General features: G+C 63.5%; 55 protein-coding genes, 5 tRNA genes, 1 pseudogene and 1 riboswitch (1 of these 62 only partly in view). Of the genes and pseudogenes, 31 read left to right on the forward strand and 30 right to left on the reverse strand.

Features of this window, described 5'->3' with window-relative positions; genetic code table 11:
* Nucleotides 1–264: 264 nt before the first annotated feature.
* Nucleotides 265–340 (reverse strand) — tRNA-Thr (locus AC2CGW_RS22970).
* 52 nt (nucleotides 341–392) lie between these two features.
* Nucleotides 393–833, reverse strand: a complete 441-nt coding sequence (locus AC2CGW_RS22975) for a pilin (RefSeq protein ID WP_484574662.1) — start codon at nucleotides 831–833, stop codon at nucleotides 393–395.
* Between the two features lie 214 nt (nucleotides 834–1047).
* Between AC2CGW_RS22975 and AC2CGW_RS22980 the strand changes: the two genes are divergently transcribed.
* Genes AC2CGW_RS22980 through yacG form a run of 4 tightly spaced genes read left to right on the forward strand, consistent with a single transcriptional unit; the run spans nucleotide 1048 to nucleotide 3944 of the window.
* Nucleotides 1048–2256: a type II secretion system F family protein gene (locus AC2CGW_RS22980; protein WP_484574663.1), complete on the forward strand. Its 1209-nt coding sequence runs from the start codon at nucleotides 1048–1050 to the stop codon at nucleotides 2254–2256.
* Between the two features lies 1 nt (nucleotide 2257).
* The gene (locus tag AC2CGW_RS22985; RefSeq protein ID WP_288374240.1) at nucleotides 2258–3124 is read left to right on the forward strand and encodes a prepilin peptidase; all 867 of its coding nucleotides are present in this window, start codon (nucleotides 2258–2260) and stop codon (nucleotides 3122–3124) included.
* A complete protein-coding gene (gene coaE / locus AC2CGW_RS22990; RefSeq protein ID WP_186710058.1) occupies nucleotides 3124–3747 on the forward strand; it encodes a dephospho-CoA kinase in 624 nt (207 codons plus the stop codon). Before AC2CGW_RS22985 ends, coaE begins: the two co-directional genes overlap by 1 nt.
* Nucleotides 3744–3944 (forward strand): DNA gyrase inhibitor YacG, encoded by a 201-nt coding sequence (gene yacG / locus AC2CGW_RS22995; RefSeq protein WP_054895240.1) that lies wholly within the window; start codon nucleotides 3744–3746, stop codon nucleotides 3942–3944. Before coaE ends, yacG begins: the two co-directional genes overlap by 4 nt.
* 176 nt (nucleotides 3945–4120) lie before the next feature.
* Here the strand turns inward: yacG and AC2CGW_RS23000 are convergent, their stop codons facing one another.
* Entirely contained in the window at nucleotides 4121–4816 is a 696-nt protein-coding gene (locus AC2CGW_RS23000; RefSeq protein ID WP_484574664.1) for an energy-coupling factor ABC transporter permease, read from the reverse strand.
* A gap of 112 nt (nucleotides 4817–4928) precedes the next feature.
* On the opposite strand from AC2CGW_RS23000, the gene AC2CGW_RS23005 reads away from it, so the two are divergent.
* From AC2CGW_RS23005 to AC2CGW_RS23015, 3 genes are all read left to right on the forward strand, one after another.
* Nucleotides 4929–5558: a DUF1780 domain-containing protein gene (locus AC2CGW_RS23005; RefSeq protein ID WP_065863331.1), complete on the forward strand. Its 630-nt coding sequence runs from the start codon at nucleotides 4929–4931 to the stop codon at nucleotides 5556–5558.
* A gap of 143 nt (nucleotides 5559–5701) precedes the next feature.
* Nucleotides 5702–5875 (forward strand): DUF3094 family protein, encoded by a 174-nt coding sequence (locus AC2CGW_RS23010; protein ID WP_054895237.1) that lies wholly within the window; start codon nucleotides 5702–5704, stop codon nucleotides 5873–5875.
* An 84-nt stretch (nucleotides 5876–5959) separates the two neighbouring features.
* Nucleotides 5960–7255: an NAD(P)/FAD-dependent oxidoreductase gene (locus tag AC2CGW_RS23015; protein ID WP_186667680.1), complete on the forward strand. Its 1296-nt coding sequence runs from the start codon at nucleotides 5960–5962 to the stop codon at nucleotides 7253–7255.
* A gap of 104 nt (nucleotides 7256–7359) precedes the next feature.
* Here AC2CGW_RS23015 and phnN read toward each other — a convergent pair whose 3' ends face one another.
* The 8 genes from phnN to AC2CGW_RS23055 all read right to left on the reverse strand — a co-directional run bounded on the left by phnN (nucleotide 7360) and on the right by AC2CGW_RS23055 (nucleotide 16897).
* Nucleotides 7360–7920 carry a phosphonate metabolism protein/1,5-bisphosphokinase (PRPP-forming) PhnN gene (gene phnN, locus AC2CGW_RS23020; RefSeq protein WP_484574665.1) on the reverse strand — a complete coding sequence of 187 codons (561 nt, stop codon included), beginning with the start codon at nucleotides 7918–7920 and terminating at the stop codon, nucleotides 7360–7362.
* A 346-nt stretch (nucleotides 7921–8266) separates the two neighbouring features.
* A tRNA-Lys gene (locus AC2CGW_RS23025) sits at nucleotides 8267–8342 on the reverse strand.
* A 6-nt stretch (nucleotides 8343–8348) separates the two neighbouring features.
* Nucleotides 8349–8425, reverse strand: a tRNA-Pro gene (locus AC2CGW_RS23030).
* 4 nt (nucleotides 8426–8429) lie between these two features.
* Nucleotides 8430–8505 (reverse strand) — tRNA-Asn (locus AC2CGW_RS23035).
* Nucleotides 8506–8841: 336 nt separating this feature from the next.
* Nucleotides 8842–11406, reverse strand: coding sequence for an ATP-dependent chaperone ClpB (gene clpB, locus AC2CGW_RS23040; protein WP_186667678.1), 2565 nt, complete (start codon nucleotides 11404–11406; stop codon nucleotides 8842–8844).
* A 208-nt stretch (nucleotides 11407–11614) separates the two neighbouring features.
* Nucleotides 11615–12979, reverse strand: a complete 1365-nt coding sequence (locus tag AC2CGW_RS23045; protein WP_484574666.1) for a DUF1329 domain-containing protein — start codon at nucleotides 12977–12979, stop codon at nucleotides 11615–11617.
* Nucleotides 12980–13003: 24 nt separating this feature from the next.
* Entirely contained in the window at nucleotides 13004–14890 is a 1887-nt protein-coding gene (locus tag AC2CGW_RS23050; protein WP_186667676.1) for a DUF1302 domain-containing protein, read from the reverse strand.
* A gap of 324 nt (nucleotides 14891–15214) precedes the next feature.
* Nucleotides 15215–16897 (reverse strand): fatty acid--CoA ligase, encoded by a 1683-nt coding sequence (locus AC2CGW_RS23055; RefSeq protein ID WP_186667675.1) that lies wholly within the window; start codon nucleotides 16895–16897, stop codon nucleotides 15215–15217.
* Nucleotides 16898–17092: 195 nt separating this feature from the next.
* Between AC2CGW_RS23055 and AC2CGW_RS23060 the strand changes: the two genes are divergently transcribed.
* From AC2CGW_RS23060 to AC2CGW_RS23070, 3 genes are all read left to right on the forward strand, one after another.
* The gene (locus tag AC2CGW_RS23060; RefSeq protein ID WP_186711665.1) at nucleotides 17093–18052 is read left to right on the forward strand and encodes a 2-hydroxyacid dehydrogenase; all 960 of its coding nucleotides are present in this window, start codon (nucleotides 17093–17095) and stop codon (nucleotides 18050–18052) included.
* A gap of 276 nt (nucleotides 18053–18328) precedes the next feature.
* Nucleotides 18329–19327 carry a methyltransferase gene (locus AC2CGW_RS23065; RefSeq protein WP_484574667.1) on the forward strand — a complete coding sequence of 333 codons (999 nt, stop codon included), beginning with the start codon at nucleotides 18329–18331 and terminating at the stop codon, nucleotides 19325–19327.
* 40 nt (nucleotides 19328–19367) lie between these two features.
* Nucleotides 19368–19492, forward strand: a riboswitch (yybP-ykoY riboswitch).
* Between the two features lie 87 nt (nucleotides 19493–19579).
* The gene (locus AC2CGW_RS23070) at nucleotides 19580–20167 is read left to right on the forward strand and encodes a TMEM165/GDT1 family protein (protein WP_054895644.1); all 588 of its coding nucleotides are present in this window, start codon (nucleotides 19580–19582) and stop codon (nucleotides 20165–20167) included.
* A 99-nt stretch (nucleotides 20168–20266) separates the two neighbouring features.
* On the opposite strand, the gene AC2CGW_RS23075 is transcribed toward AC2CGW_RS23070, so the two are convergent.
* Entirely contained in the window at nucleotides 20267–21082 is an 816-nt protein-coding gene (locus AC2CGW_RS23075) for a M48 family metallopeptidase (protein ID WP_186711794.1), read from the reverse strand.
* A 1202-nt stretch (nucleotides 21083–22284) separates the two neighbouring features.
* Here AC2CGW_RS23075 and AC2CGW_RS23080 point away from each other — a divergent pair.
* Together AC2CGW_RS23080 and AC2CGW_RS23085 are read left to right on the forward strand one after the other, a co-directional pair.
* Nucleotides 22285–22488, forward strand: a pseudogene (locus AC2CGW_RS23080) (HAMP domain-containing protein); the annotation flags it as partial.
* A 111-nt stretch (nucleotides 22489–22599) separates the two neighbouring features.
* Nucleotides 22600–23343, forward strand: coding sequence for a methyl-accepting chemotaxis protein (locus AC2CGW_RS23085; RefSeq protein WP_484574695.1), 744 nt, complete (start codon nucleotides 22600–22602; stop codon nucleotides 23341–23343).
* Between the two features lie 58 nt (nucleotides 23344–23401).
* Here AC2CGW_RS23085 and AC2CGW_RS23090 read toward each other — a convergent pair whose 3' ends face one another.
* Genes AC2CGW_RS23090 through AC2CGW_RS23100 form a run of 3 tightly spaced genes read right to left on the reverse strand, consistent with a single transcriptional unit; the run spans nucleotide 23402 to nucleotide 24480 of the window.
* On the reverse strand, nucleotides 23402–24022 hold the full coding sequence (locus tag AC2CGW_RS23090) for an SOS response-associated peptidase (RefSeq protein WP_186667670.1): 621 nt from the start codon (nucleotides 24020–24022) through the stop codon (nucleotides 23402–23404).
* 12 nt (nucleotides 24023–24034) lie between these two features.
* Entirely contained in the window at nucleotides 24035–24295 is a 261-nt protein-coding gene (locus AC2CGW_RS23095; RefSeq protein WP_186667669.1) for a putative signal transducing protein, read from the reverse strand.
* Nucleotides 24295–24480: a CPXCG motif-containing cysteine-rich protein gene (locus AC2CGW_RS23100; protein ID WP_186667668.1), complete on the reverse strand. Its 186-nt coding sequence runs from the start codon at nucleotides 24478–24480 to the stop codon at nucleotides 24295–24297. The genes AC2CGW_RS23095 and AC2CGW_RS23100 overlap by 1 nt, the downstream gene beginning before the upstream one ends.
* A gap of 127 nt (nucleotides 24481–24607) precedes the next feature.
* On the opposite strand from AC2CGW_RS23100, the gene AC2CGW_RS23105 reads away from it, so the two are divergent.
* A complete protein-coding gene (locus AC2CGW_RS23105) occupies nucleotides 24608–25774 on the forward strand; it encodes a 1-acyl-sn-glycerol-3-phosphate acyltransferase (protein WP_186667985.1) in 1167 nt (388 codons plus the stop codon).
* Nucleotides 25775–25829: 55 nt separating this feature from the next.
* Here the strand turns inward: AC2CGW_RS23105 and AC2CGW_RS23110 are convergent, their stop codons facing one another.
* Nucleotides 25830–26240, reverse strand: coding sequence for a hypothetical protein (locus AC2CGW_RS23110; protein WP_186667667.1), 411 nt, complete (start codon nucleotides 26238–26240; stop codon nucleotides 25830–25832).
* 87 nt (nucleotides 26241–26327) lie between these two features.
* Nucleotides 26328–26588 carry a hypothetical protein gene (locus AC2CGW_RS23115; RefSeq protein WP_186667666.1) on the reverse strand — a complete coding sequence of 87 codons (261 nt, stop codon included), beginning with the start codon at nucleotides 26586–26588 and terminating at the stop codon, nucleotides 26328–26330.
* 157 nt (nucleotides 26589–26745) lie between these two features.
* Between AC2CGW_RS23115 and AC2CGW_RS23120 the strand changes: the two genes are divergently transcribed.
* A complete protein-coding gene (locus AC2CGW_RS23120; RefSeq protein ID WP_054894589.1) occupies nucleotides 26746–26952 on the forward strand; it encodes a hypothetical protein in 207 nt (68 codons plus the stop codon).
* Between the two features lie 224 nt (nucleotides 26953–27176).
* On the opposite strand, the gene AC2CGW_RS23125 is transcribed toward AC2CGW_RS23120, so the two are convergent.
* Nucleotides 27177–27761: a YajG family lipoprotein gene (locus AC2CGW_RS23125; RefSeq protein ID WP_484574668.1), complete on the reverse strand. Its 585-nt coding sequence runs from the start codon at nucleotides 27759–27761 to the stop codon at nucleotides 27177–27179.
* 144 nt (nucleotides 27762–27905) lie between these two features.
* On the opposite strand from AC2CGW_RS23125, the gene AC2CGW_RS23130 reads away from it, so the two are divergent.
* Both AC2CGW_RS23130 and mqo read left to right on the forward strand, forming a co-directional pair.
* Nucleotides 27906–28139, forward strand: a complete 234-nt coding sequence (locus tag AC2CGW_RS23130; RefSeq protein ID WP_186722008.1) for a hypothetical protein — start codon at nucleotides 27906–27908, stop codon at nucleotides 28137–28139.
* Between the two features lie 605 nt (nucleotides 28140–28744).
* On the forward strand, nucleotides 28745–30250 hold the full coding sequence (mqo, locus tag AC2CGW_RS23135; protein WP_186667663.1) for a malate dehydrogenase (quinone): 1506 nt from the start codon (nucleotides 28745–28747) through the stop codon (nucleotides 30248–30250).
* A gap of 81 nt (nucleotides 30251–30331) precedes the next feature.
* Here the strand turns inward: mqo and AC2CGW_RS23140 are convergent, their stop codons facing one another.
* The 4 genes from AC2CGW_RS23140 to AC2CGW_RS23155 form a co-directional block, all read right to left on the reverse strand.
* Nucleotides 30332–30622 carry a PA4642 family protein gene (locus AC2CGW_RS23140; RefSeq protein ID WP_186667662.1) on the reverse strand — a complete coding sequence of 97 codons (291 nt, stop codon included), beginning with the start codon at nucleotides 30620–30622 and terminating at the stop codon, nucleotides 30332–30334.
* Nucleotides 30623–30691: 69 nt separating this feature from the next.
* Nucleotides 30692–31162 (reverse strand): hypothetical protein, encoded by a 471-nt coding sequence (locus AC2CGW_RS23145; RefSeq protein ID WP_484574669.1) that lies wholly within the window; start codon nucleotides 31160–31162, stop codon nucleotides 30692–30694.
* A 65-nt stretch (nucleotides 31163–31227) separates the two neighbouring features.
* Nucleotides 31228–31701, reverse strand: a complete 474-nt coding sequence (locus tag AC2CGW_RS23150) for a WbuC family cupin fold metalloprotein (RefSeq protein WP_186667660.1) — start codon at nucleotides 31699–31701, stop codon at nucleotides 31228–31230.
* 3 nt (nucleotides 31702–31704) lie between these two features.
* On the reverse strand, nucleotides 31705–32262 hold the full coding sequence (locus tag AC2CGW_RS23155; RefSeq protein ID WP_186667659.1) for a hypoxanthine-guanine phosphoribosyltransferase: 558 nt from the start codon (nucleotides 32260–32262) through the stop codon (nucleotides 31705–31707).
* A gap of 164 nt (nucleotides 32263–32426) precedes the next feature.
* Here AC2CGW_RS23155 and upp point away from each other — a divergent pair, with 164 nt between their 5' ends.
* The gene (upp, locus tag AC2CGW_RS23160) at nucleotides 32427–33065 is read left to right on the forward strand and encodes a uracil phosphoribosyltransferase (RefSeq protein WP_186667658.1); all 639 of its coding nucleotides are present in this window, start codon (nucleotides 32427–32429) and stop codon (nucleotides 33063–33065) included.
* A gap of 2 nt (nucleotides 33066–33067) precedes the next feature.
* On the forward strand, nucleotides 33068–34342 hold the full coding sequence (locus tag AC2CGW_RS23165; protein ID WP_186711208.1) for a uracil-xanthine permease family protein: 1275 nt from the start codon (nucleotides 33068–33070) through the stop codon (nucleotides 34340–34342).
* A 60-nt stretch (nucleotides 34343–34402) separates the two neighbouring features.
* Here AC2CGW_RS23165 and hemH read toward each other — a convergent pair whose 3' ends face one another.
* Both hemH and AC2CGW_RS23175 read right to left on the reverse strand, forming a co-directional pair.
* Nucleotides 34403–35416: a ferrochelatase gene (hemH, locus tag AC2CGW_RS23170; RefSeq protein WP_484574670.1), complete on the reverse strand. Its 1014-nt coding sequence runs from the start codon at nucleotides 35414–35416 to the stop codon at nucleotides 34403–34405.
* A gap of 13 nt (nucleotides 35417–35429) precedes the next feature.
* Nucleotides 35430–36335 (reverse strand): TIGR01777 family oxidoreductase, encoded by a 906-nt coding sequence (locus AC2CGW_RS23175; protein WP_186667655.1) that lies wholly within the window; start codon nucleotides 36333–36335, stop codon nucleotides 35430–35432.
* 187 nt (nucleotides 36336–36522) lie between these two features.
* On the opposite strand from AC2CGW_RS23175, the gene AC2CGW_RS23180 reads away from it, so the two are divergent.
* From AC2CGW_RS23180 to AC2CGW_RS23200, 5 genes are all read left to right on the forward strand, one after another.
* On the forward strand, nucleotides 36523–37509 hold the full coding sequence (locus AC2CGW_RS23180; RefSeq protein WP_186667654.1) for an NAD(P)/FAD-dependent oxidoreductase: 987 nt from the start codon (nucleotides 36523–36525) through the stop codon (nucleotides 37507–37509).
* A gap of 94 nt (nucleotides 37510–37603) precedes the next feature.
* Nucleotides 37604–38569, forward strand: coding sequence for a YbgA family protein (locus tag AC2CGW_RS23185; RefSeq protein WP_484574671.1), 966 nt, complete (start codon nucleotides 37604–37606; stop codon nucleotides 38567–38569).
* Nucleotides 38559–39428 carry a MerR family transcriptional regulator gene (locus AC2CGW_RS23190; RefSeq protein WP_186722002.1) on the forward strand — a complete coding sequence of 290 codons (870 nt, stop codon included), beginning with the start codon at nucleotides 38559–38561 and terminating at the stop codon, nucleotides 39426–39428. The genes AC2CGW_RS23185 and AC2CGW_RS23190 overlap by 11 nt, the downstream gene beginning before the upstream one ends.
* 23 nt (nucleotides 39429–39451) lie before the next feature.
* The gene (gene phrB / locus AC2CGW_RS23195) at nucleotides 39452–40879 is read left to right on the forward strand and encodes a deoxyribodipyrimidine photo-lyase (RefSeq protein WP_288374219.1); all 1428 of its coding nucleotides are present in this window, start codon (nucleotides 39452–39454) and stop codon (nucleotides 40877–40879) included.
* 11 nt (nucleotides 40880–40890) lie between these two features.
* Nucleotides 40891–41595: an SDR family NAD(P)-dependent oxidoreductase gene (locus tag AC2CGW_RS23200; RefSeq protein WP_186722000.1), complete on the forward strand. Its 705-nt coding sequence runs from the start codon at nucleotides 40891–40893 to the stop codon at nucleotides 41593–41595.
* A gap of 37 nt (nucleotides 41596–41632) precedes the next feature.
* Here AC2CGW_RS23200 and AC2CGW_RS23205 read toward each other — a convergent pair whose 3' ends face one another.
* The 6 genes from AC2CGW_RS23205 to hemA form a co-directional block, all read right to left on the reverse strand.
* Nucleotides 41633–42151 (reverse strand): acyloxyacyl hydrolase, encoded by a 519-nt coding sequence (locus AC2CGW_RS23205; protein ID WP_186667649.1) that lies wholly within the window; start codon nucleotides 42149–42151, stop codon nucleotides 41633–41635.
* 117 nt (nucleotides 42152–42268) lie between these two features.
* Complete coding sequence (gene murI, locus AC2CGW_RS23210) at nucleotides 42269–43069, reverse strand: glutamate racemase (RefSeq protein WP_186667648.1); 801 nt, start codon at nucleotides 43067–43069, stop codon at nucleotides 42269–42271.
* Entirely contained in the window at nucleotides 43062–43817 is a 756-nt protein-coding gene (locus tag AC2CGW_RS23215) for a molybdopterin-synthase adenylyltransferase MoeB (RefSeq protein ID WP_402760867.1), read from the reverse strand. The genes murI and AC2CGW_RS23215 overlap by 8 nt, the downstream gene beginning before the upstream one ends.
* Nucleotides 43811–44641, reverse strand: coding sequence for a peptide chain release factor N(5)-glutamine methyltransferase (gene prmC, locus AC2CGW_RS23220; RefSeq protein ID WP_186667646.1), 831 nt, complete (start codon nucleotides 44639–44641; stop codon nucleotides 43811–43813). Before prmC ends, AC2CGW_RS23215 begins: the two co-directional genes overlap by 7 nt.
* Nucleotides 44641–45723 carry a peptide chain release factor 1 gene (gene prfA, locus AC2CGW_RS23225; RefSeq protein WP_186667645.1) on the reverse strand — a complete coding sequence of 361 codons (1083 nt, stop codon included), beginning with the start codon at nucleotides 45721–45723 and terminating at the stop codon, nucleotides 44641–44643. The genes prmC and prfA overlap by 1 nt, the downstream gene beginning before the upstream one ends.
* Nucleotides 45720–46997: a glutamyl-tRNA reductase gene (hemA, locus tag AC2CGW_RS23230; RefSeq protein ID WP_186711212.1), complete on the reverse strand. Its 1278-nt coding sequence runs from the start codon at nucleotides 46995–46997 to the stop codon at nucleotides 45720–45722. Before hemA ends, prfA begins: the two co-directional genes overlap by 4 nt.
* 273 nt (nucleotides 46998–47270) lie before the next feature.
* Between hemA and AC2CGW_RS23235 the strand changes: the two genes are divergently transcribed.
* From AC2CGW_RS23235 to ychF, 8 genes are all read left to right on the forward strand, one after another.
* Complete coding sequence (locus AC2CGW_RS23235; RefSeq protein WP_484574672.1) at nucleotides 47271–48998, forward strand: tetratricopeptide repeat protein; 1728 nt, start codon at nucleotides 47271–47273, stop codon at nucleotides 48996–48998.
* Between the two features lie 3 nt (nucleotides 48999–49001).
* Entirely contained in the window at nucleotides 49002–49619 is a 618-nt protein-coding gene (lolB, locus tag AC2CGW_RS23240; protein WP_484574673.1) for a lipoprotein insertase outer membrane protein LolB, read from the forward strand.
* Between the two features lie 4 nt (nucleotides 49620–49623).
* Nucleotides 49624–50484: a 4-(cytidine 5'-diphospho)-2-C-methyl-D-erythritol kinase gene (ispE, locus tag AC2CGW_RS23245; RefSeq protein WP_186711213.1), complete on the forward strand. Its 861-nt coding sequence runs from the start codon at nucleotides 49624–49626 to the stop codon at nucleotides 50482–50484.
* Nucleotides 50485–50504: 20 nt separating this feature from the next.
* Nucleotides 50505–50579 (forward strand) — tRNA-Gln (locus AC2CGW_RS23250).
* 47 nt (nucleotides 50580–50626) lie between these two features.
* Nucleotides 50627–51568: a ribose-phosphate pyrophosphokinase gene (locus AC2CGW_RS23255; RefSeq protein ID WP_029614333.1), complete on the forward strand. Its 942-nt coding sequence runs from the start codon at nucleotides 50627–50629 to the stop codon at nucleotides 51566–51568.
* A gap of 121 nt (nucleotides 51569–51689) precedes the next feature.
* Nucleotides 51690–52289 (forward strand): 50S ribosomal protein L25/general stress protein Ctc, encoded by a 600-nt coding sequence (locus AC2CGW_RS23260; protein ID WP_484574674.1) that lies wholly within the window; start codon nucleotides 51690–51692, stop codon nucleotides 52287–52289.
* Nucleotides 52290–52369: 80 nt separating this feature from the next.
* Nucleotides 52370–52954: an aminoacyl-tRNA hydrolase gene (gene pth / locus AC2CGW_RS23265; RefSeq protein WP_054894616.1), complete on the forward strand. Its 585-nt coding sequence runs from the start codon at nucleotides 52370–52372 to the stop codon at nucleotides 52952–52954.
* A gap of 22 nt (nucleotides 52955–52976) precedes the next feature.
* Nucleotides 52977–53763 carry the 5' portion of a redox-regulated ATPase YchF gene (ychF, locus tag AC2CGW_RS23270; protein ID WP_186667640.1) on the forward strand. The gene runs 314 nt beyond the window's last position, so the window shows 787 of its 1101 coding nt (coding positions 1–787); its start codon is at nucleotides 52977–52979; its stop codon lies off the right edge, out of view.

Here is a 53763-nt window from a genome sequence, read left to right on the forward strand (position 1 = left end):
CAGTTCAACGATGGACTGGCTCCGGCGAAAGCTGAAGAAAAACTCAAAACCGTGTCCGGGATGAGTTGACCACTACAGTGAGAGGCACCACTGTGCGCGCCATAGGGATACGTTTCCTTGTCGAACCGAGATATTCCTAACCATATCCCTAAATCGCGTAGATGCCCAGAGACAGAGCAAGACGGGCAGAAACAACAAAGCCCGCGCTAGGCGGGCTTTGCGGGGTGTTTCGTAGACAGTCATAGACTTCTGGAAACTGGTCTCTGGTGCCGGAGACAGGAATCGAACCTGCGACCTTCGCGTTACGAGTGCGCTGCTCTACCGACTGAGCTACACCGGCGTGTCCGCAAAGCTACCACCGCCGCCATCCATACGCAAACCCCTGTTTCCCTTCACTTATTACCCTGCGCCCCACCCTGCCCCGCCGAACCTGCACAGCCGCTGGGCGCGAGATCCTCTTCGATGTCGGTGCTGCACACCCACCCGGTCGCCGCGCGGGTCAGTGTCAGGCGCTTGCCCACCACGTTCGCAGGCGCATCCGCGAGGGTGCAGACGATGCTGCCGGTGCCTGCAGCGGCATTGCCGCTGGCGACGATGGCGCAGTGGTTGGTCGTGGGTTGCCCGCCCAGCGCGGTAACGTCGGCGACGTCCTTGCCTTCGTTCAGGCGCAGGTCCATCGGGGTCTTGAGCGCGGAGATTTCCAGGAGGCCGGCCGCTGCTTTGGTGCGGGCCTGGTGGTTGGTGTACATGGGGATCGCGATGGTCGCGAGGATGCCGATGATCGCGACGACGATCATCAGTTCGATGAGGGTGATACCGCGTTGGCCTTTCATAACAGGTTCCTTGTCGATTCGGTCAGGCCGCGAGCCGCTGGGCGGGGCGGGGCCGGCTGGGGCGCAGTAGAGCCCAACGGACACCTTTTGTCACCCCTGCGTGGCTGGACGTCATGTCCGCTCGACTACTCTAGTGGGCGTCTGGAGTTTCTGCCCTGGGTGGGGCGCGGCAAGCTGTTACGGAGCTTGTCGGGGTGTAGCAAGGAGCTGGTGAATGAAGGGTTCGACTCGGTTGTATGCGTGGCAGGGCGTGGATGCGCAGGGGGCGCGGGTCAGTGGGCAGATGCTGGGACGTAGCCCGGCATTCGTGCAGGCGGGGTTGTTACGCCAGGGCATCGAGGGCGCGCGGGTGTGGCCTGCGGGTGGGCGGGGCTGGAAACTGCCGGTGCGACGGGAGAGGGTGGATGCGCCGGGGTTTTCGCGTCAGTTGGCGACGCTGCTGAAGGCGGGAGTGCCGCTGCTGCAGGCGTTCGAGGTGATGGGGCGCAGTGGTGCTGACGCTGGGATGGTGGGGTTGCTGGGGCGCTTGCAGCAGGATGTTTCTGCGGGGCTGGGGTTGGCGGATGCGTTGCAGCGGCACCCGCGTTGGTTCGATGCGTTGTACTGCAACCTGGTACGGGTCGGAGAGCAGTCGGGGACGCTGGATCGGCAGCTGGAACAATTGGCAGACCTGCTGGAGCGGCGTCAGGCGCTGCGGCGCCGGGTGCGCAAGGCGATGCTGTATCCGCTGATTCTGCTGCTGACGGGGCTTGGGGTGTCGGCGTTGCTGTTGCTGGAGGTGGTGCCACGCTTCGAGGGGGTGTTTGCGGGGGTGGGTAAGGAGCTACCTGCATTTACCCGGTGGGTTATCGAATTGTCTGACGCGCTGGGGCGCCATCTGCTCGGTGTGCTGGGGGTATTCGGTGTGGCGGGGCTGGCGTTGCGCAAGCTGTACCGGGAGCATCTGCCGGGGCGGTTGTGGATGATTCGCCAAGCGCTGCGAGTGCCGGTGTTCGGGCGGTTGTTGAGCCATGCGGCGTTGGCGCGTTTCGCACGCAGCCTGGGGACGGCCTATGGTTCGGGGGTGGTGCTGCTCGATGCGCTGGAGACCGTTGCGGCGGCGAGTGGCGATGCCTTGCACGAGCGGGCGATTCGCCAGTTGCGCCAAGGCATGGCCAATGGCTTGGGGCTGCATCAGGCGATGGCGCTGGAGCCGTTGTTCGCGCCACTGCTGGTGCAGTTGACGGCGATCGGTGAGTCCAGCGGCACGCTGGAGGCGATGCTGAACAAGGCGGCCTGTCATTACGAGGAGCAGGTCGGGCAGGCGCTGGAGCAGTTGACCAGTCTGCTGGAGCCAGCCATCGTGCTGATCCTCGGTGTTCTGGTAGGTGGCCTGGTAGTGGCCATGTACTTGCCGATCTTCCAGTTGGGTAGCCTGATCTGACATGAATCTGTGGACTTTTCTTGCCGACCAGCCAGGGTTCTTCCTGGCGAGTGCAGCCGTGCTCGGGCTGCTGGTGGGCAGTTTTCTGAATGTGCTGGTGCATCGCTTGCCGGTGATGCTCGAACGCCAGTGGCAGAACGAGGCGCGGGAGGTGCTGGGGATGCCGGTGCAGGCGCATGAGCGTTTCGACCTGTGCCTGCCGGCCTCGCACTGCCCCAGTTGCGGGCATCGGATTCGGGCGTGGGAAAACATCCCGGTGGTGAGTTACCTTGCCCTGCGCGGGCGCTGCTCGGCGTGCAAGGGGCGGATCAGCCCGCGTTATCCGCTGGTGGAGCTGGCCTGCGCGGGGCTGTCGCTGGTGGTGGCGTGGCATTTCGGGGTGAGCGTGCAGGCGCTGTTGGCGCTGGTGCTGACGTGGTGCCTGCTGGCCCTGAGCCTGATCGATGCGGAGCATCAATTGCTGCCGGATGTGCTGGTGCTGCCGACGCTGTGGCTGGGGCTGGTGGTCAATGCCTTCGGGCTGTTCGTGCCGCTGGCCGATGCGCTGTGGGGGGCGGTGGTCGGTTACCTGAGCCTGTGGTCGGTGTATTGGCTGTTTCGGCTGGTCACCGGCAAGGAGGGCTTGGGCTATGGCGACTTCAAGCTGCTGGCGCTGCTGGGCGCCTGGGGCGGCTGGCAGGTGCTGCCGCTGACACTGTTGCTGTCGTCGGTGGTGGGGGCGGTGATCGGGCTGTGTCTGCTGCGCCTGCGCAAGGCTTCGCTGGGGACGACGATGCCTTTTGGGCCCTATCTGGCAATTGCGGGCTGGATCGCATGGCTCTGGGGTGATGAAATATACGCTTCCTACATGCAACTGCTCGGATACTGATGACCACTGCTGCATTTACCCCCTGGATTCTCGGACTGACCGGCGGCATCGGCAGCGGCAAGAGCGCCGCCGCGGAGCGTTTCGTCGAACTTGGCGTGCACCTGGTGGATGCCGACCAGGCGGCGCGCTGGGTGGTCGAGCCGGGCCGGCCGGCGCTGGCGAGCATCGTCGAGCGCTTTGGTGCGGGCGTGCTGCTGGATGACGGCACCCTCGACCGCTCGGCCCTGCGCCAGCAGATCTTTGCCGACCCGGCGCAGCGGCGCTGGCTCGAGCAACTGCTGCACCCGCTGATCGGGCAGGAGATCTTCAGCTACCTGGCCAAGGCCGAGTCGCCCTACGCGGTGTATGTATCGCCGCTGCTGATCGAGTCGGGGCAGTACCAGAAGACCCAGCGCATCCTGGTGATCGATGTGCCGCAAGAGGTGCAGATCGCGCGCACGCTGCAGCGTGACAACATCAGCGAGGAGCAGGTGCAGGCGATTCTCAAGGCGCAGTTGGCGCGGGAAGAGCGCCTGCGCCATGCCGACGATGTGGTGGTCAATGACCGCGACCTGCCGTGGCTGCATCAGCAGATCGACCAGTTGCATGCCTTTTACCTGACTTTGCGAGGAGGCCAGCCTTGAGCCAGCCAATGACCGTCGATTGCCCGACCTGTGGCGCACCTGTGGAGTGGAGCGAGAAGAGCCCTAACCGGCCGTTCTGCTCGGATCGCTGCAAGCTGATCGACCTGGGGGCCTGGGCGGCCGAGGAACACAAGATTCCAGCGGCGCCGGAGTCGGAGGATGAGCTGTATTCGGGGGATCTTGAGCCTCGGCATTGATTTGCTGAGGGGGTGGGGATGGGTTTAACCGGGAAAGAACACAGTGGTGGATGGCACCGGCTTTGCCGGTGATCGCGGGACAAGTCGCAGCGGCGAACCGCCGCTCCCACAGGGATTGGGCTGGCCTTTAGATTTTGAACAAGACAGTTGCCCCCACAGGGATTTTCAGCGGTGGCTCAGTCCTTTCCCTGACCCTCTTCATCCTTCCATGGGGCCTGCAGGTAGCGGGTGCGGTTGAAGGTTTCCAGCCACTCGGGGTAGAACACCACCAAGGCGCTGATCACGGTGCCGTTGATGAAGGCCTCGGGGAATATCATCAGCCACAGGTAGCCAACGAAATCGCTGAGCCACTCGGGCATGGCGAACAGACCGTCCAGCCATAGCACGCCCAGCGCGGCCATCAGACACAGCAAGGTCGCCAGGGCGGCGGCGAAGAATCCTGAACAGAAGATATAGACGAACAGGTTGCGCGGCTGGGCGCGTTCGACCAGGATCGCGCACACCTCGGTGACCAGCACCGGCAAGCCGATGATCAACAGGCCGTTGACGCCCAGCGCGGCCAGGTCCTGACGGCCGAGGGCGAGCAGGCCGAGCTGGGCAAGAAAACCGCCGAGTATGGCCAGCGGCCAGTCCAGCAGGAGGGTCACGGCAGTCATGCCAATGAAGTGGTAGGACACGCCGGTGTCGAAATCGCGGCGCACCAGCCACAGCGCGAACAGGCCGAACACGGTGCCGAACAGCAGGTGCTGGCGGCGGGGGTCGCTGAACAGCTCGACCCAGCGAGTGCGGCTGGCCGCCCAGATCAACAGGGGCACGTAGGCCAGCCAGCCAAGCGTGAGGCTGGTGGAGGACAGGACCTGTGCGCTGATCATCGCGACCTCGCGTGCATGTCGGATGCTTTCGAGTCTACACCCATTCCCTGATGACGATTCCCACGAACAAACAAGCCCTTATCCTTCACAATTGCAGGCTAAGCTTGTTCCCATGGATGACTCAGACTACCTGCGCCTGCTTACCATCCAGGCCGAACAAGCCAACGCGTTCCTGTCCAATGCCCGCAAATGGGAGCGTGAGCGTTGGGTCTGCCAACGCCTGCTGCAAGGGTTGAACATTCCCTACCGCAGCGAAGACTTCACCCCGGCCGGGCAAGAGCCGCCAGACGTGCTGTTTCGCGATGCGGCGTTCGAGGTGTTCTTCGTCCTCGACGAGGGGCGTCGGCTCAACGACGAATGGCGCGAGGAACTGCAGCGCCGGCGCAGTGCCTTCTCCCTGGCCCAACTGGTGCGCCGCGAGGCGCGCCCCCGGCGCATCAGCGCGCAGGAGCTGCTCGCGCGCCTGGCCCCGACCCTGCGCAAGAAGGCGCACAACTACCGCGAGCGCGGGCTGGACTTGAGCGAGCTGGATATCATCGCCTTCGCCAGCCTCAAGCGCGAAGTGCTCGACCTGAACAGCCATTTCCCGCCACCCACCGAATACCTGCGCCAGGGCTGGCGCTCGCTGTCACTGGTGGGGCCGACCTTCGCCCGGGTCTTGTTCGCCCACCCGGACGCGCCGGATTTCCTGCGCGGCAACCTGGGGCGCAGCATTCTGTTCGATGTCGGTATCAGTCTTTGATCGCGTGCCGGGTGTCTTTGCGATGGCGTACACTCGGCGGCGGAGATGAAAGGTATTATCATTTGTTTCACGTGCTTGCGATAACGCTGCAGGAAAGGTTGTAGCGTTCTCGTCATCCCAAGCGTCTACCCACGAGGCCCACCATGACCAGCCGCCTGAATCCGGAAGATCAGCGTCGTGTCGATGAGTATCTGCGAGCCCCCCAGCATCAAGTCGAGCGCAAGCCTTTCAGGCCCTGGCTGCTCCTTGCCCTGGTGGTGATCGTGACCATTGGTCTGGGCCTGTTGAGCCGCTTGCTGAGTGGACTGGTGCTATGAGCTGCCTTGCGCTCGCCCTCCTCTCTCGCACGCAGCGGCCGGACCTTGTGTCCAAGAATTCCGTAAAACTTGTGAGATATCCCCATGACTCATCGCATCGTGATTGTCGGCGGCGGCGCCGGCGGCGTGGAACTGGCGACCCGCCTGGGTAAGAGCCTCGGCAAGCGCAAACGCGCCGAGATCACTCTGGTCGACGCCAACCTGACGCACATCTGGAAACCGCTGCTGCACGAAGTGGCTGCCGGCTCGCTGAACTCCTCGGAAGACGAGCTGAACTATGTGGCCCAGGCCAAGTGGAACCACTTCAACTTCCAGTTGGGGCGCATGAGCGGCCTGGACCGTGAAGGCAAGCAGATCCAGCTGGCTGCGACCCTCGACGAACAAGGCCGCGAGCTGCTGCCCGCGCGCACTCTGGGCTACGACACCCTGGTGATCGCCGTGGGCAGCAACACCAACGACTTCGGCACCCTGGGCGCGGCGCAGCACTGCCTGTTCCTGGACAGCCGCAAGCAGGCCGAGCGCTTCCACCAGCAACTGCTCAACCACTACCTGCGCGCCCACGCCGGCGATCAGGCCAGCGAGCAGATCAGCGTGGCCATCGTCGGCGCCGGTGCTACCGGCGTGGAACTGGCGGCGGAGCTGCACAACGCTGCGCACGAGCTGGCCGCCTACGGCCTGGACCGCATCCAGCCCAAGGACATGCACATCACCCTGATCGAGGCCGGCCCGCGCGTGCTGCCAGCCTTGCCGGAGCGCATCAGCGTGCCGGTGCACAAGACCCTGGAGAAACTCGGGGTGACGGTGATGACCAACGCCGCGGTCAGCGAAGTGACCGAGGAAGGCCTGAAGACCGCGACCGGCGAAGTGATCCAGGCGAGCCTGAAAGTGTGGGCGGCGGGTATTCGTGCGCCGGGCTTCCTCAAGGATATCGACGGCCTGGAGACCAACCGGATCAACCAGCTGGTGGTGCGTCCTACGCTGCAGACCACACGCGATGACGACATTTTCGCCTTTGGCGACTGCGCTGCCTGCCCACAGCCGGGCAGCGACCGCAATGTGCCACCACGGGCGCAGGCAGCGCACCAACAGGCTTCGATGCTGGCCAAGAGCCTGAAGGCGCGCCTGGAGAACAAGCCGCTGCCAACCTACGCGTACAAGGACTACGGCTCGCTGGTTTCGCTGTCGCGGTTCTCGGCGGTGGGCAACCTGATGGGCAACCTGACCGGCAGCGTGATGCTGGAGGGTTGGCTGGCACGGATGTTCTACGTATCACTGTACCGCATGCACCAGATGGCACTGTATGGGGTGTTCCGCACGGCGATGCTGATGATCGGCAGCAAGATCGGCCGCGGCACCGAGCCGCGCCTGAAGTTGCACTGATCAGCTGAGATCACGAGGGCCGCTTTGCGGCCCTTTTTGCAAGCACGTCGCCGCGCAGGAGCCGCAAGCTCTGGCGTGATCGGCAGGGCGGAGGCCAGGCAGGATCAGTTGCATGGCCGCTCCAGGTGCGCGAGCAGACGCGAGACGGTGTCGGCCAGTGGCCCGGAGTTGTCGAGCACCAGCAAGCCGGGGTCGGCCTCGCGCGCTTCGCTGGCAAAGCGGGCATTACGCGCCAAGCGCGCCTGCACTTCCTCCTGCGACTCACGCCCCCGCGCCAGCAGGCGCTGGCGCAGGATGTCCTGTTCGACACTGAGCAGTACCACCTGCAAATTCGGATAACGCTGCCGCGCCGTGTTCAGGTAGCCACGCGAGCCGTTCACCAGCACGTCGTGCCCTTCTTCCAGCCACTGGTCGATGACCCGTGGAATGCCGTAGTGCAGGCCGTTGGCCTGCCAGTGCAGGGCAAATGCACCGTCCTCGCGCATCTGCTCGAACTGTGCGGCGCTCACCGCCAGGGCGGCTTCGCCCATCGCTTCGGCAGACCGGGTGATGACCCGCCGGGCAATGCGACAGCCACGCGCTGTCAGTTGTTCGCGGGCGGCGTCCAGCAGGCTGTCCTTGCCGGATCCGGACGGCCCGATCAGGTAAATCAACCTGCCTGCCATCAGTACACCCTCTTCGCTTCTCGCCATACCTGCCGCACCGACGCGGATATCGCCACGGTCATGCAACCCTCGCAGCACTGATCCTTTGCACGGCCCGGGGCAAACCGATGCCGCTGTGCCCGGCGGTGCCGAGAATGAACGCGGCAGCAGGCTGGTCGAATGATAATCGCTGGGAGGATATCCAGCAGCCCCTCGCGCGCCAAGTCGGCCGCTGCCACAGAGATTGTGGCTGGCGTTCAGATTTTGAACAGAACAGTTGCAACCCCAGTAAAACAGCCGCGAGTTACGAAATGATTTTCTCGAGACAAAAGAAAAAGGGCATCTCATTCGAGATGCCCTTTTTACATGGTGGGTCGTGTAGGATTCGAACCTACGACCAATTGGTTAAAAGCCAACTGCTCTACCAACTGAGCTAACGACCCGGAAAATGGTCGGGGTGAGGGGATTCGAACTCCTGACATCCTGCTCCCAAAGCAGGCGCGCTACCGGACTGCGCTACACCCCGAAATTGGCTCCGCGACCTGGACTCGAACCAGGGACCCAATGATTAACAGTCATTTGCTCTACCGACTGAGCTATCGCGGAACTGAACTTCGTACAACTCTTACAGCTTCGAAGTTTGTGTTAGCTTCGATCTCTTCAGCGTTGTCGCTGCTGAGGCCGGCTATTCTACATTCTTCGTTTTGCTTGTCAACCACTTTTTTTTACCCAACTTACTGATTTGTAAGTTGTTTTCAGATCATCTTTACCGCCGGTGATCTGCGTAGTGCCTGACAGCGGTGCGAATATTAGGGGCACTCGTTTTTTTGTGCAAGCATTTTTTTCAAAATTTTCAGCGAGTTAGATCCCGCGCCGAAAAATCAGGGGTTTGCGGGGTTTGCGCAGGTGCCATCGCGGGGCAAGCCCGCGATGGCAACACCGTCAGGCAAAGACGATCTCGTCGCCCTCCACCTTCGCCGTGATCGCCGCACCTGGCACGAACTGGCCACCGAGGATCAGTTGCGCCAGCGGGTTCTCGATCCAGCGCTGGATCGCACGCTTGAGCGGCCGTGCGCCATACACCGGGTCGTAGCCAACGGCAATCAGCTTGTCGAGGGCTTCCGGGCTCAGGCTCAGCGACAGCTCGCGCTCAGCCAGACGACCGCGCAGCCGGCCCAGTTGGATCTCGGTGATACCGGCAATCTGCTCGCGGCCCAGCGGCTCGAACACCACCACTTCGTCGATCCGGTTGATGAACTCCGGACGGAAGTGCGCACCCACCGCATCCATCACCGCCGCACGTTGCGCCTCACGGTCGCCGACCAGTTCCTGAATCTGCGCCGAGCCCAGGTTGGAGGTCATGACGATGACCGTGTTGCGGAAATCAACGGTACGCCCGTGGCTGTCGGTCAAGCGGCCGTCCTCCAGCACCTGCAGGAGCACGTTGAACACATCCGGGTGCGCCTTCTCCACCTCGTCGAGCAATACCACCGAGTAGGGCTTGCGACGCACCGCCTCGGTCAGGTAGCCGCCCTCTTCATAACCCACATAGCCTGGTGGTGCACCGATCAGGCGAGCGACAGAGTGCTTCTCCATGAACTCGGACATGTCGATGCGCACCATGGCCTCCTCGGTGTCGAAGAGGAACTCGGCGAGCGCCTTGCACAGCTCGGTCTTGCCCACGCCGGTTGGGCCGAGGAACAGGAACGAGCCGCTCGGGCGGTTCGGGTCGGACAGTCCGGCACGCGACCGGCGCACAGCGTTGGCCACGGCAGTGACCGCCTCGTCCTGGCCAATCACCCGCTCGTGCAGCAGGCCTTCCATCTTCAGCAGCTTCTCGCGCTCGCCTTCGAGCATCTTCGACACCGGGATGCCGGTCCACTTGGACACAACCTCGGCGATCTCTTCCTCGGTGACTTTGTTGCGCAGCAACTGGTTCTCGGTCTTGCCGTGCTGATCGACCATCTGCAGGCTGCGCTCCAGGTCGGGGATCACCCCGTACTGCAACTCGGCCATGCGGCTCAGGTCACCCTTGCGGCGGGCGGCTTCCAGCTCCTGGCGGGCTTGCTCGATCTTTTGCTGGATCTGCGCCGAGCCCTGTACCTCGGCCTTTTCCGACGCCCAGATTTCTTCAAGGTCGGAATATTCGCGCTCAAGGCGCTCGATTTCCTCGGTGAGTTTTTCCAGGCGCTTCTTGGCCGCTTCGTCCTCTTCCTTCTTCAGGGCCTGGGACTCCACTTTCAACTGGATCAGACGACGATCAAGACGGTCGAGCACCTCTGGCTTGGAGTCGATCTCCATGCGGATGCGGCTGGCGGCCTCGTCGATCAGGTCGATGGCCTTGTCCGGCAGTTGGCGGTCGGTGATGTAGCGGTGGCTGAGCTTGGCCGCAGCGATGATCGCACCGTCGGTGATGGCCACCTTGTGGTGCACTTCATAGCGCTCCTTAAGGCCACGCAGGATGGCAATGGTGTCTTCCTCGCTCGGCTCCTCGACCAGCACTTTCTGGAAGCGTCGCTCCAGCGCTGCGTCCTTCTCGATGAACTGGCGGTACTCGTTGAGCGTGGTGGCGCCAACGCAATGCAACTCACCGCGGGCCAGGGCCGGCTTGAGCATGTTGCCGGCGTCCATCGCGCCCTCGCCCTTGCCGGCGCCGACCATGGTGTGCAGTTCGTCGATGAACAGGATGATCTGGCCTTCTTGCTTGGACAGCTCGTTGAGCAAACCTTTGAGGCGCTCTTCGAACTCACCGCGATACTTGGCGCCAGCAATCAGCGCGCCCATGTCCAGGGCGAGCAGGCGCTTGCCCTTGAGACCATCGGGCACTTCGCCATTGATGATGCGCTGGGCCAGGCCTTCGGCGATGGCGGTCTTGCCGACGCCGGGCTCGCCAATCAGCACGGGGTTGTTCTTGGTGCGGCGCTGCAGCACCTGCACGGTACGGCGAATTTCGTCGTCACGGCCGATCACCGGGTCGAGCTTGCCTTCTTCGGCACGCTTGGTCAGGTCGACGGTGTACTTGTCCAGCGCCTGGCGCGACTCCTCGGCGTTGGCATCATTGACCGCCTCGCCACCGCGCAGGTTGTTGATGGCGTTTTCCAGGGCCTTCTTGCTCACGCCCTGGCCGAGCAGCAGCTTGCCGACCTTGCTGTTCTCGTCCATGGCGGCGAGCAGCACCAGTTCGCTGGAAATGAACTGGTCGCCCTTCTGCTGGGCCAGGCGGTCAGCCTGGTTGAGCAGGCGCGCCAAGTCCTGGGACATGTTCACATCGCCCGTGGGGTTCTGGATTTTCGGCAGCTGGTCGAGCTCTTTGGTCAGCGCCTTGCGCAGGCTGGTGATGTCGAAGCCTACCTGCATCAGCAGCGGCTTGATCGAGCCACCCTGCTGCTCGATCAGGGCCTGCAGCAGATGCACAGGTTCAATGGCCGGATGGTCCATGCCAACGGCCAGGGATTGGGAATCGGATAATGCCAGTTGCAGCTTGCTTGTCAGTCGGTCTATTCGCATGGGGATACCTTCCTTTAAAGGGCAGGCGGAGCGATGGACAGCACCTGTAATGAAGAACCTGCCTGAGATGACCAATAGATAAGGCTGATTCTGGAAGATTCAAGCTTAGCGGGGTTGACCGGGGTCAGCCTGGTGAACCGACAGAAACAGAAACGCCCCGGCAAGCCGGGGCGTTCTGGGAGATTACACGGAGTTGGTTTTTGAACGCTTAACGCACGCCACTCTGACGCAGGGCCGCAGGCTGGAAGTCAGCCTTGTTGGCGCTGAAGTTGAAGTCGTAGGATTTTTTCTCCTCGTTCTTCATGCCCAGTGCCAGGTAACGGCCCGACTGCAGGTCATAGATCGCTTCGAGCGTGTACCAAGGCACCTGGTTGTTGTAGTACGGCTGGGCATGCGCCTCGGACACGCGCCACAGCTGGTTGCGCCCGTCGTACTGGTCGATCACCGCGGCCTGCCAGGTATCTTCGTCGATGTAGAAGTCACGCTTGGCATAGATATGGCGCTGGCCTGGCTTCAGGGTTGCGACCACATGCCACACACGGCGCAGCTCGTAGCGGGCGAGGTCCTGGTTGATGTGGCCGGCCTTGATGATGTCGGCGTACTTGAGCTTCGGATCGTCGAGCTTGTAGGCGTTGGAGGCGATGTACATCTCCTTCTTGCCTTCGAGCTTCCAGTCGTAGCGGTCGGGTGCGCCGTTGTACATGTCCAGGTTGTCGGAGGTACGCAGGCCGTCGGCGGCGGTACCCGGGCCGTCGTAGGAGACCTGCGGCGCCTGGCGCACACGACGCTGGCCGGCATTGTAGATCCACGCCTTGCGCGGTTCCTTGACCTGGTCGAGGGTCTCGTGCACCAGCAGCACGGTACCAGCCAGGCGCGCTGGCGCAGTCACTTCCTGCTTGAAGTAGAACAGCACGTTGCCCGGGTTGTTCGGGTCGTAGTCCTTCATCTTGTCGCGGAACACGAACTGGTCGCTGAAGTACACCAGGCTGTAGGAGCCGTTCTGCTGCGGCGTAGCCTGGGTCACCAGGCGCGACACGCTACCGCCGCGATAACGGGTGATGTGGTTCCAGATCACCTCGACCCCGCTCTTGGGAATCGGGAACGGGATCGCGCCGCGGAAGTTGTTCAGGCCGTTGCCGCCTTCGACCAGGGTGGTCTGGGTGGCGTTGGCCTTGATGTCGGCGTACACGGCATCCGGCACTGTGGCGCCGCGGTGGGTCTTGTACACCGGCAGCTTGTAGGTGTCCGGATAGCGCTTGAGCATCGCCAGTTGGCCGGGAGCCAGTTTGTCCTTGTACTGGTCGGCGTTCGCGGCGGTGATGGTGAACAGTGGCTTTTCGCTGCCGTACGGGTCGGACAGGAAGCCCCTGGCATCGACACTGCCGGCAGTCTTGGACAGCGGCTCCCACGGGCCGATCGAGCCATCGGCGTTGCCGGCCTTCTCTGCGCCCATCGGCGTGAGCGTGGTACCGAGCTTGGCCGCCTCATCGGCGGAAACCGCAGCCATGACGCTGGTCGCCAGCAGGGACATGCCCAGCACACCGGCTTTCAGCAGACTTGTGGTCATCTTCATCGTTGTCGTCCTGGATCAGAGTTCTTAGAAGTTCACGCCGAAGCTGAGGGCGACGAAGTCGCGGTCATCCACGGTGCTGTACTTGCCATCGAAGAAGTTGGTGTACGACAGGCTCGCCGTGTAGGTGTTCTGGTACTCGGCGTCCAGGCCCAGGCTGATCGCCTTGCGGCCTTCCTCGAAGTTGCCGCCAGGGCCCGGCGAGTAGCCGGACACGTCGTGGGACCAGGCCACGTTGGGCTTGAGGTTGACCCCGGCGAAGACGTCGTTGTAGTCCCAGATCACCCGGGCGCGGTAGCCCCAGGAAGTGCTGGTGGTGTAGCCGTCGTTCTCGCACTTGCGGTTGAGGTTGGTGGTCGACGCCCCAGCCCCGGCACCGGCGATGGTGCTGGCGTTGAGTGCCTGGCAGGTGTTGGCGCCGCCGGTGGCCGGCAGCGGGCCTGGGCCGAACACCGGGTCGCGGCCATAACGGGTGTCGTGCGCGCTCTCCAGGCCGCCCACGTGGGTGACGCCCAGCTCGCCCACCACGGTCATGCGGCTGGCGCCCATCACCTGGTCGAAGAAGTGCGTCAGGGTGGTCTGGAACTGGGTGATTTCCTTGCGGCGATAGCCGTGCAGGTCCTGGCCCGGAGTACCACTGAGCAGCGAGGCGTTGGCCAGGGCGCCGCCCAGCGGACGGACACCGGCGAACAGGATGTCGGTGGTGTTCAGCTGCACAGGCGCGTTGGGACGGTAACTGATTTCACCGCTCCACGCCGTGCCGGTGGGCAGGGTGGTGGAGAAGCTCAGGCCGTAGAGGCGGATGTCTTCAGGGTACTCGACGAAGTACTGCGAGTTGCCCGCGACGATCAGCGGCGCCAGCGGACGCAGGTTGGCCGGCAGCGACGGAATGCCGGCGAAGACCGCAGGCGAGGCGCCGGTGGCGCTGAAGATCGGCGCACGGCTGTGGTAGTTCATGAAGTAGGCACCGAACTCGGTGTCCAGCGGCTCGAACATGTAGCGCAGGGCTACGCCGAACTGGCCGCTGTCACGCGCGTCGCGGTCCGGGCCACGGCGCACCATCACGCCTTCTTCGTTGATGTTCACGCCGCGGGTGGCGAGGAACTGCCGCGCTGCGCCCGGCACCGCGCGGCTGCTGTTGAGCACGCGCAGGTTGTCGGTGCAACCGTCGGAGATGATGTCCGGCTGGGAGAAGAAGGTCCCGCAGTTGTCGGTGACGGTCTGGTCCCATTCGAGCTGGTAGAAGGCTTCGGCCGACAGGTTGTCGGTCAGGCTCTGGGAGATGTAGAACATGTTGACCGGGATCAGGCCTTCCTTGATCTCGGCGCCAGGACGGCGGAAGGCTGCGACGTCGATCGGGTTGATCGAGTTGATACCGCCACCGATGAAGGTACTTTCACCCCAGCTCACCACCTGCTTGCCGAAGCGCACCGAGCCGGGCATGTCGGCGATGGCGTAGTTGTGGTAGATGAACGCGTCGAGCAGTTGTGCACCCGAGGACTTGGCCCCCGACTTGCGCCCGGAGTCGCTGATATCCTTGAACTCGCGGCCCTCGTCCTTGAGCTCGAAGTCGTACCAGTACTTGCCACGGACGAAGACGCCGGTGTCGCCGTACTTGAGCTCGAGATCGTGGATGCCCTTGAAGATCTTGGAGAAGGTCTCGCCTTTCTTGAAGTTGAGGTGGCCATCGTCGGAGGTCTGGGACAGGCCCTTGCCGCCGTTGTTGACGCCGATCAGGTTCTTGTTTGGATTGGCAGTCGACCAGCTGGCCCCGATGGAGAGCGATGAGTCGAACTGACCTTCGATTTCCCCGATGTTGAAACTCACACCGAATGCGGGACTTGCGAGCGTGGAAGCGAGGCTGACGGCCAAGGGCAGCTTGGCCCGGCGCCAGAACGGGTTTGCAGATGTCATCGACGCTACTCCATGTACTTTTTTGTTATGGCAGTGAGTCCTTTCAGAAACGGCCCCGAGCGCTGCGAGCAGGCTCCTGCCAGAGGCAGCACGGCATGCGCGTGCGCCCTCCCCCATTCCTGAAAATCCCCTGACCCGACTATAGCCAGCGGCCACTCGCACTTGATCCCTCTAAAGTGTGATTTGCGTCTCGCAAGTAGAGGCATCGCAAATGGCCACTTCGATCGCTGGCAGTGCAGAAGCATGGCTCAATTTCGCCGTTTGACAAGGCGCGATACCTCTAACACGCGGGTCACGCCAGAACAGACGTGACCCGGGCAGGTGTTACAGGGTTGAGAGGAAGGTACTGTTACTGGCCTGCCACTGGGTGACGTCCACGCGGATACGCTTCTTGTCGAGCTTGCCCACGCTGGTCTTGGGAATTTCAGTAACAACGGCGATCTGGCTCGGAATCGCCCACTTGTTGATGTGCCCCAACTCGACGAATGGCTTGAGATGCTCCTTGAGCAACTTGGCGTCCAGCTGCTGGCCTTCGTGCACCACCAGCAGCGCGAACGGCCGCTCGCCCCACTGCGGATCGGGCACGCCGACCACCGCCACCTCGCGCACCGCCCCGTGTCGGCTGATCAGGTCTTCAAGATCAAGGGACGAGATCCACTCGCCACCGGTCTTGATCACATCCTTGATGCGGTCGCGGATGTCGATGTAGCCCATGCCGTCGAGGGTGGCGACATCGCCGGTATGCAGCCAGCCTCCGGCCCACAGCTCGTTGCTCTTTTCCGGTTCGTTGAAGTAGCCCATGGTCAGCCAGGGTGCGCGCAGCACCAACTCGCCCTGGGCCTCGCCGTCGGCGGGCAGGAAGTTGCCGTGCTCGTCGACGATGGCCGCCTCCACCAGGGGCACCGGCACACCGGCCTTGATGCGGTAGCTGACACGCTCGTCTTCACCACCGGCCAGCAGTTCTTCGTTCAGGTGCGCGCAAGAGATCAGCGGGCAGGTTTCCGACATGCCATAGGCCGCAGTGAGCTGGATGCCCCGCGCCAGGGCAGCCTCATACAGCGCCCGGTTGAGTGCGCTGCCGCCGATGATCACCTTCCAGCCGCCGAAGTCCTGGCCCTTGGCGGACGGGCAGTTGAGCAGCATCTGCAGGATGGTCGGCACGCAATGGGAGAAGGTGACCTTCTCTTCGCGCCACAGCTTGATCAGCATGTCCGGCTCGTAGCGCCCCGGATACACCTGCTTGATGCCCATCATGGTCGCTGCGTAGGGGATGCCCCAGGCATGCACGTGGAACATCGGCGTGATCGGCATGTAGACGTCGTTGGTGCTGAGCAGGCGCACGCTGTCGAGGCTGCCGAGCACCGACGTTTCGGCCAGGGTGTGCAGCACCAGTTGGCGGTGGGTGAAGTACACGCCCTTGGGGTTGCCGGTGGTACCGGTGGTGTAGAAGGTGGTGGCCACCGAATTCTCGTCGAAATCGGGGAAATCGTAGTGCGGGCTGGCGGCGGCGAGCAGTTGCTCGTACTCACCGACCAGGTTCGGCAGCTCGGCGGTCTGGTCCGGGCCATCGGTGATCAGCACGGTCTTGTCGACCGTGGTCAGTTGCCCGGCGATGGCCTGGTAGAGGCCGACGAAATCGCTGTTGACCAGCACGAAGCGGTCTTCGGCGTGGTTCATGGTGTAGAGGATCTGCTCGGGCGACAGGCGCACGTTGATGGTGTGCACCACCGCACCGATCATCGGGATGGCGAACATGCACTCCAGATAGCGGTGGCTGTCCCAATCCATCACCGCCACCGTGTCGCCGGCCTTGACCCCGGCTTCGGTGAGCACGTTGGCCAGCCTGGCGATGCGCTCGCCGAGTTCGGGATAGGAGAGCCGCACCTTGTCGCGGTAGACGATTTCGCGGGTCTTTTCGTAGCGGCTGCCAGACATCAGCAGGCGTTTGATCAGCAGCGGGTAGGTGTAGGCGCCGTCGGCGGGCTTGAGGAGGCGGGTCTGCAGCATGGGTATCCCTTTTCTGAAAAGCGTGCCGGATATTCAAGGATTTACTGTAGATCGGTGACGCGGCAGTCAAATCAGCCGAAGGAATGATTTGGCGTCGCAAAGTATGAGTGGCAATGTGCGAACAGGGCGTTACAGCGCCGCAGAATCCGGAGCCGATGTGCTCCCCACCTCTGGCCTTTGCCGACGGAGCCGCCAATGTCGCGTCATGCAGTTTTTCTCGATCATCACTCCCTTGACCTGGGAGATCTCGACCTTTCTGCGCTCGAACAGCAGTTCGACAGCCTGCAACTGCATGCCGCCAGCGCTCCGGAACAGGTCAGCGAACGTCTGCAAGGCGCCAGCGTGGTGATCAGCAACAAGGTGATGCTCGATGCTGCGGCGCTCGCGGCCAATCCACAAGTGAAACTGATCCTGGTAGCCGCCACCGGCACCAACAACGTCGACCTTGCCGCAGCCCGTGCCCAGGGCATCACCGTGTGCAACTGCCAGGGCTACGGCACACCTTCGGTGGCGCAGCACACCCTGGCGCTGCTGCTGGCCCTGGCCACCCGGCTGTGCGACTACCAGCAGGCAGTCAAGGACGGTGCATGGGCCAAGGCCAGCCAGTTCTGCTTATTGGACTTCCCCATCGTCGAGCTGGAAGGCAAGACCCTGGGCCTGCTGGGGCACGGCGAGCTGGGCGGCGCAGTGGCGCGCCTGGCCGAGGCATTCGGCATGCGTGTGCTGAGCGGGCAGATCCCTGGGCGACCGGCGCGCGCCGAGCGCCTGGCACTGGACGACCTCTTGCCACAGGTCGATGCCCTGACCCTGCACTGCCCGTTGAACGAGCAGACCCGCCACATGATCGGCGCCCGTGAACTGGCCTTGCTCAAGCCGGGTGCGCTGGTGGTGAACACCGCTCGCGGAGGCCTGATCGATGAGCAGGCGCTGGCCGATGCCCTGCGCAGCGGCCACCTGGGCGGCGCAGCCACCGATGTGCTGAGCGTCGAGCCGCCAGTCAATGGCAATCCATTGCTGCACGCAGACATCCCGCGCCTGATCATCACCCCGCACAGCGCCTGGGGTGCGGTGGAGTCGCGCCAGCGCATCGTCGGGCAACTGGCCGAAAACGCCCAGGCGTACTTCGCTGGCCAGCCACGCCGGGTGGTGGGCTGAAGCGCAAACCCGCTCGGTCGCTCCTGCCAAGCTGTGCACGGTCCTCAGCGCCGGTGCGGCACCTGTATGAGAGGCGGTTCGGCGCCCCGACTTGCCCGCGAAAAACACACCGCGCTGCCTGGCACGGGCTACGCCCGTGTTCGCGGGCAAGCCCGCTCCTACAGAGATTGGGCTGGCCTTCAGATTTTGAACAAGACAGTCGCTCCTGCAGCGTCGGCGCCGCGCCCCGATACGCCAGGTGATACACTTCGCGCTTTTTTCAGGAGGCGTCCGCCGATGGACCCGCGCAGTGAAGTGTTGCTCCGCCAAGCGGACCTGTTCCAGGGCCCGCTGCTGATCGCCGGTGCCGCCGCCGATGGCCTGCTCGGGCAACTGCCGCACGCGCAGGCCTGGACCTGGCACGCCGGCGATCAGGCGCTGCTGGAGCAGCGTTTCACGGGCCGCAGCCACTACGGCGTCGAGGCCCCGCAAGTTCCGTTCGACGCGGCGGTCCTGTTCCTGCCCAAATCCCGTGACCTCGCTGCCTACCTGCTCAATGCGCTGGCCTCGCGCCTGGGCGGACGCGAGCTGTACCTGGTCGGCGAGAAACGTGGCGGAATCGAGGGCGCGGCCAAGCAACTGCAGGCCTTCGGCAAACCGCGCAAGCTCGACAGCGCCCGCCACTGCCAACTGTGGCAGGTGACCGTGGTCAATGCGCCCGAGGCCACCCCCCTGGAGAGCCTGGCCGAACGCTTCGAGCTACCACTCGAGGACGGCCCGCTGCAGGTGGTCAGCCTGCCGGGCGTGTTCAGCCACGGTCGCCTGGATCGCGGCACCGCGCTGCTGCTGCAGCATCTCGAACAACTGCCGATCGGCCATGTGCTGGACTTCGGCTGTGGTGCAGGCGTACTCGGCGCGACCATCAAGCGACGTTATCCGCAAAGCAGTGTCACCCTGCTCGATGTCGATGCCTTTGCCGTGGCAGCCAGTCGACTGACCCTGGCTGCCAACGGTCTGCAAGGTGAGGTGATCAGCGGTGATGGCATTGACGCAGCACCGGATAATCTGACCGTGATCCTAAGCAATCCACCCTTCCATACCGGGGTCCACACCGACTATCAGGCAGCAGAAAATCTGCTGCGAAAAAGCAGACAAATTCTGCAAAAAGGCGGGGAAATACGCCTGGTAGCGAATAGCTTCCTGCGCTATCAGCCGCTGCTCCAGGAGGCCTTGGGCAACTGCGAAATCCGCGCCGAAGGGGATGGCTTCCGAATCTATCGGGCAACACGCGGTTAAAAAATTAACGCTTGCCCAAACCGATTCGGCTAGGCAGAATCCGCTCCGTCCTAGGGGAGTAGTCTCCCGCAAGCACCCTCTGCTTGCCCGGTACGCGTCAACACACTTGGCCCACAGGCCATGGCGCGTGCGACCTCACGGCTCACACAGATGAGCCCGGGGTTTGACAAGACCTATGACACGCACACCTTACCCGGGGCGGGAAGGCTGTACGTGTCATAGCCGTGTCGACCCGCCCCCGTAGGAAGCCTGATGCTCGAATCCCTGCTCGTTCCCACCGCCATCGTTGCGCTCGCTGAAATCGGCGACAAGACGCAATTGCTCGCGCTCATTCTCGCGGCGCGCTTTCGCAAGCCGTGGCCGATCATCGCCGGTATCGTCGCCGCCACCCTCGCCAACCATGCGGCCGCTGGCGCCGTGGGGGCCTGGGTCAGCGGGTTCTTCACCGAAAGCGTGCTGCACTGGATCCTGGCGGCAAGCTTCACCGCCACCGCCTTGTGGACCCTGGTCCCGGACAAGATGGACGATGACGAAACCAGCAATGCACGCCGCTTCGGCCCGTTCCTGACCACCTTGATCGCGTTCTTCCTGGCGGAGATCGGCGACAAGACCCAGGTCGCCACGGTGATGCTGGCCGCGCAGTATCCGCACCTGATCATGGTCATCATCGGCACCACCCTGGGCATGCTGATCGCCAACGTACCGGTGGTACTGGCGGGCAACTTCGCAGCAGACAAACTGCCGCTGGCCCTGATCCGCCGACTGGCGGCGGCAGCGTTCTTCGTGCTTGCGGCGGTTGCGGTGTACTCGGCGATGAAGACCAGCGGGTGGATTGGCTAGGGCAACGAAGACAGGACTGGACCGTGAGAGCGCTCCCACAGGAATTGCTCCAGCCCCGGGATAGTTGAACCAGGCAACTACCCCACAGCGCAGAGCGCTTTACTTCTTCGCCGCCTGGTACAGCGGCATCACCTTCGGAATCGCCGCCTGCAGCGAAGCAATGCGACTGGCCGAGGCCGGGTGGGTGCTCATGAACTCAGGCGGCGCGCCTTCGGAGGCCTTGCTCATCTTGTTCCACAAGGTGATCGCCGCATTCGGGTCATAACCGGCCCGTGCCGACAGTTCCAGGCCGATCAGGTCGGCCTCGTTCTCATTGGCCCGGCTGTTGGGCAGGGTCATGGAGTAGTTCACCACGGTGTCGGCCAGCGCCATGCTGTCCTGGCCAAGGCCGAAGATCGCACCGGCCCCCTGGCGCGCCATTTCGATACCGTATGCCTTGGACATCGCCTCGCGGCCATGCTCGCGCAGGGCGTGGGCGATTTCATGACCCATGACCGCAGCCAGCTCCGCGTCGGTGAGCTTGAGCTGATCGATCAGCCCGGTGTAGACGATGATCTTGCCACCCGGGCCGCAGTTGGCGTTGAGCTCGTCGCTCTTGATCACGTTGACTTCCCACTTCCATTGCGCGGCATCCGGCCGGAACTGCGGGGCCTGGGCAATCAGGCGGTCAGCGATGACCTGCACACGCTTGGCATCGACGCTGCTCTTGTCCAGCACGCCCTTGCTCGATGCTTCGCCCAGGGTCTGCTGGTACGACTGCGCATACATCTTGTTGACCTCATCGGTCGACAGCATGCTGAACATGTACTGCTTGCGCTCGACGCCAACCGCTCCGCCGCTGGTGGTATTGACCGCCTGGCAACCACCCAGCAGAACGCTGGCGCTCAACAGGCTGATCACGAAAGACTTACGCATGAAAACACTCCCTTTCTACATGCCGCGTATCCTAGGCCCACTCGCCTGACCCTGCCAGAGCCGCAGGGAAGATTTCTCTCATCCCCCCCTCATGCTTTCCCTCGACCACGCCGATAACAAAAGAAAACGACCTCCTTGCGTGGAGCTTTCCGGTAATGAAGTTCAAGTCGATCCAGTTTTCCGTGGCGGCCCTGGCCGGTGCCATTGTATTGAGCATTGTCGCGGCGCTGGTGCTGTACGCCGTGTACTCCGGGGCCCGCACCCAGGACCTGGTACAGCAGCGCACCCAGCAGCAGTTCGAAAGCGTGATCGAACAGCGTCTGTCGGCGCTGGCCCGCACCCAGGTCAGCGAGATCCAGCGTGGCCTGGAAGCGCCGCTGCTGATCAGCCGCAGCCTGGCCACGGTCAACGCCATGCTCGGCATGCAGGACGCCGACGGCAAACCGCTGATGCAAATCGACCGCGCCTACCTGAACAACCTGCTCAAGCGCACCGTGGAGGTCAACCCGACGGTGCTCGGTGCGTATCTGGGCTGGGAACCGAACGCACTGGATCACGCCGACATCAATGGCGAACGCTACCTGCCCTGGTGGTTCCGCAACGCCGACGGCAGTCTCGGCCAGGACCGCCTGGTGGACGTCAACGACCACACCGTGCTGTCGACCGGGGTACGCGCCAGTGAGTACTACCTATGCCCGAAGGAAACCAAGAAGGCCTGCGTGATCGACCCGGCGCCCTACAAGGTTGGCGACAAGATGGTGATGCTCGCCTCGTTCGTCGAGCCGATCATGGTCAACGGCCAGTTCCAGGGCATCGCCGGGGCCGATCTGTCGGTGAACTTCATCCAGGACCTGCTCAACGCCGCCGACCGCCAGCTGTACAACGGCGCTGGCGAACTGGCACTGGTGTCGAGCAATGGTCGCCTGGTCGCCTATACCAAGGACGCCTCCAAGTTCGGCGAAAAGGCCAGCGACGTGCTGGACCCTGCCGAAGCCGCAACCCTGGCCAGCATCAGCGGCGAAGACCTGCAATATAAAGTCGACACCGCCAAGGACCGTATCGAGCTGTTCCTGCCGTTCAAGGTCGCCAGCACCGACGCGCGCTGGGTCCTGCTGCTGGAAATGCCGCTGAGCACGGTCATGGCCGACGTCAACCAACTGCAGAAAGACCTTGGCGAGCAGCGCCGCACCGACATCGCCGGCATGACCCTGGTCGGCCTGGGCATCGCCGCCCTCGGCCTGCTGGTGATCTGGCTGCTGGCCCACGGCATTGCCCGTCCGCTGAAGCAGATGGTGGCGATGCTCGACGACATCGCCCAGGGCGAAGGCGACCTCACCCGCCGCCTGCAGAGCGATCGCGCCGACGAGCTGGGCGCCATTGCCAAAGGCTTCAACACCTTCCTCGCCAAGCTGCAGGCGATGATCAGCCAGGTGGTGACCTCGGTGCAGAAAGTCAGCGACTCCTCGGAGCACACTGCCGACATCGCCATCCGCACCAACCAGGGCGTGCACAAGCAGATGGCCGAGATCGACCAGGTAGCCACCGCCGTGCAGGAAATGACCGCCACCGCCCAGGACGTGGCACGCAATGCCACCCACGCCGCCCACGCAGCCAGCAACGCCGACCAGGCTGCCAACCAGGGCATGCAGATCGTGCGCGACACCTCGCAGTCGATCAGCGTCCTGGCCAGCGAGATCGGCCGCGCAGTGACCGTGGTGCAGACCCTGGCCCGCGACAGCGAGAACATCAATGCCATCCTGGTGACCATCCGCGCCATCGCCGAACAGACCAACCTGCTGGCGCTCAACGCCGCCATCGAGGCTGCCCGCGCCGGAGAGCAAGGGCGCGGCTTCGCCGTGGTTGCCGACGAGGTGCGCAACCTGGCGCAGAAGACCCAGCAGGCGACCCAGGAAATCCAGCAGATGATCCAGCAGTTGCAGCAGGGCACCCGCGATGTGGTCAAGGTGATGGAAGACAGCCAGGGCAAGACCGACGACAGCGTGCAGCAGGCCAGCCGCGCCGCCGAAGCGCTGGAGAGCATCACCCAGGCCGTGTCGGTGATCAACGACATGAACACCCAGATCGCCAGCGCCGCCGAACAGCAAAGCGCGGTGGCCGAGGATATCAACCGCAACGTCATCAACATCGGCCAGGTGGCCGGCGAAGTGGCCGGCGGGGCCGACGAATCGAGCCAGGCCAGTGCCGAGCTGACCAAGCTGGCCGAGCAGCAGCGGCGGTTGATCAATCAGTTCAGGGTTTGATTCACCCACTGCGTCGTTTTTTTCGCGGGCCTGTGGGGCGAAAAGCTCGACACCGACCTCAAGCCGGGGTCAGACACTCCGGCCCATCGAGCTTCGGATCGTTGACCAGATGCGCCAGCGCCCGCTCGCGCAACGCCGCTGGCGGGCTGGCCAGTAGTTCATGCAGCCGCGCCAGCGGTGTGTCGGGGTCCAGCCAGGCCGCCTGCCCGGCCTCGTCGAGGATCAGCGGCCGGCGCTGGTTCATCGCCGCCTGGGTGACCACCGCACAACTGAGCCACACCTGCTCCTGCACCGGATACACCTCCCATACCGCGGCATAGAACAACGACGCGCCCTCCCCCGGCGTCACCCAGTACGGGCGCTTGCGCGCCGTGCCGCGCCACTCGTAGAAACCGTTGGCCGGCATCAGGCAACGGCGCTGGCGAAAGGCTTCGCGAAACATCGGCTGCTCGGCGAGTGTCTCGGCGCGGGCATGGGCGGGGGTACGGGACAGGTCGGTGAGCCAGGCCGGGGTCAGGCCCCAGCGCGCCCTGGCCAGTTGCAACTGGCCGTCGAGTCGGCGCTGGATCAGCACCGAAGCCCCAGGCGAGATGTTCCATTGGGCCTGCTGGTCGGCGGGAAACCCGGGCAGGGCGGCAAAAGCCTGGGACCAGCGAAAGAGGGCGTAACGTCCACACATAAGACAGCAAACCTAGCAGATCAGGGTACCGGGGATACTCTCCGGCTCGTCCCCGGCAAGGGGCTGGGCGGCATTGTACTCATCGATCAGCTGCCGTGCGTACCCGGCCTGCTCATCGGCCACCGCCAGGGCCAGCAGGCCCTGCATCGGCAGATCGCCCATGGCACCGACCAGATCGCCGCCGATCAGGTGCACCTCGACGCCTTCGCTGGCCAACATGCCTACCAGCATCTGCGCCTCCATCAGGCTTTCCGGTTCGTAGATCCGACGCATCAGGCATCGTCCTCGCGGCGCACTTCGAGCATCCATTCGTCACCATGCACCTGCAGGATGAACACGATGGGCTGGCAGCACACCTGGCAGTCCTCGGTATAGAGCTGGTCGCCAGCGGAAATATCGACCGTGGTCTCCACACGCTCACCGCAATAAGGGCAGTCATAAAAGTCGATTTCGAGCATCGGGGGCCTGCGCAGTGACTTATGCGTATAATTGCCGGTCTGTTTACGGGGTCCGTGTGTGTCCGAGCCGTTTTTTTCGGCCCCGCCCCTACTTTATTACTCTAGCCGTTTCCAACAAGAGAGCATGATGGGCGAATTCGATGCCATCCGACCTTACGACGACGCTGAAGTGCCTGCCGTTCTGGCGCGCCTGCTCAGCGACCCGGCATTCCTCGATATCCTCACCCACTTCCGCTTCCCGCGTATCGCAGGTGCCTTCGGCTGGCTGCTCAAGCCGCTGATCGCCCGGCGCCTGCGCAAGGAGTTCGCTGGCGTGACCAGCGTCTCGACCCTGCAGGACAAGGTCGAATACTACGTCGACCGCACCATCGACCGTGCCACCGACGGGGTCACCTACACCGGCGTCGAGCAGCTCAAGTCGGGCAGTGCCTACCTGTTCCTGGCCAATCACCGCGACATCGTCATGGACCCGGCGTTCGTCAACTATGCGGTCTATCACGCTGGCCTGCCGACGCCACGTATCGCCATCGGCGACAACCTGCTGCAAAAGCCGTTCGTCAGCGACATGATGCGTCTGAACAAGAGCTTCATCGTGCACCGCTCGATCAGCGGTCGTCGCGAGAAGCTTGCGGCATACCAGTTGCTGTCGGCCTACATCAACCACTCGATCCGCAGCGACGGCGCCTCGATCTGGATCGCCCAGGCCGAAGGCCGCGCCAAGGATGGTGACGATCGCACCGATTCGGCGATCCTCAAGATGTTCCACATGAGCCGCAAGGACGAGCCGTTCGGCGCCGTGATCCAGAGCCTGAACCTGATCCCGGTGTCGATCAGCTACGAATACGACCCGTGCGACCAGGCCAAGGCCCGCGAGCTGTACATCCGCGCCACCACCGGCACCTACAAGAAAGTGCCTGGCGAAGACGACAACAGCATCGCCCAGGGCATCACCGGCTACAAAGGCCGGGTGCACATCAACTTCGCACCGCCAGTGACCGAGTACCACGAGGACACCAAGCAACTGGCCCAGGCCATCGACCGGCAGATTCTCGGCGGCTACCGGCTGTTCCCGGTGCACTACCTGGCCTACGCGATGTGGGACGGTCAGGACGCGGCGCTGGAAGTACCCGCTGCAGAGAAGGTGTTTGCGGCCGAGGAACTGGCACGGGCCAAGGAGGAGTGGCAGCGCCGCCTGGAAGCCTGCCCTGCGGAGCACCGGCCGTATCTGGTGCAGCAGTATGCGACGCCAGTGCGCAACCAGTATCAGGTGAAGGTGCAGGCCGAGGCGGTCTGAGCCTGGTGCAAGCGCCGGTTCGTAGTGGGACCGGCGATTGCACAGCTGATGTTCGCTACACGACGGTGAGATCGAAATCAGCTTCCAGAGCATCCGAACCACTGCCAGGGTTCAGCCGCAGTACCCCTTTAAGACGTCGGTTGTCGACAAACTCGCTGATCTGCAGTGTTCCTGAGTGGACGGGAACATTTTCGCCAAGCCCCACAACACCGACCGTGGTCACATGCGCCTGACCAGCAGACAGGCTGGTGGTGCCCGGCGCAAACACATTGGCGTTGGTCCACTTGAACACCAGCTTGAGCGGTTTGCCACCGGGCCGCGGCTGCACGGCGGAGAATGACTTCTGGTCAAACTTCAGTTCGCCGGTCATCTCATATGGCGTCCCCTTGACGGTCAGAACGACCTTTCCGGTCGCCTTGGCCTTCTTCAGGACGTCCGCATCAAACGCTTCGCTTGAACGCGACATGTTTCCTCCTTGAGATGGTTGACACGCCGATCCAACGTACGTGCACGCATCACAAGCGACAACTGGCAGAATTGACAGGTAGGCAGTTCAGATCCAGGTACTGAACCACGACAGCAACAACGCCATCGCCAGGCACGAGAAGCCCAGGATGTAGTAGTAGCGCGGTACACGCAGGTCGAACGCATCGACCAGCCCTTCCTCGCCAGCCAGGCTTTCACGCGCATCGCTCTGGCGACGCCGCGCACTGTGCAGCAGCAGGCCGCCCGGGCAGGTGATGAACAGCGCCAGGACATTGATCAGCTTGGCGGGATGGGCGGCCAGGAACCCCCAGAGGACTTGCAGGGACATCGCGCAACCTCGTAACGACGATAAGCAAAGCCCGGCATTCTACCCAAGCCTGACTCACCCTCTCGTTTTTTGCGACCAAGTGTCACTAAATTTCATCTGTCACACGCTCGTCATCCAGACAGGCCACCCTGTCGGCCTTTGCAGACCGGAGCTTGTCATGCTGCACGCCGAAAACCAGGACCGTCTCTACCTCGTCTCGCAGAGCGACGAGCAGCAGGCGCTGATCGACGGGTTCGCGATCAATGTCCACGACCAGCGCTGGCTGGTGTATTGCGCCCTGGGCGGACACGCGCACCAGGACCTGCCTGAAGTGGATCAAGACACCGGGCTGAGTGTGCTGGACTTTGGAATCGAGGCGGCTTGACCTACCCGCTCGTGCGATTGGTGGGAGCGGGCTTGCCCGCGAAAAAGACATCGCGGTGCCTGGCACCGGCGAAGCCGGTGTTCGCGGGCAAGCCCGCTCCTACAGCGAAGTGACCCCAGGTGCCGCACCAACCAGGGTTTGAGCGAGCCTCAGCCCTGGTCCAGCCAAAGAAAAACCCGCTGCCTGTGACCAGGCAGCGGGTTTTGTTCATTCAGGTCGCGTGCTTATTCAGCCAGTACCTGACCGATGGTCGGATCCTTGAACAGCCGGGTCAGCGCATCGCTGAGTACGTCGCTGACCAGCTTGGTGTTGGTTTCCTGGTTCGGCGCCATGCCGAAACGCTGGTCGAGAGAAGCGCCATAGCGGCCGCTGTAGCGACGGTTGGCGTTGGACACGTCGGCACGGAAGGTGGCACCGATGGTGGCCTCGGTCACGTACATCTTGTCCTTGGGCGACTGGTACTTCAGCTCGGCCAGGGTCACGGTCAGCTGTGGCGCGCTGCCGGCACCCGAGGTGGGGGTGAAGCCGAGCAGGCGTACTGCCGCTTCGGTTTGGGCCTGCAGCTTGGGCACCACGTCATTGCCGTTGACGGTAATGGTGCTGGTCTCCGGGTACATGCCACCCCGTGTGCCCAGCGACTGCGAAGCACGGCCGTCGACCACCCGCACGACCACCGGCTGGCCACGACCTACCGGATTGAGCTGAGCGGTGAGCTTGGGTTGCGGGCTGAGTTGCTGCGGGCTGTGTGCACAGCCGACCAGGCTCAGGGTGGCCACCGCCATCAAACCGAACAACAGACGTTGCAGCATGCGCATTTCTCCAGAAAAAGCGGCAAAGGCCCACAGTATACCCAGCCTGGAGCAAGCCAGTCATCGGCCCGCAGCTGCTGTCACAATGGTTTCATGGCCACGGCGCTATCCTTGCCCCAGCTCGATCAAACAGGACTCGCCGCCATGGCCTCGCTCTGGACTCTGCTCTTCAAACGCCCGCGCCACACCACCTACGCCCGTCTCGACAGCGACGGCAAATGCCTGGCCTTCAAGCAGTGCCACCAGGCACCCAGCGGCAGTGGCTGGGTCCAGGTCAGCGAAGCACACTTGGGCTGGCTGGGTCATCCGCTGCCCAACAGTGCCCGGATTTGCGTACCTGCAAGCCGCCGTTGGCAGCAACGCATCCTCCCTGCCTGACAAACGCTGCAATAAAAACCCAAGAAGAACGACCTTTCTGCCCGCGACCTCGTTATAATCTCCCCCCGATTATAAGGACGTCTCCTGATCGGGCCCCGCACTCGCCGCTTGACCCCGGCACCTTCACCGCTTCGCCCACAGAGAGCCTTCCACTCAGGTCTTGCATTGGCTGTCGTGCCTGCTGTCTCTGGCCGTCTGCTGCGCATGAACCTGCGGGTTGCCACCGCGCAGTCCACTTTTGAGGTTCACGACTCCAAAAGAGCGTGAAAAAACGGTTTTTCACAACTTCACGAGAGTGTGGCGAGCAAATGAACAGTCTGGCATGTGCAAAAGCGGCAGAGACGTCTCGAACAGCCCTGAACAGACGGCAAAAGCGCTCATCCTGGATGGGAGCCTGAGGCCGGTCCATAACGCACGACGGAACACTTGACCATAAGTCGAATTGCCGCACCCGTGGCAAATGGCGTTCAATTATCGAACACCCAAGACTGATTGGCGGTGTCCGCGGAAGTTGCAAGAACTGCGAAGAGTCGGACATGGCGATCCTGGCCAACCCAGGGGTCCTATGCTGTCAATTAGGTGCTGTAGATTGTGGAGACGCGTTAATGGCGCAGAACGAATCGGTTGATGTGGTACTGGTAGGCGCGGGCATCATGAGTGCCACCCTGGCCGTACTGCTCAAGGAGCTGGACCCTGCGATCAAGCTGGAAGTCGTCGAGGCGATGGACTCCGGGGCCGCGGAAAGCTCCAACCCCTGGAACAACGCCGGGACCGGCCACGCCGGCCTGTGCGAGCTGAACTATACGCCCCAGGCCGCCGATGGCAGCATCGACATCAAGAAGGCCGTGCACATCAATACCCAGTTCGAGGTGTCCCGCCAGTTCTGGGCCTACCTGAGCAGAAAAGGCGGCTTCGGCTCGGCGCGCGACTTCATCAATCCCGTGCCGCACCTGAGCTATGTCGAAGGTGACAAGGGTGTGCAATTCCTCAAGAAGCGCTTCGAGCTGCTCAAGCAGCACCACGCGTTCTCCGAGATGGAATACACCGAAGACAAGGCGCTGATGAACGAATGGATGCCCCTGATGATGCCTGGTCGCCCGGCCGACCAGCACATCGCGGCCACCCGCGTGCTCAAGGGCACCGACGTCAACTTCGGCGCCCTGACCAACAAGCTGCTCAAGCTGCTGGGCGACAGCCCCAATGCCCAGGTCAAGTACAGCAAGAAGGTCACCGGCCTGCGCCGTAAAGGTGACGGCTGGACCGTGAGCATCAAGGACGTCAACAGCGGCAACAGCCGTGAAGTCGACGCCCGCTTCGTCTTCCTCGGCGCTGGTGGCGCGGCGCTGCCGCTGCTGCAAGCGTCGGGCATCCCGGAAAGCAAGGGGTTCGGCGGTTTCCCGGTGAGCGGCCAGTGGCTGCGCTGCGACAATCCGGAAATCGTCAAGCAGCACCAGGCCAAGGTCTACAGCCAGGCCGCGGTCGGTGCCCCGCCAATGTCGGTGCCGCACCTCGACACCCGCGTGGTCGATGGCAAGAAATCCCTGCTGTTCGGCCCTTACGCCGGCTTCACCACCAAGTTCCTCAAGCATGGCTCGTTCATGGACCTGCCGCTGTCGGTGCGCATGGGCAACATCGGCCCGATGCTGGCGGTAGCCCGCGACAACATGGACCTGACCAAGTACCTGGTCAGCGAAGTGATGCAGTCGATGGAGCAGCGCCTGGAATCGCTTCGCCGCTTCTACCCCGAAGCCAAAGCCGAGGACTGGCGCCTGGAAGTGGCCGGCCAGCGCGTGCAGATCATCAAGAAGGATCCGAAGAAAGGCGGCATCCTGCAGTTCGGCACCGAGCTGGTCTCGGCCGCCGATGGCAGCCTGGCTGCGCTGCTTGGCGCCTCGCCGGGCGCCTCGGTGACGGTCTCGATCATGCTCGAACTGATCGAGCGCTGCTTCCCCGAGCAAGCGAAGGGCGCCTGGGCTGCCAAGCTCAAGGAAATCTTCCCGGCTCGCGAGAAGGCCCTGGCCACCGATGCCGCGCTGTACCACAAGATCAGCGCCGACAACGACGTGGCCCTGGACCTGGCGCAAAACAGCCCGGCCAAGCACTACGCCTGAAATGGCTGAAACGAAAAAACGCCCCGAGGGGCGTTTTTTTGTGCCTGCAATCCCTGCCCGCGAAAAGGGCAGACTGGAGGATCAGCCGCGGGCGTTGGCGATGACCTCGATGTACTCCGGCGCATTGCGCTGGTCGGCGATCGTTTCGGCGAAGGTCTTGCCGTGCTCGTCCTTGCCATCGACGTCGTATCCGGCCTCGACGAAGAAGCCAACGAAACGCTCGAAGTCGTCGATGCGCAGGCCACGGTAGGCCTTGATCAGCTTGTGGTGCGACGGCGAGGTCAGGCCATCGGCCGGCTCGAACTGAAGGAACGTCTTGATGTAGTCGTCGCTGATCTCGTCACCGATAACCTGCTTCTTGTCTTTACGCATTGCCGACTCCAACTGGGCCATCACGGGCATTTCAAAGGCGGGCAGTGTACCGCTGGCAGCCCGTGCGCCTCAACGCGTACGTACGGTTCCGGTGTGCAGGTCGGCCCAGACGTGGCCGTTGGCGTAACTGAGGAACTGTACGAACAGCGTCTCGTTGCGCAGCAGGTCCATGATCACCCGGTAATCGGCCTGTGGATAATTCAGCGTAAGGGTGCGGGACTTGTCATCGTAGGTCGGCCGCTTGAGGCTCTTGCCGCCCTCGCCGTCGAAGGTGACCAGCACCTGCCCGATAGTTGCCCCCTTGCTCAAGGGCTTGCCCTTCAGGCGCAAGGTCAGGGACGAGGTGATGGGAATCGGCTGCTGGTTGGACTGACGCTGGGCACCGACCACCACCGAGTAGTCGGTGACCTGCAGCAGTTGTTGCGACTCGGGTTCTTCCTGGCGCAGCGAGAGGTCATCAGGCGGAAGGAACTGGCTGTGCAAGGGGGCTGCCGACAGCGGCAGGCTCAGCGCCAGCAGAAGGGGAAAGATCGCACGCATGAGAGGCTCCTTGGCAGAGGGGAGCACTCTAGCACGCCTGATCGACCGCTACTGTCAGCGCGCGCTCAATCGAACTGCGCGCGCATCCAGGCCTGATACTGCGCCACCCCGTCCTCGCCCTCGCGCGGTGCCCAGTAGGCATGCTCGCCCTCGCCCACCGGGCGGTAGGGGCCGGACTTGCACTCGAACAGGATGCTGTCATCTTCGAGCACCACCAACCCGTGATAGGTGCCGGGCGCCAGGTCGACCCCCAGGCAATCACCGCCGGCTTCGAGCACACGCTTGTCGCACACCGCGCCCTGCTCATCGAAGATCAGCAGCCCCAGACGCCCCTTGAGCACCACCAGCGCCTCGGCCTTGTCATCCTTCAGATGACGGTGTGGCGGAATGTAGGTGTTCGTCTGCAAGCCGACTGCCATGCGATGGCAAGGCTCTTCCATCTCATGGAAATTGTGGTGCTGGCGACCACGCGGGTTGCTGGCAGCCTTGGCGGCCAGCCCGTCGAACAACGTCTTGTCGATGAAGGCAGGCTGGCGCATGGCTCACATGCCCTTTACGGCGAAGATGCCATTGGCGTTGCGCCAGTAGCCCTTGTAGTCCATGCCATAACCGAAGATATAGCGATCGACGCACGGCAGGCCGACGTAGTTGGCCTTCAAGTCCGGGCTGGCCTTGCGGTCGTGGTCCTTGTCGATCAGCACCGCGGTGTACACCGAACGCGCGCCGGCATGCTTGCAGAAGTCGATGATGGCGCTGAGGGTGTGGCCTTCGTCGAGGATGTCATCGACGATCAGCACATCGCGATCGATGAACGAGATCTCCGGCTTGGCCTTCCAGAACAGCTCACCGCCGCTGGTCTGGTTGCGGTAGCGGGTCGCGTGCAGGTACGAGGCCTCCAGCGGGAACTGCAGGTGGGTCAGCAGCTTGCCGGCGAAGATCAGGCCGCCGTTCATCACGCAGAAGACTACCGGGTTCTTGTCGTGCAGGTCCTTGCAGATCTGCTCGCCGACCTGGGCGATGGCCGCTTCGACCTGGGCTTCGTTGTACAGGCAATCGGCCTCGCTCATCACTTGGCGGATATGCTCGAGATCGGCGGACATGGCGCTCTCCAGGAGGTGCATTTTGGAAAAGCGGGCAAAGGTACGCATCCGCTCGTCCCAGATCAAGCATTTATGGACTAACGTGCTCAATGACTGCACGACAGCAAGGACTGAATAGATTAACCTAGCGCGGTTTTTTTGCCCGCCCCCCGGAGCCTTCCCCTATGCCTACTCGTGAGATCCGCCATCCGCTGATCCGCCACAAGCTCGGCCTGATGCGCCGTGCCGATATCAGCACCAAGAATTTTCGCGAACTCGCCCAGGAAGTCGGTGCGCTCCTGACCTACGAAGCCACCAAAGACCTGCCGCTGGAAACCTACGAGATCGACGGTTGGTGCGGCAAGGTCCAGGTCGAGAAGATCGCCGGCAAGAAGATCACCGTGGTCCCGATCCTGCGTGCCGGTATCGGCATGCTCGACGGCGTGCTCAGCCTGGTCCCGGGCGCCAAGGTCAGTGCCGTGGGCGTAGCCCGCAACGAGGAAACCCTCGAAGCGCACACCTATCTTGAAAAACTCGCCCCCGACATCAATCAGCGCCTGGCGCTGATCATCGACCCGATGCTGGCTACCGGCGGTTCGATGGTCGCCACCATCGAGCTGCTGAAGAAAGCCGGCTGCAAGGAAATCCGCGCGATGGTCCTGGTCGCGGCGCCCGAAGGCATCGAGGTGGTCGAGAAAGCCCATCCGGACGTGCAGATCTACACCGCGTCCATCGACGAGCGCCTGAACGAGCATGGCTATATCGTGCCGGGCCTGGGCGATGCCGGCGACAAGATCTTCGGCACCAAGCAGAAGGACGCCTGAACATGCAGGACGGCTTCAACGACCCGCTGTGGCGCCAGGTCGTCTCGGGCGCGCAGATGCTCTTCGTGGCATTCGGCGCGCTGGTGCTCATGCCGCTGATCACGGGCCTGGATCCTAACGTGGCACTGTTCACCGCGGGCCTCGGCACCTTGCTGTTCCAGCTGGTCACGGGCCGTCAGGTGCCTGTATTCCTGGCCTCGAGCTTCGCCTTCATCACCCCGATCATCCTCGCCAAGGGCCAGTTCGGCCTGGCCGCGACCATGGGCGGCGTGATGGCCGCAGGCTTCGTCTATACCTTCATGGGCCTGATGGTGAAGATCAAGGGCACCGGTTTCATCGACCGCATGCTGCCACCTGTGGTCATCGGCCCGGTGATCATTTCCATCGGCCTGGCCATGGCGCCGATTGCCGCGAACATGGCCATGGGCAAGGGTGGCGACGGCGCCGCGCTGATGCCGTACAAGACCGCCATGCTGATCTCCATGCCGGCGTTGCTGACCACCTTGATCGTCGCCGTGTTCGGCAAGGGTATCTTCCGCCTGGTGCCGATCATTGCTGGCGTGCTGGTGGGCTTTGCCCTGTCGTTCGCCTTCGGCGTGGTCGACACCGCGAAAATCGCCGCAGCCCCCTGGCTGGAACTGCCCAACTTCACCGCGCCGGAGTTCAACTGGCAGGCGATCCTGTTCATCGTTCCGGTGGCCCTGGCGCCGGCGATCGAGCACATCGGCGGGGTGATCGCGGTCGGCAGCGTGACCGGTCGCGACTACCTGAAAAAGCCCGGCCTGCACCGCACCCTGTTCGGTGACGGCCTGGCCACCACCGCCGCAGGCCTGTTCGGCGGCCCGCCCAACACCACCTACGCCGAAGTCACTGGCGCGGTGATGCTGACCAAGAACTACAACCCGAAGATCATGACCTGGGCTGCAGTGTTCGCGATCACCCTGGCGTTCATCGGCAAGTTCGGCGCGCTGCTGCAGAGCATTCCGGTGCCGGTGATGGGCGGCATTCTCTGCCTGCTGTTCGGCTCGATCGCGGCAGTGGGCATGAACACCATGATCCGCCACAAGATCGACCTCGCCGAGGCGCGCAACCTGGTGATCGTTTCGGTGACCCTGGTGTTCGGTATCGGTGGTGTGCTGATCGGCAGCGGCGACGGCCCGGACGACTGGGGCCTCAAGGGCATCGCCCTGTGCGCCGTGGTCGCCATTGCCCTGAACCTGATCCTGCCGGGCAACGACGGTTGGAAGAACAAGAAGCTGGATGACCAGTTGCCTTGACCAGGCGTTGAACCGAGTCGACTTCTTCGCGGGGTTACCCGCGAAGAAGTCATCACCGACTCAAGCCCTCTCGCACATCCCCGCCAATACCTGCGCCCACTGCGGGTGATCGTTCAGGCACGGCACCAGCACCAGCTCCTCGCCGCCGGCCTCGATGAACTGCTCCTTGCCGCGATCGCCGATCTCCTCCAGCGTCTCGATGCAATCGGCAACGAACGCCGGGCACATCACCAGCAGCTTCTTCACTCCCGCCTTGGCCAACTCGTCCAGACGCGTCTCGGTGTAGGGTTCGATCCATTTGGCTCGCCCCAGCCGCGACTGGAACGAGGCTGACCATTTCCCCTCGGGAATTCCTGCCGCCTTGGCGAACGCAGCAGCACTGGCCAGACACTGCGAGCGGTAGCAAACCTTGCGCACCTGGGCACAGGCAGTCTCGCAGCAATTCGGGCTCTGGAAACAGTGCGAACCGGTCGGATCGAGTTTCTTGAGATGGCGCTCCGGCAGGCCATGGAAGCTCAGCAGCAGATGATCGTAGTCCTGTTCCAGGTAAGAACGGGCACTGGTGACCAACGCATCGATGTACTCAGGTTCATCGTAGAACGGCTGCAACACGCGCATTTCGACAGGCAGGTGGCGCTCGGCGACTGTCTGGCGAGCCAGCTCCACCACCGTGGTCACGGTGCTGTCGGCGAACTGCGGATACAGCGGTGCCAGGGTCACCTTGCGCACACCCTGCGCGGCAAGGCGCTCGAGTACTTCTGGTAGCGCCGGTTGACCATAGCGCATGGCGATTTCCACCGGCCCATGCGGCCAATGCGGGGTGATGGCCGCCTGCAGGCGCCGAGTCAGCACCACCAGCGGCGAACCCTCGTCCCACCAGATCGACGCATAGGCGTGGGCGGACTGCTCCGGGCGCTTGATCAGGATCAGCGACACCAGCAAGCGCCGCACCGGCCAGGGCAGGTCGATCACATACGGGTCCATGAGGAACTGGTTGAGGTAGCGGCGCACATCGGCGACCGAGGTGGATGCCGGTGAACCCAGGTTGACCAGCAGCAGGGCATGATCGGTCATGCAGCGTCCTATGTCAGAGGCGGTCGGACAGGTCGTCCAACGCCGATTGCAGATCGTTGAAACGGAACGTGAAACCTTCAGCCAGCAGGCGCACCGGGCGCGCACGCTGGCCCCCCAGCAGCAGGGTCGACAACTCGCCCAGGCCAGCCTTGAGCACCAGCGCAGGCACCGGCAGCAACGCCGGGCGATGCAATGCACGTCCCAGACGCCTGGCGAACTCACGGTTGCGTACCGGCTCTGGCGCGCAGGCATTATAGGGACCGCTGGCGTCGTTTTGCTGCAAGAGAAAATCAATGAGGCGGATCTGGTCCTCTATATGGATCCAGGGCATCCATTGCCGACCATCGCCGATCGGCCCGCCAAGCCCCAGCTTGAAGGGCAGGCGCAGACGCGAAAGAAAGCCCCCGTCGCTGGCCAGTACCAACCCGGTACGCACCAGCACCACGCGCATGCCGAGCGTATGCGCACGTTGCGCAGTCTCTTCCCAGGCGATGCACAGCTGGCTGGCGAAGTCCTCTTTCACCGGCTGCGAGGCCTCGGTCAACTCCCGCTCGCCACCATCGCCATACCAGCCCACGGCCGAGCCGGAAATCAGCACCCCGGGACGCTGCTCGCGGCGCTCCAGCCAGCCCAGCAACTGCTCGGTGAGGGTGACACGACTGGCCCACAACAGCTGCCGGCGCGCGGCCGTCCAGGGTCGGTCGGCGATGGGCGCGCCGGCCAGGTTGACCACCGCGTCCAGCGGATCGTCCGCCTCCAGCTCCTCCAGCCGAGCGATACCGCGCACGCCGCTGCCGCAACGCTTGGGCACCTGGGCAGGCTCGCGGCTCCACACCGTCAGGCGATGGCCCTGGCTGAGCCAGAGCTGGCACAGGTGCCGGCCGATCAATCCAGTACCGCCCGTCAGCAATATATGCATGGCTGTGTCCTCGCAAGCTGCGGCCATGGTCTATTTTTAAGATCAAGGCACTTTTTAAACCGATAGCTCTCGGATAAACATAGGCCAACCTGTCCTATCGAGCGGAATAACCTTATACAAAACTTCTGCATTGTACAGGTTTGTCTGACAGCGTAGTCTGCTTAAAGCAAGGTTCGAAGAGGCCATCATGACAGTACCTATAGCCATCATCGGTGCCGGTATCGCCGGCCTGTCCGCCGCCCAGGCCCTGCAGAAGGCCGGACAGAACGTCCACTTGTTCGACAAGGGCCACGGCAGTGGCGGGCGCATGGCCAGCAAGCGCAGCGATGCCGGCGCGCTCGACCTGGGCGCCCAGTATTTCACCGCCCGCGACCGACGCTTCGTCGAGCAGGTCCAGCAATGGGTCGCCGCCGGCTGGGCCGCGCAGTGGAAGCCGCAGCTCTACAACTACCGCGACGGTGAACTGACCCCCTCCCCCGACGAACAGACCCGCTGGGTCGGCGTGCCACGCATGAGCGCCATCACCCGCGGCCTGCTCAAGGATGTCACGGTCAACTTCGGGTGCCGTATCACCGAGGTCTTCCGCGGCAAGCAGTACTGGCATCTACAGGACACCGAAGGCTGCAGCCACGGGCCGTTCAGCCAGGTGGTGATCGCCGTGCCAGCCCCCCAGGCCACTCCACTGCTGGCGGCCACACCCAAGCTCGCAGCGGTCGCCGCCGGCGTGCAGATGGAACCCACCTGGGCCATCGCCCTGGGCTTCCAGACACCGCTCGATACCCCGATGCAAGGCTGCTTCGTGCAGGACAATCCGCTCGACTGGCTGGCACGCAACCGCAGCAAACCCGGCCGCGACGAACACCTCGACACTTGGGTGCTGCACGCCACCTCCAGCTGGAGTCGCCAGCACCTGGACCTGCCCCGAGAAGAAGTGATCGAGCAGCTGTGGGGCGAGTTTGCCGAACTGGTCGGCTGCGTGGTGCCAGCACCGACCTTCGCCCTCGCCCACCGCTGGCTCTATGCCCGCCCCGTCGGCAACCATGAATGGGGCACCCTCGCCGACGCCGACCAGGGCCTGTACGCCTGCGGCGACTGGTGCCTGTCCGGACGCGTGGAAGGTGCCTGGCTCAGCGGCCAGGAGGCGGCGCGTCGCTTGCTCGAGCACCTCGAGTAAAGTTGTACAAAAAATTTGTCTTGCATAAGTTTTTCGATGTGCTGGAATAGACCTGTACAAAATTATCGGATTGTACAGGTCTACGGAGGCCACGATGAACGCTCCCCACTCGACAGGCAAACCCCGCATCGCCATCAGCGCCTGCCTGGCCGGGCAGGATGTGCGCTACAACGGCGGGCACAAAGCCTCGGACCTGTGCCAGTCACTCGATGAGCATTTCGACTGGCTGCCGCTGTGTCCGGAAGTTGCCATTGGCCTGGGCACTCCTCGCGACGCCATTCGATTGGTCGGCGATCCCCAGGCCCCGGAAGTGATCAACCCGCGCAATCCCGGTACCGACCTCGCCCCTCCCCTGCGTGCCTACGGCCAGCAGATGGCCGAAGCACTCGACGATATCTGCGGCTATGTGTTCATGCAGAAGTCACCCTCCTGCGGGCTGGAGCGGGTCAAGGTCTACCAGGACAATGGCCGCCCCTCACTGCTGGGCGGGCGCGGCGCCTATGCCCAGGCGTTCTGCGAGCGCCGCCCGGACCTGCCGGTGGAAGAAGAAGGCCGCCTGCACGACCCAGTGCTGCGCGAGAACTTCATCAGCCGCGTCTACGCCTATGCCGACTGGCAGCACCTGCTGACACAAGGCTTGAGCCGCGGCGCCTTGATCCGCTTCCACTCGCGCTACAAATACCTGCTGATGGCGCACAACCCGCAGGCCTACCGCGAACTCGGGCGCCTGCTGGGCAGCATGAGCCGCGACGACGACCCGCTGCAGATAGGCCCGCGCTACTTCAGCCAACTCATGCAGGCTCTGCGCCGCTGCGCCAGCCGCGGCACCCACAGCAACGTCCTGCAGCACCTGTGCGGCTATCTGCGCGATGCCCTGGACAGCAGCGACAAAGCCGAACTGCAGCGTCTGATCAGCCAGTACCAGCAGGGCAGCGTGCCGCTGGTGGTCCCGCTGACCCTGCTCAAGCACCATCTGCGCGTTCACCCCGACCCTTACCTGATGCAGCAGGCTTACCTGCAACCGCACCCGGAAAGCCTGGGCCTGCGCAATGCACTCTGAAGACAGCCTGCCGATCGGCGAGCTGGCCCGGCGCACCGGGGTCAACCCGGTCACCCTACGGGCCTGGGAGCGACGCTACGGCCTGCTGGTGCCGGAGCGCACGCCCAAGGGCCATCGCCTGTACAGCACACAGCATGTCGAGAAGGTGCAGGCGATCCTGCAGTGGCTGGAACGCGGCGCCTCGGTGAGCCAGGTGCGTGACCTGCTTGAAAACCGCAGCGAAGCCTCGCCAAGGCTGGAGGGTGACTGGCAAGCGCGCTGCCAGCAACTGGTCGAGGCCATTGCCAATCTCGCCCAACGCTCGCTGGACCAGCAACTCAACCAGGCCATGGCGCTTTATCCCGCCTCGACTCTGTGCGAGCAACTGCTGCTGCCGCTGCTCGAGCGCCTGGAGCAACGCTGGCGCAAGCACTTCGACGCCAGCCTCGAGCAGGCCTTCTTCCACACCTGGTTGCGCAGCAAGCTGGGCGCGCGGGTCTACCACGACAACCATTCGCTCGAGGGGCCGCCGGTACTGCTGGCCACGACCCTTGACGCCCCCTTCGATGCTCAACTGTGGCTCGCCGCCTGGCTGCTCAGCAGCAGCGGTTTTGCCGTGGAGGTGCTCGAACAACCGGTCGGCGGCAAGCAACTGCTGCACGCGATCGCCCAACTCGCCCCGCGCGCCCTGGTGCTGCACCTGGGGCCGCGCATCGACCTCCAAGCACTGGCCCCCCTGCGGGATGTAACGCTGACGAAACTCCTCGGGGGCGCCAGTGTCTTCATCCATGAGGAGCGACTGCGCGGCCTGGAACTTCCGGCGCTGCTGCTCTTCGAGACACCGCAGGGGGCATTGCGCCTGCTTCAGCAATCACGCTGAACCCGACTGTCAGAGATCCTGAGATGCAATTGATCTGGCTGCGCAGCGATCTGCGCATCAACGACAACACCGCCCTCGCCGCCGCCACCGCACAGGGGCCGACCATTGCCCTGTGGATCGCCAGCCCCGGGCAATGGCAGGCGCATGACGATGCGCCGAGCAAGGTTGACTTCTGGCTGCGCAACCTGCGCGACCTGCGCCACGCCCTCGAACGCCTGAACATCCCGTTGCTGATCCGCCATACCGACACCTGGCAACAGGTGCCCGAAACCGTGCTCGAGGTTTGCCGCACGCACAAGGTGCAGACCGTGCACTGGAACGACGAGTACGGCGTCAACGAAAGCCAGCGTGACCGGCGGACCCAATCCTTGCTGGAGCGCTCCGGCGTGACCGCCCGCACACACCTGGATCAGTTGTTCTTCCATCCCGGCACCCTGCTGACCAAGGCGGGCCACTATTTCCAGGTCTTCGGCCAGTTTCGCAAGACCTGCCTGGAACATTTGCATCGCAGCCTGCCAACCCTTGCCCAGCCCGTGAAACCACAGGCTTCCCTAGGCATCGCCAGCGACCCGATCCCCCGGCACATAGAAGGCTTCGACACGCCCGAGCAGAGCCTGCGCGAGCACTGGCCTGCCGGTGAAGACGAAGCCCAGGGCAGGCTGTCGCGCTTCGTCGACGAAACCATCGACGACTACCAGACCCTGCGAGACCTGCCGGCCAGGCCCGGCACCAGCCAGCTCTCGCCCTACCTTGCCGCCGGTGTGATCTCGCCGCGCCAATGCCTGCACGCCGCACTGTCGAGCAACCGTGGCGAATTCGACAGCGGCAGCCAAGGTGTACGCACCTGGATCGACGAGCTGCTCTGGCGCGAGTTCTACAAGCACATCCTGGTGGGCTATCCACAGGTCTCGCGCCACCGCCCCTTCCGCGCCCCCACCGAGGCTCTGCCCTGGCGTGACGCGCCCGACGATCTCCAGGCGTGGGAACAAGGCCGCACCGGCTTCCCGTTGATCGACGCGGCCATGCGCCAGCTGCTGCATACCGGCTGGATGCACAATAGGCTGCGCATGGTCGTCGCCATGTTCCTGAGCAAGAACCTGCTCATCGACTGGCGCAAGGGCGAGCGGCATTTCATGCGACACCTGATCGACGGCGACCTGGCGGCAAACAACGGCGGCTGGCAGTGGAGCGCCTCCACCGGCACCGATTCGGTGCCCTATTTCCGGATCTTCAACCCGGTGACCCAGTCGCAGCGTTTCGACCCCCAAGGACGCTTCATACGCCATTGGCTACCGGAACTCACTCATCTGGATGACAAATACATTCATTTGCCTGTGAAATCTTCCGGACTATTTGATACAAGTGGCTACATCAGCCCGATCGTCGATCTGGACAGCAGCCGCCATCGGGCACTGGCAGCATTCAAGGCGCTACCCGCCTCCATCAACTGAAGGGCATAGCATTGAGTAGTACGCGAAGGTTCTGGGTAACAGGGGCCAGCAATGGAGTAGGCCTCGCCTTGGTCGAACGATTGCTCGAAGAGGGCCATCGGGTCGCGGCCAGCGGCATGGATTGCCAGGAGCTCGATACCTTGGCCGAGCTGCACGAGGCACGCCTGCTGCGCCTGCCAGCGCACCTGAACGAGCTGGTCGGGGCGCAGTCTGCGGCCGAGCAGCTGCAGTCGCACTGGGGGGCACTGGACGTCTTGATAGTCAATGCCGGCACGTGCGATTACCTAGCAAACGATCTACCTGCCAACGCGGTAATGGAAGAGATCGTCAGCAGCAACCGGCGCGCCAGCGAGCATGTCCTGGCCAGCGCACTGTCGTTATTGGCCAGAGGCCACAGGCCACAGGTGATGGCACTGTTCAGCCGCTATTCGACGCTGCAACTGTTTGCGCCAGCGCAGACCCCGGCGGGCCACAACAGCCTGCCCCAGTGGTTCCGTGAGCAACGCAAGGTCCTCGACGATCTGGCGGTACAGCTTACGGTGGTCGCGCCACAGTCGCTCAAGGCACCGGTCAGCAACAGCATGGCGATACCTGAATCCTGGACGGCGCAGAGCGCAGCAGATGAGTTGGCGCGCAGGCTCAAGCACCCACAGGCCGAGTTGGTGCTCGAAGTGCTGGACCCGACCTTGCTGTGGCCACTGCCCTGGGAAGCCTGAAGTAAACCCGGGGCGCTGCACGCCCCGGTGATCCGGGTCAGAGCGCCATTCGATAATGCAGCGAATAGCTCTCGACCCCATCATTGGGCTGCTTGATCCCGGCGTTGGAGTAGTGGATCGCGCGAACCCCGATCTCGTGCCCACCGGCAAAGCGCAGGCCAAAACCGATGCGGTCCTCGAACTGGAACGACGAGCCCAGGTCATTGCTTTCCAGCTTGGTCCGTGAGAATGCCGCCACACCGATCCCCGCTTCGATGTAGGGCTTGACTGAGTCCCCGGCGAACTCGTACACGAACACGGGGGCGAACGACAGGCTGTGATTGCTTGCCCGCTCATCGCCATCCCAGTAGGTGTAGGCACCGTCCCAGTACCCGGTGATTCGGCCTACGCTGGTCTGCCACCAACTGGCATCCCAGTTCGACTGCAACCCCAGTCGATAGACCATGGTACTGTCGCCAGTCTGCCCCACCGACAACGAAACATCAGCCGCCTGTGCCGACACCGCCTGCCCCAATGCCAACGCGGCAACCGCCGCCATTCCAAGCAAATGCCTCATGAGCTCGTCCTTCTTCCTGGTGTTGTTATCAAGTGTCCGCCTGTGAACCAGGCAAAATGATAGAAATCGACATTAGGACGATAGTTCAGCTTGTGTGCGGGAGATTTCAGCTATTTTTTACAGGTCGAACGCGCTGACCTGTTCTACAGACCCGTACCACAGCACCGGCAGGATTTCGCGAAGGTGCTGCGGCGCAGCGCTACTGTAGAAGGCCGCCTCGCGTGAAGGCCCCTCGGCAAGCAGGTCGCGGGCGCTCAACAAGCGCTGCAACTGGCGCGCCACCGCAGCGCCCGTGTCGATGATAGCCACATCCGAGGGCACCATTTCGGCCAACAGCGGGCGCAGGAAGGGGTAGTGAGTGCATCCGAGGATCAGCGTGTCGCAGCCCGCCGCCAGCAGCGGCTGCACGTACCCCTGCAGCATTGCACGCAGCTTCGGGCTGCCCAGATCGCCTGTCTCGATCAACTCCACCAGCCCCGGGCACGGCTGGGTCACGACCTGTACATCGCTGGCGAATCGGTCGAGCAACGCGGCAAATTTTGCGCTCTGCAAGGTGCCGGTGGTGGCCAGGACGCCGACCACGCCGGAGCGTGTCGCCGCGGCGGCCGGCTTGACCGCAGGTTCCATGCCCACCAACGGCCAATCGGGGTAGCGTTCGCGCAAGTCGGCCACGGCCGCCACGGTCGCGGTATTGCACGCCAGGACCATGGCCTTGGCACCGCGAGCATGGAAGAACTCGGCGATGCGCCGGCAGCGCTCACGGATGTAGTCGGGGGATTTCTCGCCATAGGGTACGTGACCGCAATCGGCCACGTAGAGCAGTGACTCGTTGGGCAGCAAGCGGCGAATCTCGGCGAGCACCGACAAGCCACCGACCCCCGAATCCATCACGCCCACCGGCGCCGAGCGATCAGCCATGGCGATCGCCACACACCGTGCAGGCCGGATCACGCTTGACCCGCAGCTCACGCATGCGCGTGCCGAGGGCATCGATCAGCAGCAGGCGGCCCACCAGGGGCTCGCCGAACCCGGCCAGCAGCTTCAGCGCTTCCAACGCCTGCAAGCTGCCGACCAGCCCTACCAGAGGACCGATCACGCCGGCTTCGCTGCAGGTCAGCTCGGCCTCGCTGCCATGGCCATAGAGGCAGTGATAGCAAGGGCTGTAGTCGCGGCGGGGGTCGAACACCGACAACTGCCCTTCCAGGCGAATCGCCGCGCCGCTCACCAACGGCTTGCCGGCCGCCACGCACGCGGCGTTGACCGACTCACGAGTGGCGAAATTGTCGGAGCAGTCCAGCACCAGGTCCACCGCCGCCACCGCCGCAGCCAAGGAGTCGTCGTCCAGGGCATGGCGATGGGCGACCAGCGTGACTTCCGGGTTGATCGCCTGCAGGCGCTGCAGCGCCGAATCGACCTTGCTCATGCCGACGCTGTCGCTGTCATGGAGGACCTGGCGTTGCAGGTTGGTCAGGTCGACCGTGTCGAAGTCGGCCAGGTGCAATTCACCCACGCCGGCAGCCGCCAGGTAGAGCGCGACCGGCGACCCCAGGCCACCAAGCCCGACCACCAGGGCCTTGCTCTGCTTGAGCCGCAACTGGCCGTCGATGTCGACCTGCGATAGCAGGATCTGCCGACTATAGCGCAACAGCTCCTGGTCGCTCAGCATGGCAGGCGCCCCAGGGAAATACGTTCGTGGCCGCCCAGGTCGCGGCGGCTGTCCACGTCGATGAAACCGCTACCAACCAGCAGGTCGCGCACGGCGGCCGCCTGGTCGTAGCCATGCTCGAGCAGCAACCAGCCGCCGGGCAACAGGTGCTGCGGCGCCTGGGCGATGATCAGGCGCAGATCGTCAAGGCCATCGGGGCCGGCCACCAGCGCACTGCTGGGCTCGAAACGCACATCGCCCTCGCTCAGGTGTGGATCTTCGGCGGCAATGTAGGGCGGGTTGCTGAGGATCAGGTCGAAGCGCTCGTCGGCCAGGGCGTCGAACCAGTGACTGCTGCGCACCTGGACATTCGCCAGGTGCAGACGCTCGCGGTTGCGCTCGGCCAGAGCCACGGCCTCGTCGATGCGATCGACCGCCGTCACCTGCCAGGCCGGGCACTCGCTCGCCAGGGCCAGAGCGATGGCGCCGCTGCCGGTGCCAAGATCCAGCACCCGGGCAGGTTTGGCAGGCACCCGTTCGAGCGCGACCTCCACCAGCAGCTCGGTGTCCGGCCGAGGGATCAGGGTGTGCGGCGCGACTTCAAGGTCGAGCTTCCAGAAGCCCTGCTGACCGAGAATGTACGCCACCGGCTCACCTGCACGACGGCGCTCGAGAAAAGCCGCGAACGTCTGCGCCGCCTCACTGCTGACGATGCGCTCGGGCCAGGTGTGCAGGTAGCTGCGCGACTTGCCCAAGGCAGCGGACAACAACAACTCCGCGTCCAGGCGCTCGGTCGGCGAATCGGGCAATTGCGCGTTGCGCAGCAGGCTGGCGATGATGGTCATCAGTCCCCCAGGGCGGCCAGTTGATCGGCCTGGTATTCGGCCAGCAAGGGTTCGATCACGGCATCGACGCCACCGGCGAGCACATCGTCGAGGGAGTAGAGCGTCAGGTTGATGCGATGGTCGGTCACCCGACCCTGCGGGTAGTTGTAGGTGCGGATGCGCTCGGAGCGGTCGCCCGACCCCACCAGCAGCTTGCGCTCGCTGGCAATCGCATTCTGCGCGGCGCTGGTCTGCATGTCGTTGAGCTTGGCCGACAGCCAGGACATGGCGCGGGCGCGGTTCTTGTGCTGGGAACGCTCTTCCTGGCACTCGACGACGATACCGGTCGGCAAGTGGGTGATGCGGATCGCCGAATCGGTCTTGTTCACGTGCTGACCACCGGCACCGGAGGCGCGGTAGGTGTCTATGCGCAGGTCGGCCGGGTTGATCTCGATCGCGGCCTGCTCGTCAGGCTCGGCCAGCACCGCCACGGTGCAGGCGGACGTGTGGATGCGACCCTGCGATTCGGTTTCCGGCACCCGCTGCACGCGGTGCGCACCAGACTCGAACTTGAGCTTGCCGTATACGCTGTCGCCCTCGACGCGGGCGATGATTTCCTTGTAGCCGCCGTGCTCACCCTCGTTTTCGGAGAGAATCTCGAGGCGCCAGCCACGCTTCTCGGCGTAGCGCGAGTACATGCGGAACAAATCGCCGGAAAAGATCGCAGCCTCGTCGCCGCCGGTGCCGGCGCGGATTTCGAGGAACACGTTGCGCCCGTCGTTGGGGTCCTTGGGCAGCAGCATGCGCTGCAACTGCGACTCCAGGACGACGAGTTGCTCCTTGGCGTCGCGCACTTCCTCCACGGCCATCTCACGCAGGTCCGGGTCGCTGTCCTTGAGCAGCGCCTGGGCGCCCTCCAGATCCTCCTGGACCTTGCACCACTCCTTGTAGGCGACGAACACCGGCTCGACTTCGGCATATTCACGGGAATAGGCGCGGAAACGGGTCTGGTCGGAAATGACTTCGGCATCACCCAGCAGGGCGGTGAGTTCTTCGAAGCGGTCCTGGAGGATGTCCAGTTTTTTCAGCAGCGACGCTTTCATTGCGTGGGTTTGTCCGTCGAGCCCTCGTGGAGGGCAAAGAGTTCCTGGGCCATGGCCAGCGCATCGACGCGGCCTTCGGCAGAGAGCTTTTTCAGTTGCACGCTGGGCGCGTGCAACAGCTTGTTGGTCAAGCCGCGGGCCAGTTGGGCGAGTACTTCTTCGGGGTTGCCGCCGTTGGCCAGCAGGCGCTGGGCTTTTTGCAGTTCCTCATCGCGTAGCCGCTCGCTTTGCTGACGGTAGGCCTTGAGCACGTCCACCGCAGCCAGCTCGCGCAGGCGCGCCATGAAATCCTCGGCACCGAGATTGACCAGCTCTTCGGCGGCCTGGGCTGCACCCTGGCGGCTCTTGAGGTTTTCGGCGACGACTTCGTGCAGATCGTCGACAGTATAAAGGTAGACGTCGTCCAGCTCGCCCACCTGCGGCTCGATGTCCCGCGGCACAGCGATGTCGACCATGAAGATCGGCTTGTGCCGGCGCTGCTTCAGCGCGCTCTCGACCGCGCCCTTGCCAAGAATGGGCAGCTGGCTGGCGGTGGAACTGATGACGATATCGCTGTTGGCCAGCTCCTGGGGGATGTCCGCCAGCAGCACGGCATGGGCACCGAACTGCTCGGCGAGGATGCTGGCTCGCTCGAGCGTGCGGTTGGCGACGACGATCCGCTTGACCCCCTGCTCGTGCAGGTGGCGGGCGACCAGGGTGATGGTTTCACCGGCACCGATCAGCAAGGCCTGGCTGCGGCCCAGGTCGGCGAAGATCTGCTTGGCCAGGCTGACCGCGGCAAAGGCGACCGAAACCGGGTTCTCACCGATGGCGGTGTCGGTGCGCACCTGCTTGGCGGCACTGAAGGTGGCCTGGAACAGGCGCCCGAGCAGCGGACCGATGGTGCCGGCCTCGCGGGCCACTGCGTAGGCCGACTTCATCTGGCCGAGGATCTGCGGCTCGCCCAGCACCAGCGAGTCGAGCCCGGAGGCGACACGCATCATGTGCTTGACCGCATCGTGCTCTTCGTGAACGTAGGCGCTGGCACGCAGTTCGTCGAGGCTCAGGCGATGGTAGGCGGCCAGCCATTGCAGCACGGCGTCGGCGCTGAGCTGGTCCTGCTCTATATAAAGCTCACTGCGGTTGCAGGTCGACAGGATCGCCGCCTCGCGGCTGGCGGTCAGTCGGCAGAGCTGCTGCAGGGCATCGACCAGTTGCTCGGGCGTAAACGCCACGCGCTCGCGTACGTCTACCGAGGCAGTCTTGTGGTTGATACCGAGGGCGAGAAAGGCCATGCAAGGTCGCTGGTTGGGACGGGAAGCCGATAATTGTCCTACTTCGCAGGATTCAGGACAACCACCGTTCGCTATTGTCGTGATGAGCCTGGGCTATCTCGAGGCCTGCGGACAAGGCGCGAATCAAGGCCAGGCACCTGCCGCAACCAGTTGTGGTAGCGGGCCTGCCCGCCGAACATCCCGCGCCCGGCGCGGTCACACACTTCGCGGGTGGGTTTGCCCCCGCGCTTGTGTCATCATGCTCCGACCGCCGGTTAGTCCACCAAAGCCTCTATGAACAAACCCTACGCATTGCTGCTTGCCTTCGCCCTGCTCCAGGGCTGCCAGAGCCTGACCCCGCACAAGAGCGAGGATCAGCAAGCTGTTGCCGAAGCCGACAAGCCCGAGGCGAAAGCGCCTGTGGTGTATGGATCGTTCAAGCAGGACACACTCTACAGCCTGCTGGTGGCTGAGCTTGCCGGCCAGCGCAATCGCTTCGACATTGCCCTGGCCAACTATGTCGACCAGGCGCAGAAGACCCAGGATCCGGCCGTCTCCGAGCGCGCCTACCGCATCGCCGAGTACCTCGGAGCCGACGAACCGGCCCTCGACACCGCGCTGATCTGGGCCCGCAACGACCCGCAGAGCCTCGACGCCCAGCGCGCCGCAGCGATCCAGCTGGCCCGTTCCGGGCGCTACGACGACGCCATGGCCTATATGGAGAAAGTGCTTCAGGGCCAAGGCGACACCCACTTCGACTTCCTCGCCCTGTCTGCCGCCGAAACCGACCAGAGCACCCGCGACGGGCTGATGCAAAGCTTCGATCGCCTGCTGGTCAAGTACCCGGACAACGGCCAGCTGGTCTTCGGCAAGGCCCTGCTGCTCAACCAGGACGGCAAGACCGAACAAGCACTCGAACTGCTCGAAAGCCACCCGCCACGCAATGGCGAAATCGCGCCGATCCTGCTGCGCGCGCGCCTGCTCCAGGCCCTGGACCGTGGCGACGAGGCCCTGCCACTGCTGCGCGGGGCGATTCGCGACAATCCGGACGACAAGCGCCTGCGCCTCACCTATGCGCGCACGCTGGTCGAGCAAGACCGCATCACCGACGCCAAGGCCGAGTTCGAGAACCTGCTGCAACAGTACCCGGATGACGACGAGCTGCGTTATTCGCTGGCCCTGGTGAGCATGGAGAACAAGAACTGGGACGAGGCCGAAGGCTATCTGCAGGAACTGGTCGAGCGCGACAGCAACGTCGACGCCGCGCACCTGAACCTCGGCCGCATTCGCGAAGAACGCAACCTGCCGGCAGCGGCCCTGCGCGAGTATGCGCTGGTCGGCCCAGGCCCGGACTACCTGGCCGCGCAATTGCGCCAAGCCGACATCCTGATCGCCAACGGCCGCAGCGCCGAGGCCTCGCGCCACCTGGCCGAAGCCCGCGAAGCACAGCCCGACTATGCGATCCAGCTCTACCTCATCGAGGCCGAGACCCTGGGTAACAATGGCAAGGAAGCCCAGGCCGACCAGGTACTGCAGCAGGCCATCAAGCGCTACCCCGACGACCTCAATCTGCTCTACACCCGCGCCATGCTGGCGGAGAAGCGCGACGACCTGCCGCAGATGGAAAAAGACCTGCGCGCCATCATCGCCCGCGAGCCGGAAAACGCCATGGCCCTCAACGCCCTGGGCTACACCCTGGCCGACCGCACCACACGCTATGGCGAGGCCAAAGCACTGATCGACAAAGCCCACCAGCTCACCCCGGACGATCCTGCAGTGCTCGACAGCCTGGGCTGGATCAATTATCGCCTGGGCAACCTGGACGAGGCCGAACGCCTGTTGCGCCAGGCGCTGGAGCGCTTCCCCGACCATGAAGTCGCCGCCCATCTGGGCGAGGTGCTGTGGGCCAACGGCAAACGCCGCGAAGCCCGCCAGGTCTGGGCCAAGGCCTTCGCCGAGCAGCCCGACAGCCCTATCCTGCGCAAGACCGTCCTGCGCCTGACCGGATCCGAGAACCTCTAAATCATGCGTTTGCGTCATCTCATCACCTTCGCCCTCATCGCCCTGCTCACCGGCTGCGCCGGTTTTGGCACCCGTGAAGCCGTCCAGGGCAATGGCAGCCCGCAACAGTGGCGCGAACACAAGCAACAATTGAGCACCCTCGACGGCTGGCAGATCAACGGCAAGGTCGGCATCCGTGCCCCGCGTGACTCGGGCAGCGGTACGCTGTTCTGGCTGCAGCGCCAGGACTACTACGACATTCGCCTGGCAGGTCCTCTGGGTCGTGGCGCCGCACGCCTGACCGGCCGCCCCGGCGGCGTGGTGCTGGAAGTGGCCAACCAGGGTCGCTACGAAGCAGCGAACCCCGAAGCCTTGCTCGAAGAGCAACTCGGCTGGCGCCTGCCGGTGTCGCATCTGGTCTGGTGGGTCCGCGGCCTTCCGGCCCCCGACAGCAAGAGCCAGCTGACCCTCGATGGCGACAGCCGCCTGGCCCGCCTCACCCAGGACGGCTGGGAAGTCGAATACCTGAGCTACATCGAGCAGAACGGCTACTGGCTGCCCGAGCGCCTCAAGCTGCGCGGCGAAAACCTCGACGTCACCCTGGTGGTCAAGGACTGGCAACCCCGCCAGCTGGGACACTGATCCGATGCACAGGCTCACCCTGCCCGCCCCGGCCAAGCTCAACCTGTGGCTGCACATTACCGGCCGACGTGCCGACGGCTACCATGAGCTGGAAACCGTGTTCCAGTTCCTCGACCACGCCGACCAGTTGAGCTTCGAGCTGCGCAACGATGGCCTGATCCGCCTGAACACCGAGATCGCCGATGTCCCCCACGACAGCAACCTGATAGTGCGCGCAGCGCGCAAGCTGCAGGAACAGTCCGGCACGCAACTGGGTGTCGACATCTGGCTCGACAAGATCCTGCCCATGGGCGGCGGTATCGGTGGCGGCAGCTCCGATGCGGCCACTACCCTGCTCGCCCTGCACCATCTCTGGCAGCTCGACTGGCCGGTCGACCGCCTTGCTGCGCTGGGGCTGACACTGGGCGCAGATGTGCCGGTGTTCGTACGCGGTCACGCCGCCTTCGCCCAGGGTGTCGGCGAACAGCTGACCCCGGTTGATCCTGAAGAACCCTGGTATGTCGTGCTGGTGCCGCAAGTGTCTGTCAGCACAGCGGAAATTTTTTCGCATCCAGAGTTGACACGTGATTCCCTCCCCCTTAAGATGCGCCCCGTTCCCGAGGGAAACAGTCGAAATGACTGCCAACCGGTGGTAGAGCAACGTTATCCAGAAGTTCGCAATGCGCTGAATTCGCTGGGTAAATTTACGGAAGCTCGAATGACCGGCACTGGAAGTTGCGTGTTTGGGGCCTTCCCAAGCAAAGCCGAAGCTGATAGAGTTCTGGCCCTTCTTTCAGAGACCCAAACAGGGTTTGTGGCAAAAGGAAGCAATGTTTCGATGTTGCATCGCAAGCTGCAAGGTCTGATCAAGAAGTCGAGCGCATAAGCGTTCGCAGCAACAGATACAGGGGCGTCGCCAAGCGGTAAGGCAGCAGGTTTTGATCCTGCCATGCGTTGGTTCGAATCCAGCCGCCCCTGCCATTTTCCTTATACTCATCCAGGTTACCCTCAGCCTTCAGGTACTGCGCGTGTCCAAGATGATGGTCTTCACGGGGAATGCCAACCCCGATCTGGCTCGGCGTGTAGTACGTCAGCTGCATATCCCACTGGGTGATGTTTCTGTCGGTAAATTCTCCGACGGCGAAATCAGCACTGAGATTAATGAAAACGTCCGCGGTAAAGACGTCTTTATCATTCAGCCGACTTGCGCTCCGACCAACGATAATCTGATGGAACTGGTAGTGATGGCCGACGCCTTCCGCCGCTCCTCAGCTTCCCGAATCACCGCTGTGATTCCTTACTTCGGATACGCCCGCCAGGACCGCCGTCCGCGTTCGGCACGTGTAGCCATCAGCGCCAAAGTCGTCGCTGACATGCTCACTGTCGTGGGTATCGACCGTGTTCTCACCGTCGACCTGCACGCTGACCAGATCCAGGGGTTCTTCGATATTCCTGTCGACAACATCTACGGCTCGCCCGTACTGGTCGACGATATCGAAGACCAGCGTTTCGATAATCTCATGATCGTCTCCCCCGACATCGGTGGTGTGGTGCGTGCACGCGCCGTCGCCAAGTCGCTGGGCGTCGACCTGGGTATCATCGACAAGCGCCGCGAGAAAGCGAACCACTCCGAGGTGATGCATATCATCGGCGACGTCGAAGGACGCACCTGCATCCTGGTAGACGACATGGTCGACACCGCCGGCACTCTGTGCCACGCGGCCAAGGCCCTGAAAGACCACGGCGCTGCCAAGGTCTACGCCTATTGCACCCACCCGGTTCTGTCGGGTCGTGCGATCGAGAACATCGAGAAGTCGGTGCTCGACGAGCTGGTGGTGACCAACACCATCCCGCTGTCCGCCGCTGCTCAAGCCTGTGACCGTATCCGCCAGCTGGATATCGCACCGGTAGTCGCTGAGGCGGTCCGCCGCATCAGCAACGAAGAATCGATCAGCGCGATGTTCCGCTAAGCGGAACGCACGCTGACGAAAAGCGCCCCGCCCCGGCATCGATGTCGGGGCGGGGCTTTTTTGCCATCCCCGTCCGGCGCTGGTCGCAAACGCCCTCGGGGGGCTATTTTGGAGAAACAAAATGACTGATTTCACCCTGAACGCCAAAGCGCGTACTGACCTGGGGAAAGGTGCGAGCCGCCGCCTGCGTCACTCCGCCAACATCCCAGCCGTTGTCTACGGTGGTAACAAGGACGCCGAGTCCCTGACCATCCTGGCCAAGGAAATCACCAAGCTGTTCGAAGACGAGGCTGCCTTCAGCCACGTTCTGCAGCTGAACGTCGACGGCACCAAGCAAGACGTCATCGTCAAGGCCCTGCAGCGCCACCCGGCCAAAGGCTTCATCATGCACGCCGACTTCGTTCGCGTCGTTGCTGGCCAGAAGCTGACCGCCAAGGTTCCGGTTCACTTCGTTGGTGAAGAAGCCCCGATCAAGAAAGGCGGCGAGATCTCCCACGTAGAATCCGAGATCGAAGTTTCCTGCGAAGCCAAAGACCTGCCTGAGTTCATCGAAGTCGACCTGTCCAAGGCCGAAATCGGCACCATCATCCACCTGTCGGACCTGAAAGCTCCGAAAGGCGTAGAGTTCGTCGCTCTGGCCCACGGTGATGACAAAGCCGTTGCCAACGTTCACGCCCCACGCGTGTCCGCTGAAGCTGCTGAAGAAGGCGCTGCCGAGTAATCCACTCGCACGCCGGCGTTGATCGGGTTACAGTGCCGCGCGCACCGTAACCCACCAACTCCAAGGAAAGAGCCCCTGACGTGACCGCCATCCAGTTGATCGTCGGCCTGGGTAACCCCGGCCCCGAATACGAACAGACCCGGCATAACGCAGGGGCTCTTTTCGTTGAACGCATTGCCAGCGCCCAGCGCGTTTCGCTGTCTGCTGACAAAAAGTATTTTGGCCTGACGGCTAAGTTCAGCCATCAAGGCAACGATGTTCGCCTGCTGATTCCCACCACCTACATGAACCGCAGCGGCCAGTCCGTGGCGGCCTTGGCCAATTTCTTCCGCATCAAGCCGGAAGCGATCCTGGTGGCGCATGACGAACTCGACCTGCCTCCCGGCGTCGCCAAGCTCAAGCGTGGCGGCGGGCATGGCGGGCACAACGGCCTGCGCGACATCATCGCGCAGCTCGGCAACCAGAACGACTTCCACCGCCTGCGGCTTGGCATTGGCCACCCGGGCGACGCCAAACTGGTCTCCAACTTCGTCCTGGGCCGCGCGCCGCGCGCCGAGCAGGAGAAGCTCGACGCCAGCATCGATTTTGCCCTCGGCGTGCTGCCGGACGTACTGGCCGGCGACTTCGCCAAGGCCATGCGCGAACTGCACAGCCAGAAGGCCTGACTTTCTAGAAAGGGGAATTCCCATGGGTTTCAATTGCGGCATCGTCGGCCTGCCCAACGTCGGCAAGTCCACCCTGTTCAACGCCCTGACCAAATCCGGTATCGCGGCGGAGAACTTCCCCTTCTGCACCATCGAGCCGAACAGCGGCATCGTGCCAATGCCCGACGCACGCCTGGCGGCGCTGGCCGAGATCGTCAAGCCGAACCGCATCCTGCCGACCACCATGGAGTTCGTCGACATCGCGGGTCTGGTCGCCGGTGCTTCCAAGGGTGAAGGCCTGGGCAACAAGTTCCTCGCCAACATCCGCGAGACCGACGCCATCGCCCATGTAGTGCGCTGCTTCGAAGACGAGAACGTGATCCACGTCTCCAACAGCGTCGACCCCAAGCGCGACATCGAGATCATCGACCTCGAACTGATCTTCGCCGACCTCGACAGCTGCGAGAAGCAACTGCAGAAGGTCGCTCGCAACGCCAAGGGCGGCGACAAGGAAGCCCTCGCACAGAAGGCCTTGCTGGAAAAGCTGATCCCGCACTTCACCGAAGGCAAGCCTGCGCGCAGCCTGATGAAGCATATGGCTGACGACGAGAAGGCTGCCATCCGCGGCTTCCACCTGCTGACCAGCAAGCCGGTCATGTACATCGCCAACGTTGCCGAGGACGGCTTCGACAACAACCCGCACCTGGACGTGGTGAAAGCCATCGCCGAGGAAGAAGGCGCGGTCGTGGTGCCGGTGTGCAACAAGATCGAAGCGGAGATCGCCGAGCTGGAAGACGGCGAGGAGAAGGACATGTTCCTCGAGGCCCTGG

The sequence above is a fragment of the Pseudomonas sp. SYWMCR5 genome (genome assembly GCF_057197165.1).

What these genes read in the sequence shown, in the direction of transcription:
- AC2CGW_RS23205 (WP_186667649.1), bottom strand. Translation starts at nt 42,151, where the DNA reads ATGAGGCATTTGCTTGGAATGGCGGCGGTTGCCGCGTTGGCATTGGGG.
- AC2CGW_RS23190 (WP_186722002.1), top strand. Translation starts at nt 38,559, where the DNA reads ATGCACTCTGAAGACAGCCTGCCGATCGGCGAGCTGGCCCGGCGCACC.
- AC2CGW_RS23120 (WP_054894589.1), top strand. Translation starts at nt 26,746, where the DNA reads ATGCTGCACGCCGAAAACCAGGACCGTCTCTACCTCGTCTCGCAGAGC.
- AC2CGW_RS23145 (WP_484574669.1), bottom strand. Translation starts at nt 31,162, where the DNA reads ATGCGTGCGATCTTTCCCCTTCTGCTGGCGCTGAGCCTGCCGCTGTCG.
- ispE (WP_186711213.1), top strand. Translation starts at nt 49,624, where the DNA reads ATGCACAGGCTCACCCTGCCCGCCCCGGCCAAGCTCAACCTGTGGCTG.
- AC2CGW_RS23090 (WP_186667670.1), bottom strand. Translation starts at nt 24,022, where the DNA reads ATGTGTGGACGTTACGCCCTCTTTCGCTGGTCCCAGGCTTTTGCCGCC.
- phnN (WP_484574665.1), bottom strand. Translation starts at nt 7,920, where the DNA reads ATGGCAGGCAGGTTGATTTACCTGATCGGGCCGTCCGGATCCGGCAAG.
- AC2CGW_RS23215 (WP_402760867.1), bottom strand. Translation starts at nt 43,817, where the DNA reads ATGCTGAGCGACCAGGAGCTGTTGCGCTATAGTCGGCAGATCCTGCTA.
- AC2CGW_RS23105 (WP_186667985.1), top strand. Translation starts at nt 24,608, where the DNA reads ATGGGCGAATTCGATGCCATCCGACCTTACGACGACGCTGAAGTGCCT.
- hemA (WP_186711212.1), bottom strand. Translation starts at nt 46,997, where the DNA reads ATGGCCTTTCTCGCCCTCGGTATCAACCACAAGACTGCCTCGGTAGAC.
- AC2CGW_RS23060 (WP_186711665.1), top strand. Translation starts at nt 17,093, where the DNA reads ATGTCGCGTCATGCAGTTTTTCTCGATCATCACTCCCTTGACCTGGGA.
- AC2CGW_RS22980 (WP_484574663.1), top strand. Translation starts at nt 1,048, where the DNA reads ATGAAGGGTTCGACTCGGTTGTATGCGTGGCAGGGCGTGGATGCGCAG.
- coaE (WP_186710058.1), top strand. Translation starts at nt 3,124, where the DNA reads ATGACCACTGCTGCATTTACCCCCTGGATTCTCGGACTGACCGGCGGC.
- AC2CGW_RS23100 (WP_186667668.1), bottom strand. Translation starts at nt 24,480, where the DNA reads ATGCTCGAAATCGACTTTTATGACTGCCCTTATTGCGGTGAGCGTGTG.
- clpB (WP_186667678.1), bottom strand. Translation starts at nt 11,406, where the DNA reads ATGCGAATAGACCGACTGACAAGCAAGCTGCAACTGGCATTATCCGAT.
- AC2CGW_RS23050 (WP_186667676.1), bottom strand. Translation starts at nt 14,890, where the DNA reads ATGACATCTGCAAACCCGTTCTGGCGCCGGGCCAAGCTGCCCTTGGCC.
- AC2CGW_RS23235 (WP_484574672.1), top strand. Translation starts at nt 47,271, where the DNA reads ATGAACAAACCCTACGCATTGCTGCTTGCCTTCGCCCTGCTCCAGGGC.
- AC2CGW_RS23065 (WP_484574667.1), top strand. Translation starts at nt 18,329, where the DNA reads ATGGACCCGCGCAGTGAAGTGTTGCTCCGCCAAGCGGACCTGTTCCAG.
- AC2CGW_RS23095 (WP_186667669.1), bottom strand. Translation starts at nt 24,295, where the DNA reads ATGCGTCGGATCTACGAACCGGAAAGCCTGATGGAGGCGCAGATGCTG.
- AC2CGW_RS23115 (WP_186667666.1), bottom strand. Translation starts at nt 26,588, where the DNA reads ATGTCCCTGCAAGTCCTCTGGGGGTTCCTGGCCGCCCATCCCGCCAAG.
- AC2CGW_RS23165 (WP_186711208.1), top strand. Translation starts at nt 33,068, where the DNA reads ATGCAGGACGGCTTCAACGACCCGCTGTGGCGCCAGGTCGTCTCGGGC.
- mqo (WP_186667663.1), top strand. Translation starts at nt 28,745, where the DNA reads ATGGCGCAGAACGAATCGGTTGATGTGGTACTGGTAGGCGCGGGCATC.
- prmC (WP_186667646.1), bottom strand. Translation starts at nt 44,641, where the DNA reads ATGACCATCATCGCCAGCCTGCTGCGCAACGCGCAATTGCCCGATTCG.
- AC2CGW_RS22975 (WP_484574662.1), bottom strand. Translation starts at nt 833, where the DNA reads ATGAAAGGCCAACGCGGTATCACCCTCATCGAACTGATGATCGTCGTC.
- prfA (WP_186667645.1), bottom strand. Translation starts at nt 45,723, where the DNA reads ATGAAAGCGTCGCTGCTGAAAAAACTGGACATCCTCCAGGACCGCTTC.
- hemH (WP_484574670.1), bottom strand. Translation starts at nt 35,416, where the DNA reads ATGACCGATCATGCCCTGCTGCTGGTCAACCTGGGTTCACCGGCATCC.
- AC2CGW_RS23140 (WP_186667662.1), bottom strand. Translation starts at nt 30,622, where the DNA reads ATGCGTAAAGACAAGAAGCAGGTTATCGGTGACGAGATCAGCGACGAC.
- AC2CGW_RS23175 (WP_186667655.1), bottom strand. Translation starts at nt 36,335, where the DNA reads ATGCATATATTGCTGACGGGCGGTACTGGATTGATCGGCCGGCACCTG.
- AC2CGW_RS23110 (WP_186667667.1), bottom strand. Translation starts at nt 26,240, where the DNA reads ATGTCGCGTTCAAGCGAAGCGTTTGATGCGGACGTCCTGAAGAAGGCC.
- AC2CGW_RS23125 (WP_484574668.1), bottom strand. Translation starts at nt 27,761, where the DNA reads ATGCTGCAACGTCTGTTGTTCGGTTTGATGGCGGTGGCCACCCTGAGC.
- AC2CGW_RS23085 (WP_484574695.1), top strand. Translation starts at nt 22,600, where the DNA reads ATGGCCGAGATCGACCAGGTAGCCACCGCCGTGCAGGAAATGACCGCC.
- AC2CGW_RS23260 (WP_484574674.1), top strand. Translation starts at nt 51,690, where the DNA reads ATGACTGATTTCACCCTGAACGCCAAAGCGCGTACTGACCTGGGGAAA.
- AC2CGW_RS22985 (WP_288374240.1), top strand. Translation starts at nt 2,258, where the DNA reads ATGAATCTGTGGACTTTTCTTGCCGACCAGCCAGGGTTCTTCCTGGCG.
- AC2CGW_RS23010 (WP_054895237.1), top strand. Translation starts at nt 5,702, where the DNA reads ATGACCAGCCGCCTGAATCCGGAAGATCAGCGTCGTGTCGATGAGTAT.
- AC2CGW_RS23075 (WP_186711794.1), bottom strand. Translation starts at nt 21,082, where the DNA reads ATGCGTAAGTCTTTCGTGATCAGCCTGTTGAGCGCCAGCGTTCTGCTG.
- lolB (WP_484574673.1), top strand. Translation starts at nt 49,002, where the DNA reads ATGCGTTTGCGTCATCTCATCACCTTCGCCCTCATCGCCCTGCTCACC.
- AC2CGW_RS23070 (WP_054895644.1), top strand. Translation starts at nt 19,580, where the DNA reads ATGCTCGAATCCCTGCTCGTTCCCACCGCCATCGTTGCGCTCGCTGAA.
- AC2CGW_RS23000 (WP_484574664.1), bottom strand. Translation starts at nt 4,816, where the DNA reads ATGATCAGCGCACAGGTCCTGTCCTCCACCAGCCTCACGCTTGGCTGG.
- AC2CGW_RS23130 (WP_186722008.1), top strand. Translation starts at nt 27,906, where the DNA reads ATGGCCTCGCTCTGGACTCTGCTCTTCAAACGCCCGCGCCACACCACC.
- upp (WP_186667658.1), top strand. Translation starts at nt 32,427, where the DNA reads ATGCCTACTCGTGAGATCCGCCATCCGCTGATCCGCCACAAGCTCGGC.
- AC2CGW_RS23005 (WP_065863331.1), top strand. Translation starts at nt 4,929, where the DNA reads ATGGATGACTCAGACTACCTGCGCCTGCTTACCATCCAGGCCGAACAA.
- AC2CGW_RS23045 (WP_484574666.1), bottom strand. Translation starts at nt 12,979, where the DNA reads ATGAAGATGACCACAAGTCTGCTGAAAGCCGGTGTGCTGGGCATGTCC.
- AC2CGW_RS23180 (WP_186667654.1), top strand. Translation starts at nt 36,523, where the DNA reads ATGACAGTACCTATAGCCATCATCGGTGCCGGTATCGCCGGCCTGTCC.
- AC2CGW_RS23150 (WP_186667660.1), bottom strand. Translation starts at nt 31,701, where the DNA reads ATGCGCCAGCCTGCCTTCATCGACAAGACGTTGTTCGACGGGCTGGCC.
- AC2CGW_RS23055 (WP_186667675.1), bottom strand. Translation starts at nt 16,897, where the DNA reads ATGCTGCAGACCCGCCTCCTCAAGCCCGCCGACGGCGCCTACACCTAC.
- AC2CGW_RS23185 (WP_484574671.1), top strand. Translation starts at nt 37,604, where the DNA reads ATGAACGCTCCCCACTCGACAGGCAAACCCCGCATCGCCATCAGCGCC.
- phrB (WP_288374219.1), top strand. Translation starts at nt 39,452, where the DNA reads ATGCAATTGATCTGGCTGCGCAGCGATCTGCGCATCAACGACAACACC.
- murI (WP_186667648.1), bottom strand. Translation starts at nt 43,069, where the DNA reads ATGGCTGATCGCTCGGCGCCGGTGGGCGTGATGGATTCGGGGGTCGGT.
- AC2CGW_RS23155 (WP_186667659.1), bottom strand. Translation starts at nt 32,262, where the DNA reads ATGTCCGCCGATCTCGAGCATATCCGCCAAGTGATGAGCGAGGCCGAT.
- AC2CGW_RS23015 (WP_186667680.1), top strand. Translation starts at nt 5,960, where the DNA reads ATGACTCATCGCATCGTGATTGTCGGCGGCGGCGCCGGCGGCGTGGAA.